At 44.4% G+C, this 57,551-nt stretch carries 55 protein-coding genes and 2 tRNA genes (2 of these 57 running past the window's edge); 28 read left to right on the top strand and 29 right to left on the bottom strand.

What is annotated here, in order from left to right; all coding sequences use genetic code 11:
- The 3 genes from ACWYVB_RS01345 to btuD form a co-directional block, all read left to right on the top strand.
- On the top strand, positions 1-363 hold the 3' end of the coding sequence (locus ACWYVB_RS01345) for a succinylglutamate desuccinylase (protein ID WP_457527666.1). 666 nt of this gene lie to the left of the window's left edge; 363 of the gene's 1,029 nt are visible here — the last part of the coding sequence; its start codon lies off the left edge, out of view; it ends in the stop codon at positions 361-363.
- 82 nt (positions 364-445) lie between these two features.
- Positions 446-1,441, top strand: a complete 996-nt coding sequence (gene btuC, locus ACWYVB_RS01340; RefSeq protein WP_182018902.1) for a vitamin B12 ABC transporter permease BtuC — start codon at positions 446-448, stop codon at positions 1,439-1,441.
- On the top strand, positions 1,428-2,195 hold the full coding sequence (btuD, locus tag ACWYVB_RS01335; RefSeq protein ID WP_257887187.1) for a vitamin B12 ABC transporter ATP-binding protein BtuD: 768 nt from the start codon (positions 1,428-1,430) through the stop codon (positions 2,193-2,195). Before btuC ends, btuD begins: the two co-directional genes overlap by 14 nt.
- Before the next feature lie 68 nt (positions 2,196-2,263).
- Here btuD and ACWYVB_RS01330 read toward each other — a convergent pair whose 3' ends face one another.
- The 3 genes from ACWYVB_RS01330 to ACWYVB_RS01320 form a co-directional block, all read right to left on the bottom strand.
- Positions 2,264-2,839: a nucleoside triphosphate pyrophosphohydrolase family protein gene (locus ACWYVB_RS01330; protein ID WP_005397767.1), complete on the bottom strand. Its 576-nt coding sequence runs from the start codon at positions 2,837-2,839 to the stop codon at positions 2,264-2,266.
- Positions 2,840-2,949: 110 nt separating this feature from the next.
- Entirely contained in the window at positions 2,950-3,522 is a 573-nt protein-coding gene (locus ACWYVB_RS01325; RefSeq protein WP_053807305.1) for a DUF1415 domain-containing protein, read from the bottom strand.
- Positions 3,523-3,611: 89 nt separating this feature from the next.
- Entirely contained in the window at positions 3,612-4,835 is a 1,224-nt protein-coding gene (locus ACWYVB_RS01320; protein WP_182034952.1) for an MFS transporter, read from the bottom strand.
- Positions 4,836-4,941: 106 nt separating this feature from the next.
- Here ACWYVB_RS01320 and ACWYVB_RS01315 point away from each other — a divergent pair, with 106 nt between their 5' ends.
- A complete protein-coding gene (locus tag ACWYVB_RS01315; protein ID WP_374081228.1) occupies positions 4,942-5,811 on the top strand; it encodes a LysR family transcriptional regulator in 870 nt (289 codons plus the stop codon).
- A gap of 27 nt (positions 5,812-5,838) precedes the next feature.
- Here the strand turns inward: ACWYVB_RS01315 and ACWYVB_RS01310 are convergent, their stop codons facing one another.
- Positions 5,839-6,069, bottom strand: a complete 231-nt coding sequence (locus ACWYVB_RS01310; protein WP_005377871.1) for a glutaredoxin family protein — start codon at positions 6,067-6,069, stop codon at positions 5,839-5,841.
- A 138-nt stretch (positions 6,070-6,207) separates the two neighbouring features.
- On the opposite strand from ACWYVB_RS01310, the gene ACWYVB_RS01305 reads away from it, so the two are divergent.
- Positions 6,208-6,723, top strand: a complete 516-nt coding sequence (locus ACWYVB_RS01305; RefSeq protein ID WP_457527662.1) for a M48 metallopeptidase family protein — start codon at positions 6,208-6,210, stop codon at positions 6,721-6,723.
- Entirely contained in the window at positions 6,710-7,837 is a 1,128-nt protein-coding gene (gene rlmF, locus ACWYVB_RS01300) for a 23S rRNA (adenine(1618)-N(6))-methyltransferase RlmF (protein ID WP_457527660.1), read from the top strand. The genes ACWYVB_RS01305 and rlmF overlap by 14 nt, the downstream gene beginning before the upstream one ends.
- Before the next feature lie 71 nt (positions 7,838-7,908).
- Here rlmF and ACWYVB_RS01295 read toward each other — a convergent pair whose 3' ends face one another.
- From ACWYVB_RS01295 to ACWYVB_RS01270, 6 genes are all read right to left on the bottom strand, one after another.
- Entirely contained in the window at positions 7,909-8,229 is a 321-nt protein-coding gene (locus ACWYVB_RS01295) for a hypothetical protein (protein ID WP_395203110.1), read from the bottom strand.
- A 70-nt stretch (positions 8,230-8,299) separates the two neighbouring features.
- Positions 8,300-9,895 carry a S41 family peptidase gene (locus tag ACWYVB_RS01290; RefSeq protein ID WP_457527658.1) on the bottom strand — a complete coding sequence of 532 codons (1,596 nt, stop codon included), beginning with the start codon at positions 9,893-9,895 and terminating at the stop codon, positions 8,300-8,302.
- A gap of 361 nt (positions 9,896-10,256) precedes the next feature.
- On the bottom strand, positions 10,257-11,021 hold the full coding sequence (locus tag ACWYVB_RS01285; protein WP_005393515.1) for a hypothetical protein: 765 nt from the start codon (positions 11,019-11,021) through the stop codon (positions 10,257-10,259).
- A 30-nt stretch (positions 11,022-11,051) separates the two neighbouring features.
- On the bottom strand, positions 11,052-11,726 hold the full coding sequence (locus ACWYVB_RS01280; protein ID WP_054867356.1) for a GntR family transcriptional regulator: 675 nt from the start codon (positions 11,724-11,726) through the stop codon (positions 11,052-11,054).
- Positions 11,727-11,878: 152 nt separating this feature from the next.
- Positions 11,879-13,411: an aldehyde dehydrogenase (NADP(+)) gene (locus ACWYVB_RS01275; RefSeq protein WP_432604004.1), complete on the bottom strand. Its 1,533-nt coding sequence runs from the start codon at positions 13,409-13,411 to the stop codon at positions 11,879-11,881.
- Positions 13,412-13,432: 21 nt separating this feature from the next.
- Entirely contained in the window at positions 13,433-14,434 is a 1,002-nt protein-coding gene (locus ACWYVB_RS01270; RefSeq protein ID WP_256898997.1) for a 4-hydroxyproline epimerase, read from the bottom strand.
- 109 nt (positions 14,435-14,543) lie between these two features.
- On the opposite strand from ACWYVB_RS01270, the gene ACWYVB_RS01265 reads away from it, so the two are divergent.
- From ACWYVB_RS01265 to ACWYVB_RS01235, 7 genes are all read left to right on the top strand, one after another.
- Positions 14,544-15,800 carry an NAD(P)/FAD-dependent oxidoreductase gene (locus tag ACWYVB_RS01265; protein ID WP_457527655.1) on the top strand — a complete coding sequence of 419 codons (1,257 nt, stop codon included), beginning with the start codon at positions 14,544-14,546 and terminating at the stop codon, positions 15,798-15,800.
- Positions 15,801-15,924: 124 nt separating this feature from the next.
- Positions 15,925-16,998, top strand: coding sequence for a polyamine ABC transporter substrate-binding protein (locus tag ACWYVB_RS01260; RefSeq protein WP_457527653.1), 1,074 nt, complete (start codon positions 15,925-15,927; stop codon positions 16,996-16,998).
- 87 nt (positions 16,999-17,085) lie between these two features.
- Entirely contained in the window at positions 17,086-18,060 is a 975-nt protein-coding gene (gene lhpI, locus ACWYVB_RS01255; RefSeq protein ID WP_457527819.1) for a bifunctional Delta(1)-pyrroline-2-carboxylate/Delta(1)-piperideine-2-carboxylate reductase, read from the top strand.
- Positions 18,061-18,116: 56 nt separating this feature from the next.
- Positions 18,117-19,031: a dihydrodipicolinate synthase family protein gene (locus tag ACWYVB_RS01250; protein WP_457527651.1), complete on the top strand. Its 915-nt coding sequence runs from the start codon at positions 18,117-18,119 to the stop codon at positions 19,029-19,031.
- 73 nt (positions 19,032-19,104) lie between these two features.
- A complete protein-coding gene (locus ACWYVB_RS01245) occupies positions 19,105-20,226 on the top strand; it encodes an ABC transporter ATP-binding protein (protein WP_457527649.1) in 1,122 nt (373 codons plus the stop codon).
- Positions 20,223-21,503, top strand: a complete 1,281-nt coding sequence (locus tag ACWYVB_RS01240; protein ID WP_457527647.1) for an ABC transporter permease — start codon at positions 20,223-20,225, stop codon at positions 21,501-21,503. Before ACWYVB_RS01245 ends, ACWYVB_RS01240 begins: the two co-directional genes overlap by 4 nt.
- Before the next feature lie 2 nt (positions 21,504-21,505).
- Positions 21,506-22,354, top strand: coding sequence for an ABC transporter permease (locus ACWYVB_RS01235; RefSeq protein ID WP_130546043.1), 849 nt, complete (start codon positions 21,506-21,508; stop codon positions 22,352-22,354).
- A gap of 120 nt (positions 22,355-22,474) precedes the next feature.
- Here ACWYVB_RS01235 and ACWYVB_RS01230 read toward each other — a convergent pair whose 3' ends face one another.
- Positions 22,475-22,909 (bottom strand): hypothetical protein, encoded by a 435-nt coding sequence (locus tag ACWYVB_RS01230; RefSeq protein WP_457527645.1) that lies wholly within the window; start codon positions 22,907-22,909, stop codon positions 22,475-22,477.
- 302 nt (positions 22,910-23,211) lie between these two features.
- Between ACWYVB_RS01230 and ACWYVB_RS01225 the strand changes: the two genes are divergently transcribed.
- Positions 23,212-25,656: a collagenase gene (locus tag ACWYVB_RS01225; RefSeq protein WP_457527643.1), complete on the top strand. Its 2,445-nt coding sequence runs from the start codon at positions 23,212-23,214 to the stop codon at positions 25,654-25,656.
- Between the two features lie 159 nt (positions 25,657-25,815).
- On the opposite strand, the gene ACWYVB_RS01220 is transcribed toward ACWYVB_RS01225, so the two are convergent.
- From ACWYVB_RS01220 to ACWYVB_RS01190, 7 genes are all read right to left on the bottom strand, one after another.
- The gene (locus ACWYVB_RS01220) at positions 25,816-27,612 is read right to left on the bottom strand and encodes an aminopeptidase P family protein (RefSeq protein WP_457527641.1); all 1,797 of its coding nucleotides are present in this window, start codon (positions 27,610-27,612) and stop codon (positions 25,816-25,818) included.
- Positions 27,612-28,592 (bottom strand): ABC transporter ATP-binding protein, encoded by a 981-nt coding sequence (locus ACWYVB_RS01215; protein ID WP_457527640.1) that lies wholly within the window; start codon positions 28,590-28,592, stop codon positions 27,612-27,614. The genes ACWYVB_RS01220 and ACWYVB_RS01215 overlap by 1 nt, the downstream gene beginning before the upstream one ends.
- 9 nt (positions 28,593-28,601) lie before the next feature.
- Entirely contained in the window at positions 28,602-29,585 is a 984-nt protein-coding gene (locus ACWYVB_RS01210; RefSeq protein ID WP_182034924.1) for an ABC transporter ATP-binding protein, read from the bottom strand.
- 10 nt (positions 29,586-29,595) lie between these two features.
- Positions 29,596-30,528, bottom strand: a complete 933-nt coding sequence (locus ACWYVB_RS01205) for an ABC transporter permease subunit (protein WP_262680525.1) — start codon at positions 30,526-30,528, stop codon at positions 29,596-29,598.
- A gap of 9 nt (positions 30,529-30,537) precedes the next feature.
- Positions 30,538-31,458, bottom strand: coding sequence for an oligopeptide ABC transporter permease OppB (gene oppB, locus ACWYVB_RS01200; RefSeq protein ID WP_301575793.1), 921 nt, complete (start codon positions 31,456-31,458; stop codon positions 30,538-30,540).
- A 143-nt stretch (positions 31,459-31,601) separates the two neighbouring features.
- Positions 31,602-33,212 carry a peptide ABC transporter substrate-binding protein gene (locus tag ACWYVB_RS01195; protein ID WP_457527637.1) on the bottom strand — a complete coding sequence of 537 codons (1,611 nt, stop codon included), beginning with the start codon at positions 33,210-33,212 and terminating at the stop codon, positions 31,602-31,604.
- A gap of 261 nt (positions 33,213-33,473) precedes the next feature.
- A complete protein-coding gene (locus ACWYVB_RS01190) occupies positions 33,474-34,580 on the bottom strand; it encodes a M20/M25/M40 family metallo-hydrolase (RefSeq protein ID WP_457527635.1) in 1,107 nt (368 codons plus the stop codon).
- A 538-nt stretch (positions 34,581-35,118) separates the two neighbouring features.
- On the opposite strand from ACWYVB_RS01190, the gene hppD reads away from it, so the two are divergent.
- The 8 genes from hppD to ACWYVB_RS01150 all read left to right on the top strand — a co-directional run bounded on the left by hppD (position 35,119) and on the right by ACWYVB_RS01150 (position 40,730).
- The gene (hppD, locus tag ACWYVB_RS01185) at positions 35,119-36,192 is read left to right on the top strand and encodes a 4-hydroxyphenylpyruvate dioxygenase (RefSeq protein WP_005377835.1); all 1,074 of its coding nucleotides are present in this window, start codon (positions 35,119-35,121) and stop codon (positions 36,190-36,192) included.
- Entirely contained in the window at positions 36,185-37,315 is a 1,131-nt protein-coding gene (locus tag ACWYVB_RS01180; RefSeq protein WP_457527633.1) for a homogentisate 1,2-dioxygenase, read from the top strand. Before hppD ends, ACWYVB_RS01180 begins: the two co-directional genes overlap by 8 nt.
- Before the next feature lie 9 nt (positions 37,316-37,324).
- Positions 37,325-38,362: a fumarylacetoacetate hydrolase family protein gene (locus ACWYVB_RS01175; protein ID WP_065646799.1), complete on the top strand. Its 1,038-nt coding sequence runs from the start codon at positions 37,325-37,327 to the stop codon at positions 38,360-38,362.
- A 21-nt stretch (positions 38,363-38,383) separates the two neighbouring features.
- Positions 38,384-39,052, top strand: coding sequence for a maleylacetoacetate isomerase (gene maiA / locus ACWYVB_RS01170; protein ID WP_457527631.1), 669 nt, complete (start codon positions 38,384-38,386; stop codon positions 39,050-39,052).
- Positions 39,053-39,246: 194 nt separating this feature from the next.
- Positions 39,247-39,906: a DUF2726 domain-containing protein gene (locus ACWYVB_RS01165; protein WP_048626311.1), complete on the top strand. Its 660-nt coding sequence runs from the start codon at positions 39,247-39,249 to the stop codon at positions 39,904-39,906.
- 120 nt (positions 39,907-40,026) lie between these two features.
- Complete coding sequence (locus ACWYVB_RS01160; protein ID WP_046874875.1) at positions 40,027-40,365, top strand: hypothetical protein; 339 nt, start codon at positions 40,027-40,029, stop codon at positions 40,363-40,365.
- Positions 40,366-40,544: 179 nt separating this feature from the next.
- Positions 40,545-40,621, top strand: a tRNA-Val gene (locus ACWYVB_RS01155).
- Between the two features lie 32 nt (positions 40,622-40,653).
- Positions 40,654-40,730, top strand: a tRNA-Val gene (locus tag ACWYVB_RS01150).
- 138 nt (positions 40,731-40,868) lie between these two features.
- Here the strand turns inward: ACWYVB_RS01150 and ACWYVB_RS01145 are convergent.
- The gene (locus ACWYVB_RS01145) at positions 40,869-41,165 is read right to left on the bottom strand and encodes a YkgJ family cysteine cluster protein (protein WP_164666141.1); all 297 of its coding nucleotides are present in this window, start codon (positions 41,163-41,165) and stop codon (positions 40,869-40,871) included.
- Positions 41,166-41,386: 221 nt separating this feature from the next.
- Complete coding sequence (locus ACWYVB_RS01140; RefSeq protein WP_046874876.1) at positions 41,387-41,833, bottom strand: DUF3291 domain-containing protein; 447 nt, start codon at positions 41,831-41,833, stop codon at positions 41,387-41,389.
- Between the two features lie 389 nt (positions 41,834-42,222).
- On the opposite strand from ACWYVB_RS01140, the gene ACWYVB_RS01135 reads away from it, so the two are divergent.
- Positions 42,223-43,719: an EAL domain-containing protein gene (locus ACWYVB_RS01135; protein WP_457527628.1), complete on the top strand. Its 1,497-nt coding sequence runs from the start codon at positions 42,223-42,225 to the stop codon at positions 43,717-43,719.
- 173 nt (positions 43,720-43,892) lie between these two features.
- Here the strand turns inward: ACWYVB_RS01135 and ACWYVB_RS01130 are convergent, their stop codons facing one another.
- Positions 43,893-44,780 carry a DMT family transporter gene (locus tag ACWYVB_RS01130; RefSeq protein WP_170891379.1) on the bottom strand — a complete coding sequence of 296 codons (888 nt, stop codon included), beginning with the start codon at positions 44,778-44,780 and terminating at the stop codon, positions 43,893-43,895.
- 110 nt (positions 44,781-44,890) lie between these two features.
- Between ACWYVB_RS01130 and ACWYVB_RS01125 the strand changes: the two genes are divergently transcribed.
- From ACWYVB_RS01125 to ACWYVB_RS01105, 5 genes are all read left to right on the top strand, one after another.
- Positions 44,891-45,373, top strand: a complete 483-nt coding sequence (locus ACWYVB_RS01125) for a MarR family winged helix-turn-helix transcriptional regulator (protein ID WP_457527626.1) — start codon at positions 44,891-44,893, stop codon at positions 45,371-45,373.
- Between the two features lie 24 nt (positions 45,374-45,397).
- A complete protein-coding gene (locus ACWYVB_RS01120) occupies positions 45,398-45,751 on the top strand; it encodes an MmcQ/YjbR family DNA-binding protein (RefSeq protein WP_005393450.1) in 354 nt (117 codons plus the stop codon).
- Positions 45,752-45,828: 77 nt separating this feature from the next.
- A complete protein-coding gene (locus ACWYVB_RS01115; RefSeq protein WP_012841889.1) occupies positions 45,829-46,263 on the top strand; it encodes an Mpo1 family 2-hydroxy fatty acid dioxygenase in 435 nt (144 codons plus the stop codon).
- A gap of 208 nt (positions 46,264-46,471) precedes the next feature.
- Positions 46,472-46,783, top strand: a complete 312-nt coding sequence (locus tag ACWYVB_RS01110) for a hypothetical protein (protein WP_046874879.1) — start codon at positions 46,472-46,474, stop codon at positions 46,781-46,783.
- A gap of 205 nt (positions 46,784-46,988) precedes the next feature.
- Positions 46,989-47,603 (top strand): sugar O-acetyltransferase, encoded by a 615-nt coding sequence (locus tag ACWYVB_RS01105; protein ID WP_114322405.1) that lies wholly within the window; start codon positions 46,989-46,991, stop codon positions 47,601-47,603.
- 44 nt (positions 47,604-47,647) lie between these two features.
- Here the strand turns inward: ACWYVB_RS01105 and ACWYVB_RS01100 are convergent, their stop codons facing one another.
- The 8 genes from ACWYVB_RS01100 to metA all read right to left on the bottom strand — a co-directional run.
- Entirely contained in the window at positions 47,648-48,739 is a 1,092-nt protein-coding gene (locus ACWYVB_RS01100) for an outer membrane protein (RefSeq protein ID WP_182034102.1), read from the bottom strand.
- A gap of 1 nt (position 48,740) precedes the next feature.
- Complete coding sequence (locus ACWYVB_RS01095; protein WP_005393443.1) at positions 48,741-49,217, bottom strand: hypothetical protein; 477 nt, start codon at positions 49,215-49,217, stop codon at positions 48,741-48,743.
- A gap of 9 nt (positions 49,218-49,226) precedes the next feature.
- A complete protein-coding gene (locus ACWYVB_RS01090) occupies positions 49,227-52,406 on the bottom strand; it encodes a response regulator (protein WP_457527817.1) in 3,180 nt (1,059 codons plus the stop codon).
- A gap of 145 nt (positions 52,407-52,551) precedes the next feature.
- Entirely contained in the window at positions 52,552-54,222 is a 1,671-nt protein-coding gene (locus tag ACWYVB_RS01085; protein WP_457527623.1) for an EAL domain-containing protein, read from the bottom strand.
- On the bottom strand, positions 54,201-54,710 hold the full coding sequence (locus ACWYVB_RS01080) for a hypothetical protein (RefSeq protein WP_457527621.1): 510 nt from the start codon (positions 54,708-54,710) through the stop codon (positions 54,201-54,203). Before ACWYVB_RS01080 ends, ACWYVB_RS01085 begins: the two co-directional genes overlap by 22 nt.
- Complete coding sequence (locus tag ACWYVB_RS01075; protein WP_457527619.1) at positions 54,710-55,639, bottom strand: phosphate/phosphite/phosphonate ABC transporter substrate-binding protein; 930 nt, start codon at positions 55,637-55,639, stop codon at positions 54,710-54,712. Before ACWYVB_RS01075 ends, ACWYVB_RS01080 begins: the two co-directional genes overlap by 1 nt.
- Positions 55,640-55,908: 269 nt before the next feature.
- Positions 55,909-56,634 carry a type IV pilus biogenesis/stability protein PilW gene (gene pilW, locus ACWYVB_RS01070; RefSeq protein WP_046874884.1) on the bottom strand — a complete coding sequence of 242 codons (726 nt, stop codon included), beginning with the start codon at positions 56,632-56,634 and terminating at the stop codon, positions 55,909-55,911.
- Between the two features lie 178 nt (positions 56,635-56,812).
- A protein-coding gene (gene metA, locus ACWYVB_RS01065; protein WP_006741610.1) for a homoserine O-acetyltransferase MetA crosses the window boundary here: on the bottom strand, positions 56,813-57,551 show its 3' portion. The gene runs 203 nt beyond the window's last position; 739 of the gene's 942 nt are visible here — the last part of the coding sequence; its start codon lies beyond the right edge, outside the window; it ends in the stop codon at positions 56,813-56,815.

Here is a 57,551-nt window from a genome sequence, read left to right as displayed (position 1 = left end):
GTGGCTCGTATTGGTGAAAATGACCTCGATAAATTGACTGCGTTTGATTTGTCTTTACGTAATTTGATTGCGGAAACGAAGCCAGAACACCTACCAAAACCATGCATTAAATATCGCGTAAGTCGCACAATCGTTCGCCTGAACGAAGACTTTGACTTTATGTTCGACGACAATGTTGAAAACTTCACTTCATTTGTTCACGGCGAAGTGTTTGGTCATGATGGCGACAAACCATTAATGGCGAAGAACGAAAACGAAGCGATTGTCTTCCCGAACCGCCATGTCGCAATAGGTCAACGTGCAGCTCTGATGGTTTGTGAAGTGAAAACCCGTTTTGAAGAGGGCGAGTTGGTTTACGATTAATCCAACATTGCTTTGAGAAGTTAATTGCAATTTACCGAGGCTTAACTGTAAGGTTAAGCCTCGTTTGTTTTTATCGGCCGCTATGGATTTTCAACAACTTATCCTGAACAAGGAACGACGCTGGCAACGTAACCTGATGGTTATGTCGATCGTGCTCGCTGTACTCTCTGCCATTCACTTGATGGTCGGAGAAATTTTCCTTTCTCCTTTTCAATCCTTATCTGCATTTGAACAGAAGTTATTGGTGGACTTGCGTTTACCGAGGTTAGTGTCTGCGGCAATTATTGGTGCTGCGTTAGCGGTATCTGGCGCGACGTTACAAGTGTTGCTTGGGAACGTGTTGGCTGAACCTGGCGTGCTTGGTATATCTGGTGGTGCAAGCTTAGCAATGGTCTTAATCATGTTCGCGTCACCTGTTCTTCCTACCCCGATTGTTTTTATGTTGGCAGCGATTGCAGGCTCGATGTTATTCACGTTTGTTTTGGTGGCGATAGCAAGAGCAATGCACCTGACGACGGCTCGATTGCTTTTGGTTGGGGTCGCATTGGGTATTTTATCGAGCGCGATTGTGACGTGGGCATTTTACTTTAGTGATGATCTCAGTTTACGCCAACTGATGTATTGGTTAATGGGCAGTATTGGCGGTGCAAGTTGGTATCAACATACCGTTACTTTAGTGATGTTACCGGTGCTTATCTGGTTATGTTGTAAAGGCAAGTCGCTTGATAAATTGATGCTGGGTGAGATTCATGCGACCCAATTGGGTGTCGATGTGCATCAAATGCGTTGGAAACTGATCCTCGCCATTTCTGTTTTGGTGGGTAGTTCAGTCGCTTTGGGTGGCATCATTAGTTTTGTTGGTTTGGTGGTCCCGCACTTGTTGCGTTTGGCTTTTGGTACGGAAAACCGTTATTTATTGCCACTTTCTGCAATATCTGGTGCTGCGTTGCTTGTATTTGCTGACATCGGCGCAAGACTGTTATTGGACGCCGCAGAGTTACCTTTAGGTGTCATGACAACATCGATTGGCGCACCTATTTTCATCTGGATGCTGGTGAAGAGTCATGATGCACGTTAAACATATATCGGTTGGTAGTCGATTATTGCCTCTTTCTTTTGAATGCAAAGCTGGCGAAATCGTGCATGTCGTTGGGCCTAATGGTTCAGGTAAGAGTACTTTATTGGCTGCGATTTCTGGTACGTTAAGCCACCGAGAGGGTATGAGTGGTGAAGTGTACGTTGGCAACAAAAACTTGCTTACTTTACCGTTGTCAGAGCAAGCTCATGTTCGAGGTTATTTGTGTCAGCAATCACGTCCAGCGTTTAATGTTGATGTGTTTCAGTATCTCGCTTTATCTCTGCCAAGTGGTGCTGAGATTGCGGATATCAAAGTGCGTGATGCCGTCAATATGGTGGTGGAGCTGGTACAACTGCAAGATAAGCTTCATCGCAGTATTCAAACATTATCCGGTGGTGAGTGGCAGCGTGTCCGATTAGCAGGTGTATGTTTGCAGGTGTGGCGTACCATTAATCCTTTTTCGCAGTTTTTAATTTTGGATGAGCCAGCAGCACCGTTAGATATTGCGCAAGAGGGTCTGCTCTATCAATTGATTAACGCTATGGCTGCGCAGGGAATTGGAGTATTAGTTGCTAATCACGATCTCAATCGCACATTAAAGCACGCAGATAAAGTATTGCTGCTTAACAACGGTGTGCTGCACTCATCAGGAAATGCCGATACTGTGCTAACGGAAGAAGCTCTCGGGGAAGTGTTCAATACTCAAGTCAAAAAGGTCATCGTAGATGAGCAACCTTATTTAATCTTTGATTAGTATTTAGGGACAATAAAAAACGACCTACTTGAGGTCGTTTTTTTAATCGAGAAAGCCAAACTCAACGCTTATTGAGTTAACGGTTTTAGATCTGCTGGGCGGTAGTAAACAGATTTGAGTACTTTGCCTTTACGAATGGTTTTACCTTCCGATACGAAATCTTCGGCGCATTTCGCGATTATGTATTCACCTTTCTGTACCGCCATCAACTTGATGCCTTGTTCCGCGTAGAATGCTTCTGTTTCTGAGTACTCTTGCTCGTTACGGCATACTTTGCTCATGTTGCTTGAGTGCACTTCATCCCAGCAAGGAATAAATTCAATACCACGGTTTACTGCAACGTTTAATAGAAGATCAATTAAGTAGCTGATCGCTAGGTTGTCTTCTACTTTGCTGTGGCCAAGATGAACGAGACGTCCCATTAATACATACACGCTGTCTACGATGGCATCTGCTTGCTCAGTTTTACAATCTGCTTCTGCTAGCTCTGTTAGCTCTTCGATCGCCAAAGAGGTGTGTAGTGTATCTGCTTGTGCATCAAGGCTTGCAGCGTCTGCGACTGGTAAGTCGAACGTACTACGGAACTCGGTGATATCACGGTATAAGTGATCAAAAATCTCTTGGGTTAGCTTTGACAGTTGCATTCTAATTTCCATTGAATCGATTGAAGCGGCAATGATACCAAACCGCACTTTGAACCCCAAGGGCATTGCATCTAACTGGTGATAAATCTGCCTTTGGGGAATGGTGGTGCTTAACGAAATAGGTAAGGGAACAGCTTTTTACGTTCTTCCTCTGAAAGGGCGGAAACACGAGCGATGTTCGTATCGGGAATGGATTCAGGATCAGGATAGTGTTTTAGTACCTTTTCCATACTCTCTTCGCGAATCAAATGGAAGATCGGGTAAGGAGAACGATTGGTCAGGTTTTCGTCGTCTTCAGGCCTTGCGCCGCCAAAACAGTAATCAGGATGGAAAGTCGCTACTTGGAAAATACCTTCCCAGTTTTGCTGCTTAATTAATCCTTCAACCCAATCTATGCAAAAGTTGTAGTCCCAGAAATCTTGTAGCATGTTGGGAACCACAACCAACGTGGTCTCAAGTTGTTCGGGCTCTGTGTTACTCAGCTCAATCAGCTGCAATAAAATATCTTCAAGAAGCGCTTCTTCTTGAGTCGCTTCACTAACAAAGATTTTGATTTGTTTATTACGTTGCGGTTTGGCAGCAAACGGACATAGGTTGAGCCCGATTACCACATCGTTGAGCCATTGATCGACTTGTTGAGTGATCGCTTCGATATCTGTGTTTTGTGTTGAACGCGTTGACATACGACTTTCTGGTTTTTATTAAAGTAGCGCAAGCATAGCAGAGTTGGTTATCCAAGTAACCAGAGAGGTATTACGCAAATGAGCTTACCCTAGCTACTCTTTAAACTCGCTGCGTCAGGTGTTTGGTCAGTATGCTTTCTTTCGGCGATGTGTTTCAAATACGCAATCGCAGCAAACATCGCTAGGTAGACGGCGCTTCCCCCCATAAGAACACTCGACCAACCACCATGCTGCCAACAATAAAGAAGTAAGAATCCTCCTAAGCTACCGCCTACGTAGTAGTGTACTAAGTAGAGCGCTGTCGCGGTGGCTTTGGCGCGAGTGGCATTCTGACCGACCCAACCGTAGGCGAGGGTATGAGTAAAGAAGGCACCAAAACTTATCAGCAACAACCCAACTAGCATTGCAGTCAGGCTTTCAACCGCAGCAATCCACATTCCCGTCATGCTCACTATCGCGCCTAAGAACATACCGAGGATTGAGGAATAACGTTTACTCCAGTGGCCTGCACAACGAGAGGAGAAAGTCCCTCCCAAGTAACAAATAAAGATCAGTGAGGCCAACCCGACGGGTACATTGTGAGGTTCACTCACCAGACGGAAACCCATTACGGAATAAAGGTTGACGAACAAAGCAAAGTTGAGTCCTCCTATCAGCATCGCGAACCACACGCGTTGGTTTTTAAAATGACCAATAAGCGCACGATTTTGATGGCGCAAACTGCTTGATGACGGGGTGAAGTTGCGCTGTGTTGGCAATAAATAGTGAACGCCAATGACACCAAGAAGAGTGAACACCATCATAACTTCAATGGCGACATCAACACTGAAATTGTCCGCCAATAAGCCGCCGCTAATACGCCCTGCAATACCGCCTAATGAGTTAGCCGCAATGTACGTTCCAATTGCCATCGAGAAAGCGTGCTTGTCGAGCTCTTCTGCCATGTAAGCCACGGCGACCGCTGCAAAAGCGGCGAGCGCGACACCGATCAGTGCTCGACATATCACCAAAAACAGGAATGAGTCACCAAACAGCATCAAAGCGGAAAGGGTAGGAATCGAAAACAGACCGGCCATCATGACTGGCTTTCGTCCCACTGATTCTGATAACACAGCCATTGGAACGAGGCTAAAAGAGAGAGCGAGTGTTGAGGCCGCAAATAACCAGTTCACTTGCGTTTCTGAGATCGTGAAAATTTGGGCAAAAGTGGGCAGCATTGGCTGTAGTAGGTATAAATTTGAAAAAACCAAAAAGGAACCAAGCGCTAGCGAGAGCGTAATGCGTTTGTATTCCGGTGTGCCAAAACTGACCATGAATCCTGCCTAATGTGAGCAAATGGAGAGACTGTGATCAATCTATCAGTTCGTTACAAATTAAAAAAATATATTAAAAATATGGACACCATATATTTTTGATCTAATGGAATCGAAACAACTTAAACATTTTCTGGCGGTCGCTGAACACGGAAACATTACCCATGCGGCGAAAGCCCTGCATATTGCCCAGCCCGCATTAAGCATTTCTATCAAAAAGTTTGAGCAGTCTTTGGGCGTTACCCTATTTCGTCGTGATGATAAAAAAATCAGCTTAACGAAAGAGGGCGAAACGCTACTTATACATGCTAAGCGGGTGATTCAACAGTTGCACGACGCGCAGCTCGCGATTGATGAGTTGAAAGGTTTAGCGAAAGGCGAAGTAAGGCTCGGGACGCCATCAATGATGGGCAGTTATTTCTTTCCACGAATCGTGATGGCGTTTAAAAGCCAGTTCCCGGAGTTAAAATTGACCTTGGTCGAAGCTGGGACTCAATCGATTCGTCGTATGCTGCTTAATGGTCAACTCGATATCGGTGTGATCAGTTGTGATAACGTGCCTGATGACCTAGAAACTGACCATTTGTTTACTAGCCAAATGGTCGCCGTTGTTTCACCTGAGCATGAGTTAGCCCAGCGAGAATCTCTTACTTTTGATGAGTTCTTTGAACACGATTTGGTTATGTTTCAGCATGGCTATTTTCACCGTGAATTTTTGGATCAGGTGAGTGAGGAGCATGGGTTTACCATGAAGTCATCATTCGAAACCAACTTACTGCCTTTGATTTTGAGTATTGTGAAACAAGAGTTTGCGATTACCGCGTTACTGGAATTGGTGACCCAACATGAGTCAGGCGTTGTTGGCGTGCCGTTTGAACCACCAGTGACGCTGGATCTGGCACTTGCTTGGCGCAAGCAGGGGTATTTATCAATAGCAGATCGAACGTTTATCGACTTTATCAAGCGCTACGTTTAAACGCAGCGCAGATTCATTGTTCGAGCACTAGTCGCCTTTGTACATCTTCTCGAAGTTCTTTGGGTTCCAGCCAATCATTACCCGATCACCAATTTTTAAAACTGGCACTGAACGAGCACCAAGCGCATCAAGTTCTTTGCGACCGCGTTGCATCTTAGCATTGCACAAACGATAGTTAATATTTTTCGAATCCAGATAACGTTGAGCATCTTTGCAGTGAGGGCATTTGTCTTTGACGTAAAGGACGACACGTTTCATTGAGTTTCTCTCCATTATCATTGGGAGGCGAAGTTTAACGACCTTTCACCATAAATGAAAGGCGAAAGCTAAGGTGAAACTGTCCTTTATCTCAGGTATATTGAGCGCCTTTATTTTGTCATAACAGACGTTAATTCTATGCATCCGTCACTTCGATACATTCAAGGCTACCCACAAAACATCGTAGAGCAGGTGAGCTCATTGATAGCGAGTGGCAAGTTTGTTCCTCGGTTCGAAAAGCGTTATCCCGATAGGCACCAAATCAAAAGCGAAAGGGCGCTCTATGAGTACGCCATGGCAATCAAAAACCGCTACATGAAGAAAGCCGCGCCAATCAGTAAAGTTGTCTACGATAAGAAAATTCACGCGGTAAACAACGCGCTTGGTTTGCACAGTGTAATCAGTAGAAACCATGGCGGTAAGCTGAAGTCGAAAAACGAGATTCGCATTGCCAATGTATTTAAAGATGCGCCCGAGCCACTATTAAGAATGCTGGTGGTACATGAGTTGGCACATACTCGTGAGAAAAACCACGACAAGGCGTTCTATCAGTTATGTTGCTACATGGAGCCTGAGTATCACCAACTCGAATTTGATGCTCGTTTGTTTATGATTTACCTCGATTTAAAAGCGAATTTGAATGAAGAACAATAATCACAACGCGAAGCAAGCAAAGCCAAAGGCTTCAATGGCGGGTCAGAAGAAAGACGCGAATAAAGCCAAGCCGAAGCGTGTTAAAGACAAAGTTGCGCGCAAACCCCCTCAGCCTGCAGGAAAGAGCGAAGTCGAGTTCATAAAAATAGCGAAGAATGGTTTGCATGAGCGTAATGTTCATCGAGGTCGTTACGATTTAAAAAAACTCGTGGAAAGTGAACCACAGTTAAAGCCATTCGTTATCAAAAATCCGAAAGGGGAAGATTCCATAAACTTCTCTGATCCTAACGCGGTTAAAATGCTCAATAAAGCATTGCTTGCTGCGTATTATGGTGTCGAGTTCTGGGACATTCCCGACACCTACCTTTGCCCACCGATTCCAGGCCGCGCTGATTACATTCACCGAGTGGCAGAACTACTTGATAGTGAAGTAAAAGGTCAGTACACGCACCAAAAAGTGAAAGCGTTGGACATTGGCGTGGGAGCAAACTGTATTTATCCGATTGTTGGTGTAACAAAATACGGTTGGCACTATACGGGCAGCGATGTCGATCCAAAATCGATCCAATCGGCTCAAACGATCGTAGAGCACAATCGTGTTTTGACGGGAAAAATTGCACTAATACAGCAACACAATGATGCCAATATTTATCGAGGTATCATTCAACCGAATGATCGTTATGATGTGACGACATGTAATCCGCCATTCCACCGTTCGGCGGAAGATGCCGCTATGGGCAGCCAGCGTAAAATCGATAATCTAAAAGCAAACCAGCGTAAGAAAGGGCTAAAACCTCAAACCGCACAAGTAAAGACAAGTAAGCCTGCGTTGAATTTTGGCGGTCAAAACGCTGAATTGTGGTGTGAAGGCGGAGAAGCGGCGTTTATCCGAAAAATGGCGAATGAAAGCCAAGCTTTTGCTGCGCAGGTCTTGTGGTTTACAACACTTATATCCAAAAAAGACAACGTTCGCCCGATGCGCAAGCAGCTTGAAAAATTGGGTGTGAAAGCCATTCGTGTGGTTGAAATGAGTCAAGGACAGAAAGTGAGCCGCTTTGTAGCTTGGTCATACATGGATAAACAACAGCGCAAAGCATGGATTGAACTAAAGTGACGTTGACCGTTTCACACTGAGCAATAAAGTAGAAAGCCCGCTGATATCAGCGGGCTTCTATTTTGGGAGATCTAAAACTTAATGATGGGCTCACAATCTAGTGAACTGAGAGAGACAAAAGTATCTGTTTTGGCATAGTACAAGCCACAGGTTTCACCTCTGATCTGCAACGTATATTGGTCTGGAAGATCCGTATAGCTGCCATCCAACAGTTGATTGTTGTTCCCTTTTACTCGTCCTTTTTCAATCAACAAATGCGGTGAGGATTCAAATACGTTATTTGCGATTCTAGGTGCTGGTGTCCCTTGGATTTCTGCGATCGCGTTTTGAATCTCTATGACTGTTTGCGGAGAGTTCTTTTTACTCAATGCTTCAACGGGTTCTTGTGACATAGCTTGGCATCCTATCAAAGAAATCGAAGTGCCTAAGAAAAGCGCAACCCGAATCAGCATTCGTAAAAAGTTAGTTGATCTCAACATGAATTGCCTCTGTTCGTAGCGGAAAGCGAAGATCGCTTAACTCCGGAGATGAAATGTTACGCGGCATGGCGTTGAAACTTGAAGAGGAGACTGGCGGACAGGTTCCCGTTTCCATGTAGTTTAGTGCCGCAGAAAGCATACCTTCAGACGGATCGCCTAATGGTTTTGTTAGGTCGTCATTGACCCAGCAACCTTCCACTCTATTGTTTAAGCCTAGCTCGGTATTGATTTGGCTCTTTGGAGTAGGAATAAAACCATCAGAGAAGTCGCCAAATTTTTTCTCGTTCGCTGACTTGAACTGAATAGTGTAGTACATAGTGCCGCAGTTTTGTTCTGGTGAGAACCCATACGGTTTACCTGTGGTTGTTGAGCCTATTTGGATAACCTCCACATCAATGCCGCGCAAAGCGTTGATTAACAGTTCACTTGAGGAAGCCGTGCCTCCTGAAGTCAGTACATATACGCGCTTTTTGTTCAGTGTCGGAAGCACTTGGTCCGAATATTTCTGTGCTGCCCAGTCTATTGCTAGATTCGTAAAGCGATAGATGTTATCCCCATCCTTAATGGTACGCATCACTTTGTCATTGTGAATCAATTCACTGAAGACTCGGTTCTGACCAGCACCGCTTAGCATGTAGCCTACTTGCGAGGACTGAAGGACTAAACCACCGCCGTTGTAACGTAAATCAACGACGATCTCGTCAACATTCTCTGCCGAGAGCGTACTAAACGCCTCAATAAGCGGGGCTTGAGCGCTTGGTTCAAAGGAGTTGTATTGCAGATAGCCGATCCGCATACCATTGTGTGTAATCACTTTGGCATTTTTAACTGGAGAGGTCATGACATCAGAGGCGGTAAGCGTCACGGTTTTCTCTAGACCGTCAACACTCTCAAATGTGAAGGTGTAATCTTGATTGATGTCAGGGTTAAAGAGCGTTTTGTTAATAAAATCAATGTCGGACTGACTACCGGTGTTAACCACATCAATATTATTGATTTTCAGAAGCTTATCACCACGAGCAATGCCGCTTCTATCAGCTGGCGAGGCTTCTTCAGTGTAGGAAATACGAACGTCTCGAGGTTGTACGCCACGTAGGAATGCCCAGTTGAAACCAAATCCAGCAACTAAACCGGATTGCGATGATTTCATATCATCTTCATAAGAGACGGTAAAATGGAAGCGATCTTTCGGTTTACCCGTCGCGGTAGTAGCAGAAGTGACCAGCGTATTGAAGTAATCAGTAACAGTTTTGTAGTTTGCTGGGTTATTATCAGGAACCTCGTCATACCATAGATACGTTTCGTTAGTAAAAGCTCTTAAAAAGAGTTTTTCGTGTAATGCAGAGCCCAATTTATCTGGATAGGCGGCATAGTTGTCATATGGGTCCAGTCCGACGCGGGGCGTTTCACATTGGTTGATAAACGTTTTCGACGGTTGGCTAAAATCACCGGCTTTCCATGTTGGACCGTTTGCACTGCTAGTGGACGGAGTAGGTGATGAACCATCACCGCCGCCACCGCCACAGCCTTGTAATAATGCGAGAGTGACTGCCGTTGCTAAAGAATACTTAAATTTCACTTTTCTATGTCCTTATAAATAATAGAATTATAATTATCTGTTTTACTTTTTTATTAGCTAGATGAATGTATTAATTTAATTTGTTCGTCTGCAAATTTATAGTTAAATAGTGTGAGGTAAATAACGTAAAAAAGTTGTCTTTTATACTTAAGCTAAATTAGTCATTACTTAAGTTTTCTGTCTATTTCAAAATAGCTAACAAGACCATTAGTAAGTGTGAAATTAAGACAAGCTCTTAGTTGACGAAGCGATGCTCGCTAAATAAAAAATCAGAATTAGATTCAGGAAACGCTTTGAATCAATAGTTTGGTAGGGATATATGATGTTATCTGGGATTTGTTTGATTTATTTATCTGATGCTTTAACTTAATTTAGTGAGTTGAGCGACGTGCTTTAATAAGCTTCCGTCAATGTTGGGTAAATCATCAGCGAAAAATATCTGAGCGCCGGGAGTGCAGCGCATTAATATATTTGTTAGTTCACCTTCATTGTTGGAAGTGTTAACTGCGTTAAGTTTCGCTAATTTATTACAAAGCTCGTCCTCTATTTGCACTTTCTGCTCTTCGGTGAGCCTAATGCGGCCAATACATACGCCTGGGTTGATATCATGAGAAAGCGACTCTTGTTGAAATCGCTCTTTGAATAAGGTGTCTAATGCCGTACCTTCTTCCATAATAAACCGACGACCAGAACGGTAAAACAAGCCGTCTCCGAAGTTTTCGACATATCCTAGAATTTCCGCGATACGCAAATAGAATCGTAAGCTTGTATCAGAAAGTCCGTAAGTATGGGCTATCTCTTGCGGTTTAATATCACGAGAAGTCAGCATATAAATAAAATCAAGTAAATAAGGATGCTCAACGAAAAGGGCGCTCTCTTCATCTGTTAGCATTTGCTCGTTTTGGTGCTGAAGCTCGTTGGCTAAGGTTGCGAGTTCGATGAGGTCGGTATTTAGGTAGTTCAGATAAATAAGTACTTTATCCAAACCTAAAGCTGGATTATGTAGGTGGCGTTTAATACTAGATAGAGGGATGCCACTTTTCTCTGACAAGGAATTGTAGCAAAGCCCTTCTTCTTTAATCTTTTGTCGTAGCGCTGCGAGTAAAAACTTTGGTCCAACATTCATCCTTGAATATCACCTTATTCGTTATTCCGTTTACTGGCTGATATTTTGCCTTTCAAGCAGCAGGTTTCGAATCGCTGTGCCTGCTTCTAGAATGTGTTTTTTCAGCAGATACTTGGCGCCTTCTATATCGCGATTTTTGCACATTTCAAACAAGCTTAAGTGCTCTTCTTCTGCCTTTTTAATGCCTGTTGTGAACAATAGCTGCATACGTATGTATCGGTCACACTTTGTGTTCAAGTTGTAAATGACGTCCATAGTTTCAGGCATGTTGGCTGGCGCATATAGGGCTTTGTGGAACTCGTAGTTGTAGTTGCTCCATTCTTCTACTTCGTCGCCACTGTTCACTACTGACTCGAAACGTTCGCGAACTTCTCGCGCGCGTTCAAGGTCAGCGTCTGTCATATTTTGAATCGCACGCTCTAAAATGTGGCATTCCACGACAGCGCGCAGTTCAAATAGCTCATTGATTTTCTCTGGAGATAGCTCAGTGACCGTCGCACCTTTGTGAGGTTCAAAGCTAACGAGTCCTTGTGCTTCCAATTGAACTAACGCTTCACGCACAGGAATTCGGCTAACATTAAACTCTTTTGCTAACGCATCTTGACGTAAAGGTTGACCAGTTTTTAACTCGCCCTTCAAGATCTGAGTTCGAATTGCTTCCTCAACGAGCTGAGTGCGCGTTTTAAAAACAGGTTTCTGTGACATTGAAGTCTCCCGTGAAATTAATATTGTATCCAATCCATTTTACTTTAGTAGTTTATTGTTTTTCTGGCACAAACCAACTAGGAAAGAAGGTTTTGAGAAGTAGAGTGAAATAAAAGGCATCAGTTGATGCCTTTTTGAGCCATTTGGTGATCTTATTGGGACACACTGCCATCTATGGCGCGTTGAATACCCAGTGGGTTCGACGCTTTTAATGAATCCGGCAATAAAGATTCTGGTAAAGCTTGATAAGCGACGGGACGCAACCAACGATGAATAGCCTCTGCCCCGACAGATGTTGAGGCAGAATTGGTTGAAGCCGGATATGGTCCACCATGAACCATAGCGTAACCAACCTCGACGCCAGTTGGCCAACCGTTGAATACAAGGCGTCCGGCGATTTCTTCCAAACTTGGAAGCAGTTGCTTGGCTTGTTCTTCGTCTTCAGCGGTAGCGTGAAGGGTTGCGGTGAGCGAGCCAGTCAGTGAATCACTCAGTTTCAACATGTCATCGAAATCTTCACAGATTACGATTAACGATTGAGGACCAAATATTTCTTCCTCCCATTGTGGGTTTTTACGCCAGTTTTTACTGTCCGTCACGAACAGTACTGGTGCGACATTGGTCACTTCTGCTTGTTCAGAGCGAGTTACATTAATGCCCGTTTCGGAAGCTCGTTTGTTAACTTCTGATTCATACGTTTCTCGGATTCCTTGCGTTAGCAAAGTGGCCGTTGATTGTTGTCGAATTAACCCTTGAGCAGTTTCGATAAAGGCTTGCGTTTCTGGGCTATTCAAGACAAATACAACGCCTGGTTTTGTACAAAATTGTCCACAGCCCAAAGTCATAGAAGCCACAAACTCTTCAGCCAATGATGCGTTTGCTCGTATGGCTGAAGGGAGAATAAATGTTGGGTTAATCGCCCCTAGTTCGCCATAGAAGGGGATTGGCTCTGGTCTTTGCTGAGCTAGGTTAAACAGCGCACGGCCACCACCGACTGAGCCTGTAAAACCAACCCCTTTAATTTTTGGATGGGTAACGAGTGCTTGGCCAAGTGCGCGTTTGTTGCCTTGCAATAGCGTGAAGATGGCTTGCGGTAAGCACTCTTTCTCAAGTGCAGCCTCAATACACTCAGCAACAAGTTGACTGGTGCCAGGGTGGGCGGTATGGCCTTTTACAATCACAGGACAGCCAGCTGCCAGTGCCGAAGCCGTATCACCACCTGCAGTAGAAAATGCGAGCGGAAAATTAGACGCACCAAACACGGCGACAGGGCCAATTGCGATTTGCTGACGACGAATATCTGGTTTCGGCAGTGGTTGACGGTCTGGGTTTGGCGTATCGAAAATTGCTTGATGGTGATTACCCGAGCTCACAACCTCGGCAAATAGTCGTAATTGGTTGGCGGTACGTCCTATTTCACCGCTTAAACGTGCTTCGGGAAGGGCAGTTTCTAAATGAGCACGAGCAACGATTTCTTCACTCTTCACTTCCAATTCAGAGGCGATAGAGCAAAGTAAGCTCGCTCGCTTTGCATTGCTTAGTTGGCGAAACTCACGCGCAACGTTTTGGGCGGCTGAGGCGGCTTGATTAACTTCTTGCTCCCCATGCACCGGAAACGCTGTGGGTAGAGGCTCACCAGTAAAGGCGTTGACTGCGTAAAAAGTGGTTGGTTCTTGTGGGTTCATCATTCTTCCTTACTATCCTTATTATTTCACTTCAAATCCGTACGCATATGGGTCTTCATCGTCTACCCATATCGTGTTGTGACCGTATACTTGTGCCCATCCTTCAATACTTGGCAAAATAGCGGCTTTGCTATTCACTTCGGTAATGCCTTCTATACGTCCTTGAAATAGGCTGCCGATGATACTTTCGTGAACAAAGTCTTCCCCTTGATTGAGTTTGCCTCTTGCATGCCATTGCGCCATGCGTGCACTTGTTCCCGTACCACATGGCGAGCGATCCAACGCTTTGTCGCCGTAAAACACAGCATTTCGAGCGGTAGCGTTTTCTTGAGTGGGCTCTCCGGTCCATAGCACGTGAGAAACACCGCACACTGTTGGATCTTCTGGATGTACGCACTCAACCGCTCGAGATACCGCTTCGCGAACTTTTGGAGAAAGCATCAAAATTTCATCTGGAGAGTAGTGTTCAAGTCCGGCGTAGTTTTCTTGAGGGTCGACGATTACGTAATAGTTTCCGCCATAAGCAACATCGACAGTGAGCTCACCTAAGCCTTCTATGTCCACGGTTACGTCTTGGTGGGCAAGGTAAGCTGGTACGTTAAATATCTTTACCGACGTGACCTTGTCACCTTTTGTTTGGTAGTGCACTTCGATTTGTCCTGCTGGGACATCAAGTATCAAACGACCTTCTTTTTTGGGAGTGATAAGGCGATTCTCGATAGCGGTGGTGACGGTTCCAATGGTGCCGTGGCCACACATTGGTAAGCAGCCACTGGTTTCAATAAACAGAATAGAAGCGTCTGCGTTATCACTGCAAGGAGGCAAGACAACTGACCCCGACATCATTGAGTGTCCGCGAGGCTCAAACATGAGTGCCTGACGAATCCAATCATAATGCTCAAGAAAGTATTGGCGCTTTTCGCTCATGGTATTGCCTTCGAGTGGAGGCACACCGCCTGCTACCAGCCTAACTGGGTTGCCGCAGGTGTGGGCATCAATACAGAAAAAAGTTCCTTGTCTCATTTTTCGCTCCTTGCTGAAAAAATGGTTGAATTAAACAATAGTGATGTTAACGTAATGTAAAATATATTGTATACAATCTACGTTTTCAAGTGTGACTCGGAGCATATTTATGTTGGTCAAGGATGAAACTAAAAAGGAAAGGATCGCTGTGATAGGTGCGGGGATTATTGGCTTATCAATTGGCTTGAAATTGCAGCAGCAAGGTTATCAAGTCACGATTTTTGATCCCAATGGCGTGGGGAATGGATGCTCTAAAGGAAATGCAGGTCATATCGCGACTGAGCAAATCTTCCCTCTTGCAACGCCAGCGCTGCTTCCACAATTACCTAAAATGCTGCTAGATCCCAAAAGTCCGGTTTCGATCCGTTGGCAAGATATTCCAAACACAATCGGGTGGATGATTCGTTTTCTATTACAAACAAAGCCATCAGTCGCGAAGCGGGCACAAAACGCGATTAAGAGTCTTAACGAGCGGTCAGTGGCAAGTTGGCGTGACGTGCTTGATTCAATCGGAAAAGCGCATCTAATAAAAATGAATGGTTCATTGCTCACTTTTGAAAACGAGAAACTGTTTCAGAATTATCAAAGCACGCTTAACTCACTGGCTAAAAACGGTGTGGCGTATCAAGTTTGGACGCAAGAGGCGATTCGAAAGCGGATACCTGCTCTCAGCCATAAGGTTCGTGTCGGAGTCTTTTTTCCCGATACAGGACATACGCTAGACCCTTATCAGATCTGTGTTGAGCTAAGTGAAGCTTTTGAAGCTCTTGGCGGTAAGATTTTACAAAAAGGTGTATCTGCGTTGGAGAAAAATGGTGATGTGTTGGTTGAGTCTCAAACACATTCATTTGACCGAATCATTGTTGCCGCTGGTGTACATTCTAAGCTTTTGATACGGCAACTAACCGGAGTCAAAGTGCCTATTCAAGCCGAGCGTGGTTATCACCTAATGGTGGATGACAAGCGTGATGTATTGCCATTTCCTATTAGCTCTGCCGATAGAAAATTCATCATGACTCCGATGTCAGGTGGGCTACGATTGGCAGGCACTGTTGAGTATGCCGATGTAGAGTCACCACCCAATATGAAACGTTCAGAAATGCTTTTTCAGTTAGGCGATGAGATGTTTGAATCGGGGTTACATCCACTCAAGCAAGGAGAAAAGTGGATGGGGAATCGGCCTTCAACAGTCGACTCGTTACCGGTTATTGATAGCATTTGGGATGGAAATGTATTACTGGCATTTGGCCACCAACACCTTGGATTAACTCAAGCGGCGATTACGGCAGATCTCCTTTTAGAGCTTATCGAAGGAAAGCCGACATCGATTGATCTTTCACCTTTTTCACTACAACGATTCGCCTGAAAAAACTCAATATTAAATATTGTATAAAATATATTAAATGCTAGTGTTAACTTAATTTTAACAAGAATGGTGTCCAACAGCCGTATTCGGATGCCTCCAGAAAAACAACCAAAAGGAGTAAAACATGTCACGAATGACCAAAGCACCATTGGCGCTGTTGATTTCAGGAATGCTGTTGGGGACCTCTGCTTATGCTAAAGACAAATTGACGGTCGTATCTTGGGGTGGTGCATTCACCAAGAGCCAAGTGGAGGCATATCATAAGCCTTTCATTAAAAAAACAGGTGTTGAGATCGTATCCGAGGATTTCAGCGGCGGATTAGCCGAAATTAAAGCGCAGGTGGAAGCGAACAACGTGCGCTGGGATTTGGTTTCTCTCGACAAGCCGGACATTGTTCGTGGTTGCGCCGAAGGGTTACTAGAACCAGTGAACCCAAGTATTTTGCCTCCGGGCGCAGATGGAACACCAGCACAAGAGGATTTCATTAATGGTGCGATTCACGAATGCGCAATCAATACCATCGTAGTGTCCACTGTATTAGCGGTGAACGAAGACGCGTTTAAAGGTAAGGTTTTGCCTAGCAAGTTGACCGATCTTTTTGACCTAAAAACTTTTCCAGGTCGACGTGCATTGCAAAAACAACCTCAGGGCAATCTTGAGTGGGCACTATTGGCTGATGGTGTAAAACCAGAAGAGGTCTACAGCCTGCTCGAAACCGAAGCCGGGCGTGAGCGTGCGTTTGCTAAGTTGGATACGATCAAATCAGAAGTGCTGTGGTGGACAACAGGTGCCCAGCCACCTCAAATGCTTGCTGACAAAGAAGTGGTGATCGCCTCGGCGTTTAACGGCCGAATTCACAATGCCCGTAAAGATGAAGGTCAACCATTTCGGATTATATGGGACCGTCAAATGGGTTACATGAATGGATGGGCGATACCTAAGGGTAGTGAGAACACAAAGCTTGCATTGGACTTCATCGCTTTTTCTTCAGGAACAAAACCATTAGCTGATCAAGCTAAGTACGTTGCTTATGGGCCTACGCGTAAGTCGTCTTCGGCGGAGGTGAACCCAGACATTTTAGCGAACCTTCCTACCGCACCTCAAAACTTCCAAACCGCCTTCCTGATTAACGATGAATGGTGGTCAGACTACGCGGATGAACTAAATGAAGAGTTCAATACCTGGCTGCTTAACTAGGCGTTAATTTATATATGGGGCCGAGTTTTCATCCATAAGCGAGGTTCCATACTTTTCCTCAACTGTATTTATGTTTTCGGAGAAATGATGAAAGTCATCGAAGCACAGCAAGTCGCGCAATGTTTAACAATGGAGTCTCTTATTGAAACGATGCGTGAAATGTACTCGCGGCCAGCGACAATACCTCAACGCCGAGTCATGCCCTTAGAAGAGGGAGAATACGAGGCGTTTGCGCTACTTCCAGCTTGGAACCAGGAGTTGATTGCGGTGAAAGCCTTTACGTATTTCCTGCATAACCCTGAGCAAGGCAAAGATACGCTTGCATCTAAGCTGCTTGTTTTTAGACGAAACGATGGTGAGCCGCTCGCACTCGTGGACGGTAAAGTTTTAACGTTTTGGCGCACCGCCGCAGCTTCTGCGTTGGCAGCGGACTATTTAGCGCGTCCTGATGCCGATCGTCTGTTGATCTGCGGAACGGGCAATCTTGCGCCTTATTTTGCGTGGGCATACGCTGCGGTTCGCCCACTTAAGCAGGTTTATATTTGGGGGCGTAACTCAGACAACGCCGAGGCGACGGTAGATGCCATTGTGTCATCTTCAGAGTATCAGTCGCTTCCTGATGAGCGTCGGTTCCGTGTTTCAGTCGTAGAAAATGTGGACCACGTTATCAAACACGTTGACATCATCAGCTGTATTACCGCATCAGCAGAGCCTTTGTTTAATGGCGCAGACGTGCAGCCGGGCACCCATATTGATTTGGTCGGTAATCATGACTTGGACAAGCGTGAATGCGACTCTAAAGCAGTGCAACGAGCACAGGTGTATGTTGATAGCCGTATTAATGTATTAGCCGAAGCGGGCGATCTTCTCATTCCAATTCAAGAGGGCGTATTCACGTCAGACGATATCAAAGGGGAATTACCGCAGCTTTGCGCCCAACAAATCTCAGGACGTCAAAACGATGAGGTCATTACTTTATACAAATCAGTTGGCAGTGCTTTGGCTGATTTGGCCGCTGTAAAGGCGGTGTTGTTAGAAAATGGCATAGATAGCCATGTCTGAGCATTTTCGCTCGTTCATTTAAATTGCATACAATATACATATAAGGAAAGTAGTTCATGAAAATTGATTGGAAAGGTGTTTATCCGGCGGTCAGTACGCAATTTCGTCAAGATCAGTCAATCGACTTAGACGCAACGCAAACCGTTATAGACAACCAGATTAAAGATGGTGTGAATGGCATTATCTGCATGGGTACCGTCGGTGAGAACTGTGCGTTGTACCCGGAGGAGAAACGCCAGGTCTTGCAAGCGGCAAAAGAAGTCGTAAATGGCCGTGTGCCTTTGATTGCTGGTACAGCAGAGTCTATTACCACAGCAGCTATTGATTACATGCAGGATGCGTACAAAATTGGTATCGATGGTTGTATGGTGATGCCTGCCATGGTTTACCGCACGTCTGAGAACGAAACGTTCGAATATTACCGCACGCTAGCAGAAGCAACGCCAGAAATGCCAATCATGATTTACAACAACCCGGTTGCTTATGGTGTCGATGTAAACCTCGATATCATGGCGAAACTGGCTGAGTTTGAAAGCATTGTAGCTATCAAAGAGTCGACCACTGATACTCGTCGTATCACCGAGCTTTACAATAAATTTGATGACCGCTTTACCGTGTTCAGTGGTGTTGATGACATCGCTCTTGAATCATTGATGCTAGGTGCGACTGGCTGGATTTCTGGTTTAACCAACGCATTCCCAGAAGAGTCCGTCGCGATTTATAAACTGGCAAGCCAAGGTCGTTATGCTGAAGCGTTAGAAATCTACCGTTGGTTCTTACCGCTGCTGCGTTTAGACACCATTCCTACGCTGGTTCAGTGCATTAAACTGGCCGAGCAAGTCTGCGGACGTGGATCTGAACAAGTTCGTGCGCCACGCCAACTTTTACAAGGTGAAGAGCGTCAACAAGTCATTCAAATGGTTGAACATGCGTTAGAAACCCGCTTAGACCTATCCAAATACAATCTGTAATTGTGCTGTTTAGTAGAGCGTTAACTGACGCTCTACTCATTCGTAATATTCAAAAAATGAGAAGAGGGAAGTCATGAGCACGGAAAACAAGGACTATGTCAGCTTTCAACACGTTAAGAAAACCTACGATGGCACGAATTTGGTGGTGAAAGACTTCAACTTAGATATTGCTCCTGGAGAGTTCGTTACTATGTTGGGGCCGTCAGGATCGGGCAAGACCACTTGCTTGATGATGCTAGCAGGCTTTGAAACTGCGACTGGTGGAGACATTTATATTGATGGCGTTCCTGTTAATCATCTCGCGCCGCACAAGCGCGATATCGGTATGGTGTTTCAAAACTATGCGTTGTTTCCACATATGACCATTGCTGAGAATCTTGCGTTTCCTTTAAAGGTGCGAAAACTCGATAGTGACACGATTCAAAGCAAAGTTCAGAGTGTATTAGAAATGGTCGCGCTTGAGCATGTTGCGACTCGATACCCAAAGCAGTTATCAGGTGGTCAACAACAACGTGTTGCGCTAGCGCGAGCATTAGTGTTTGAGCCTAAACTTGTGTTGATGGATGAACCGCTCGGCGCATTAGATAAGCAGCTGCGTGAGCAAATGCAGATGGAAATTAAACATTTGCATGAAAAGCTTGGCATCACCATTTTGTATGTGACGCACGATCAAGACGAAGCTCTCACTATGTCCGACCGTATTGCGGTTTTTAATCACGGCGAAGTGCAACAACTCGCGACACCAACCGAGCTTTATGAATCTCCGAGTAATACGTTTGTTGCGCAGTTTATCGGAGAAAACAACCAACTCTTAGGTTTAGTCAAAGAGTGGAACGGAAAGTATTGCCAAGTGCTCGTTGGGAAAGAGTTATTTACTGCGAAACCTGTCAGAGTCTCTGAGCAAGGGCAGAGGACAACACTTTCCATTCGACCAGAAAAGATTGTTATTCAACCAGAGAAAGCGTCTTGTGAGAACCAAGTCTCGGGCGTCCTACGAGAATTGATTTATCACGGTGATCATTATCGTCTGGTCGTCGAAGTAGAGAGCGTTGGTCACTTCATCGTTAAAGTACCTAACGATAATCGTAAACACTTGCAGTTAACGCCTGGCTCAATTTGTCGTATTGGTTGGCAAAGCGACGATTGCCATGCTCTTGATGAGGCACTAACTCAAAGTAGCGAGGTAGCAGCATGAGTCGAGAGCTAACCACATTGGATTCTGTATTGAAAGTCGAACGTCAAGTTCATCAGCAAGAAACCAATCTGAAAGCGCAGCTGCAAAAGGCGGAGCGCCGAAAAAAGCTTCGTTCTATTATGCTTACAATTCCATTGGTGTGCTTTATCCTGTTTACGTTTGCTTTTCCTATCCTCGACATGCTTTATCGAAGCGTGGATAACCGAGAAATATCCCAGTCACTCCCACAAACTATTCAAGCCTTAGAAAGTTGGGATTATCAAGGTCAGCCTCATCAAGAAGTCATTGAGGCATTCTCTGTTGAAGTACTTGCGCTTTATCAAAGCAAAGAGCTACCGAAAATAGCCAGCCGAATGAATATTGAAGTGTCTGGTATGCGCAGCTTATTGATGAAAACAGGTAGAAAGTTGTCTCGTTTGGCGTCGCTGCCGAGCTCGGTGACACAGCTAGCTAAGCTGGATAAGCGTTGGGCTAATCCTAAATATTGGGCGGCGTTTAAGAATCTTAGTGGCGCATTAACATTCAGTCATTATCTTGCAGCGCTAGACTTGCAAGTGAATGAGTTTGGAGACATTGAGCCCCAACCAGAAAAACGCCAAATATACGTCGACCTTTTCTTTAAAACTTTTTGGATGTCTATTTCAATCACCTTAATTTGTTTGGTGATGGCGTACCCCGTTGCTTACCTGCTTGCCAATTTACCTGATAAGCGCGCGAATTTACTTTTAATCATTGTGCTGCTGCCATTTTGGACATCACTATTAGTCAGAACCACGTCTTGGATTGTTCTGCTGCAAAACCAAGGGGTCATTAATGATCTCCTTATTTGGTCGGGTTTTACTTCTGAGCGAGTTCAGATGATTCACAATACCTTCGGAACGGTGGTGTCTATGGTGCACATTCTGTTGCCGTTTATGATCCTGCCTCTGTATAGCGTAATGAAAGGAATTAGCCCAACTTATTTCCGTGCTGCTCGTTCTCTAGGCGCGACGCCTTTCATTGCGTTCATCAAAGTTTATATGCCGCTTACGTTACCGGGGATAGGTGCGGGGGCCTTGCTCACTTTCATTCTTTCTATTGGTTTCTACATTACGCCCGCTTTGGTTGGTGGAAGAAGCGGACAGATGATATCCAATATGATTGCCTATCATATGCAGACATCACTGAACTGGGGGATGGCTGGCGCATTGGGTGGACTGCTTTTGTTCGTTGTACTGGTTCTGTTTTATATGTTCAACCGTGTGGTTGGCATTAATAATCTTAAGGTAGGAGGATAACCATGGCATTACCAAACTATGCATCAAAAGTAGAGCGAGTTGCTTACGCAGGTTACTTAGCTTTTTGTGGGGTGGTGCTGTTCTTTTTAATCGCTCCAATTCTGACCATCATCCCGTTATCGTTTAATGCAACGCCTTACTTTACTTTTACCGAGGGGATGTTAAACCTTGATTCGGCAGCGTATTCTACTCGCTGGTATCAAGAAATGTTTACTAGTGAGCAGTGGCTGTTGGCGCTGAAAAATAGCACGTTTATTGCTTTTATGGCGACACTCGTTGCTACAGGGCTAGGAACTCTGGCGGCGTTGGGTTTAGCCAGTAGTAATTTGCCTTTTCGCAATACGATTATGGCGCTGTTGATCTCACCCATGATCGTACCAGTCATTATCTCTGCTGCTGCGATGTACTTTTTCTACACACGCCTTGGCTTATCACAAACTTATCTAGGCGTCATTTTGGCACACGCCGCGTTAGGTACGCCTTTTGTTGTCATTACCGTTACTGCGACCTTAAGCGGCTTTGATCATAGCCTGGTAAAAGCGGCGGCTAGCTTAGGAGCAAACCCTGTTTATACTTTCAGACACATTACCTTTCCGCTGATTCGTCCGGGGATGATTTCTGGCGGCTTGTTTGCCTTTGGCACATCGTTCGACGAGGTTGTGGTGGCGTTATTCCTGACTGGGGCAGAACAAAAAACCGTTCCGAGGCAGATGTGGTCAGGAATTCGAGAGCAAATTAGTCCGACCATATTGGCGGTCGCTACGTTGTTGATTTTTATGTCGGTGTGTTTGCTCGTGACATTAGAAGTTTTACGTAGACGTAATGTACGCATTCGAGGCATTCAAGAATAACCAGACTTTTTCTTTGTTAGTCACTTTGCACTTTTGTTTAGGGGCACCTCAATTTTTGATCAAATGCGCCTTATTGTAGGCGCTTTTCTTTTGTGTTTGTCGTCAGCAATGACTGACATATCACTCTTGTAGCTTAATGCCAGCTTGCTCGAAACGTGCCAAAGGCGACTTGTTCGATTGCTGATACCAACTAGCTGCCATGTTTGATTTAAGTTGCGCTTTTTCTTCCTTGCTAATCACAACATAGTGCAAAAACGTATTAAGTGTGGTTACCATCACGTCAAACGTCATTTCCCCATCTTTGCTGATGGTTTTCAATAACCCAACGACGGTTTCCTCAGAGACTAACGGTTCAACCACCGCCTTTTTTCGCTCTTTTATTGATGTTGAAGCGGGTAGGTTTGCACGTGCCGTCTCCCAGCAAACTTTGTTGGTTTTACTGACAAGGTTGTGCTTGTAGCAGTAGTAACTGAATAAAAAGCGTGGCAGATTTTGCCAGCGTTCGGTTTGGACTTCTAACCAAAGGTGTTGTAGCTCAATATCAGCGTCGGTCATAGGAGTTGTTTAGCAAAAAGAAAAGAAACCATTTTATAGCTTTTGTGAGGAGCAATAAAAGATATTTGAATGGAAAGATAAACAACTAGTTGATCAATATTACTAAAGCAAATCGATTTCTGGCAAGCTCGTGCAACGGCAACTCGAGTACCAAAAACTGATACCGCTACATTCGGTTGTTAACAAAATGTTTCTTCTTGTCTTGCGAGTAGATTATATGGAGATGCTCTTGCAGTAATAAGGGCAGTGGCGATGCAAAAGACGTAATGCATCTAAGGAAAACTCAATATAGAAGAAATTAGATGGAACTGAAGATTTTGAGTGTCGCGATTGCGACAACATTAACCAGCACTGGCGTATTTGCGTTAAGCGAGCCAGTTTCTCAAGTTACAGAGCAACATGCACATTCGGCTCATACACACGGTGTTGAATCCAATCGAGTTGAATACCAACCAACCGCAACTCTCCCAATTCAGCCCTCTAAGGCAACTCGAGTACAGTCACTTGAAAGCCTTGAGGAGTCGAGCACTGCTTGTGATTTGGAGGCATTGGTTACCGAAAGCAGTAACCAATTGATCAGCGAAATTTTAAGTCAGGGCGCGACGTGTGTGAACCAGTTATTCTCTGCTGAAAGTCGAATTCAAGAGTCGGTATTTAGCTCCGATCATATGTACAACATCGCTAAGCACACTGCGACATTGGCGAAGGGTTATACGGGTGGCGGGAGCGATGAACTCGAAACGTTGTTCTTATACTTACGCGCGGGTTATTACGCCGAGTTTTACAATGACAACATCTCATTTATTGAATGGGTCACACCAGCGGTGAAAGAATCAGTGGATGCATTTGTTAATAACGCAAACTTCTACGAGAACAGCGACCGTCACGGCAAAGTGCTTAGTGAGGTCATCATCACTATGGATAGTGCCGGCTTGCAGCACGCGTACTTACCACAAGTGACCCAGTGGCTTACACGTTGGAATGATCAATACGCCCAGCACTGGTATATGCGCAATGCGGTTAACGGTGTTTTCACTATTTTATTTGGTGGGCAGTGGAACGAGCAATTTGTGCAAGTAATTGGTAACCAAACAGACCTTGCCAAAGCTTTAGGCGATTTCGCTCTAAGGGCGTCATCAATCGGTGCTGAAGATGAGTTTATGGCCGCGAATGCGGGGCGAGAGCTCGGGCGTCTGACCAAGTATTCGGGTAACGCGAGTTCTGTGGTGAAGAGTCAGCTGAGTCGAATCTTTGAACAGTATGAAATGTATGGTCGGGGTGACGCGGTTTGGCTTGCGGCGGCGGACACCGCCTCATATTACGCAGATTGTAGTGAGTTCGGAATTTGTAATTTCGAAACTGAGCTAAAAGGCTTGGTGCTATCGCAAACTTATACTTGTAGCCCGACAATCCGAATTTTGTCTCAGAATATGACGCAAGAGCAACACGCGGCCGCATGTTCTAAAATGGGTTACGAAGAGGGTTACTTTCATCAGTCATTAGAAACTGGTGAACAGCCAGTAAAAGATGACCACAATACTCAGCTCCAAGTTAATATCTTCGATTCAAGCACCGATTATGGTAAGTACGCAGGGCCAATTTTCGATATTAGTACTGACAATGGCGGTATGTACTTGGAGGGCGATCCTTCCCAGCCGGGGAATATTCCCAACTTTATTGCTTATGAAGCCTCTTATGCGAACGCGGATCACTTTGTCTGGAACTTAGAGCACGAATACGTGCATTACTTAGATGGTCGATTTGATCTCTATGGAGGGTTTAGTCATCCAACTGAAAAAATAGTGTGGTGGAGTGAAGGCATTGCAGAGTATGTCGCTCAAGAAAATGACAACCAAGCAGCACTCGAGACGATTTTAGACGGCTCGACGTATACCTTAAGTGAGATTTTCGAGACTACTTATGATGGGTTTGATGTCGATCGAATTTATCGTTGGGGGTACTTAGCTGTACGTTTTATGTTTGAAAATCATAAAGATGACGTAAACCAAATGCTGGTGGAAACACGCCAAGGGAATTGGAGCAATTACAAAGCAACGATCACCCAATGGGCGAATTTATATCAAAGTGAGTTTGAGCAGTGGCAGCAAGCCCTTGTCTCAAATGGTGCACCTAATGCAGTCATAACCGCAAACAACAAGAGGAAAGTCGGTGAAAGCATTACATTTAGCAGTGAAAACAGTACAGACCCAAACGGGAAGATCGTCAGCGTCTTATGGGACTTCGGTGATGGCTCGACAAGTACACAAACCAAGCCGACGCACCAATATGGGAGTGAAGGGGAGTATTCGGTCAGTCTAAGTGTGACAGACAGTGAAGGCTTGACGGCAACCGCCACTCATACTGTTGTTATCTCAGCGTTGGGCGGTAATGACACATTGCCACAAGACTGCGCGGTGCAAAGTAAAGTAAGCGGTGGGCGCTTAACAGCAGGAGAACCAGTTTGCTTGGCAAATCAACAAACCATTTGGCTGAGCGTACCAGCGGTGAATGATAGCTCAAACCTGGCGATAACGACGGGGAATGGTACGGGCAACCTAAAGCTTGAATACAGTAACTCTGGTTGGCCGGATGATACTAATCTTCACGGGTGGTCAGATAATATTGGTAATGGAGAGTGTATTACGTTGTCAAATCAGAGTAACTACTGGGGCTACGTTAAAGTCTCTGGTGACTTTGAGAATGCCGCCATCGTCGTTGATTTTGATGCTCAGAAGTGTCGTCAGTAGGGCAGTTTAACTGCATCATTTTAATTTAATTGATCGCCTCGCTAACATCGCGGGGCGTTTTTGTTTTTACGCCGTTATCTCTATAAAAAAACCAGCCCGAAGGCTGGCAAACAAGGAGTTTGAGATGAAAATGAAAACGTTATAAAACTTGCTGATATCCTATTTCTCAATAAGTTGGGTTGTGCTTTGAAGCCAGTTTTTATCTTGCGTATCAAGAAAAGGGCTAAGCGCCTGATAGACACGTGAATGGTAATGATTGAGCCAGTCTAGCTCTGCTTGATCTAGCATTGATAAGTCAAGGGCGTTGGTCGCAATGGGAGCAAGAGTGATGGTCTCAAAACCGTAAAACGTGCCGAACTCATTTTGTTCTACTTCTACAACTTTAAGAATGTTCTCTATTCTTACCCCGTACTCACCTTCGCGATAAACGCCTGGTTCATTAGTAATGACCATACCCGGTTTTAGCTCAACCTCGCGGTGGCTTTGTGAGAAATTTTGTGGGCCTTCGTGAACATTCAAGCAAATGCCTACGCCGTGTCCAGTGCCGCACTTGTAATCAATACCATGTTGCCATAAGACGCCACGCGCCATGATATCAAGATTGGCACCCGTAGAGCCTTTCATGAATCGAGTCTGAGTCAGTCGGATGACCGCTTTGAGCACCAAGGTATAATCTTTGCGCTGCTTAATGGTCGGTGACCCGAAGTGGAAAGTACGGGTGATGTCTGTTGTCCCGCCAAGGTATTGGCCACCAGAATCGACGAGAAAGAAGTTGCTTTCATTGACTGCCGCATTGCTTTCTTCATCGGCGGCATAATGCATTTTTGCCCCGTGAGCTGCGAAGCCTGCGATAGTGCGGAAACTGTCACTCACATAATGTCGGGTTTGACGGCGATAGTGATTCAGTTGTGCCTCAGCAGACAATTCTGTAACGAGTCCGCTTGGAACTTGCTCTTCGAGCCAGTTCATAAACCTTACGATTGCCACACCATCATCTGTTAATGCCTGTTCTAGGCTAGTTAGCTCGGTCGCATTTTTTATGGCCTTCATTGCCGTTACAGGGCAAGCCATTGGCTTTAGATTCACATTCTGTTCAATCGAACTCACCAATAAGCTGTCTGTGTGGGTTGGGTTAAAAGCGAGCGATAATCCCTCACATTGCTGATTCAAATACTGACTTACGTAGTTGTAATGGCGAATGTGTACACTCTGCTCGGTCAGCGCTCTTTCAACGTCTTGAGGCAGTTTGGCTTTATCAATAAACAGTGTCGCAAGTGATTGCTCTACGATTAGATAGGCTTCAGAAACTGGGCAGTAATTAGTATCACCACCTCGAATATTCATTGTCCACATGACATCATCTAGCGTTGACACTAATAAGCTATCTACTTGGTTCTCGGTTAACCAAGAACGGATTCTCGCTAACTTATTTTCTGTGTCAACGCCAGCAAAAGCGGTGGGATGCTCGAATACGGGTGTACTTGGGCGAAGTGGTCTTTCAAGCCAAATCGGTGCGAGTAAATCCAGGTCGAGAATGATCTTAATGTTTTTCGCTTCAAAGGCATGTTTGAGGCCTTGATAAAAAGCGTAACTGATGGCGCGCCCGTCAACCGCTACAATACTGTTTTCTGGGAGCGTGGTAGCTAGCCATTTGGCAATTGTCGGCGTTTCTGGTTGTTTGGCTTTAAACAGTTCCAGCCCTGTGCCGTGTAACTGTTCTTCAGCTTGAATATAGTAACGACCATCAGTCCACAGGCCACCACCTTGTTGGGTAATGACGACTTCGCCTGCAGAACCGGTAAAACCTGAAATCCAGCTTCGCGCTAACCAATGATCCGCTGAGTATTCACTGTTATGTGGGTCATTGTTGGTCACGATATATGCAGACACGTTGTGAAAGGACATTGCCTCACGCAATAACGTAAGGCGTTGGTTTACTGAGTTAGTATTGTTCATTAAATGGTTCCTAAAGTCATATTTGAGCAATAGATATGATGCTGCTCCGAGCCTGTTTTTATTGGGTTCTGTTGCCCGCATACTTCTGTGGCTTCTGGGCATCGAGTACGAAAAACGCAACCGCTCGGTGGGTTAAGTGGAGAAGGAAGATCGCCGGGCAATAGTTGTATTTCACGGTCACGTGCTAATTGCGGATTAGCTATCGGGACAGCAGATAACAGTGCTTTGGTGTAGGGGTGTTGTGCATCATCAAATACTTTATCGTAACGTCCTACTTCCATAGGTTTACCAAGATACATCACCATAACGCGGTCGCTGATGTGGCGCACCACGCTTAAGTCGTGCGCAATCATTACCAGTGTTAACCCCATTTCTTGTTTAAGATCATCTAGAAGATTGATGACCTGAGCTTGTATGGAGACATCTAGCGCACTAACAGGTTCATCACACACGACCAAATCTGGAGCTCTGGCAATGCCCACACGCTGGCATTGACCTCCGGAAAATTCATGTGGATAGCGGTTTCGCTGGCTCGCCAAGAGACCCACTTTATCCATCATAGCGATGACACGCTTTTCTACCTCTGCCCGTTTAAGTTGTGGCTCGTGGGTGAGCAGTGGTTCGGCGATGCATTCTGAGATGGTTAATCTCGGATTCAAACAAGCGGATGGGTCTTGAAACACCATCTGAAATTCTCTACGTCGAGAGGAAAGCTCTTTCTTACTAAACCCGCGCATGTCTTGACCTTTCCAAGTCAACTCGCCATGTGTAGGTTCAATTAAGCGAAGTAAGGCGCGTGCAAGCGTTGATTTTCCGCAGCCTGATTCCCCCACAATGCCAAGTGTTTCACCTCGATAAACATCTAAGTCGATACCATTGACCGCTTTCACGATTTTACGTCGACTTGGAATAAGGTGACGCGACACAGGAAAGTGGACGTTTAAATCACGAGCAGACATGAGGACTTCTTTTTTATTCATAATGCCTCCTTAAGCTTTTATTTGAATAGGAGTGATAACGCTGGGTGCGTTAACGTGACAGGCAATGGACTGGCTCGTGTTTAATGGAGAAAACCGTGGGGTTTCGTATTGGCAACGCGTCTCTCGATGCTCGCACCGCTCTCTAAACGGACACCCTTGATGGTTAATCAACGCACTTGGTGGGTTACCTGGGATGGTTGGTAAACGCGGCATATCTTCAGTGATGGAAGGAATCGCCTTTAGCAAGCCTTGAGTGTAGGGGTGCGCAGGTTGAGCGAACAATGTCTCGGTATCTGATTGCTCCATTTTTTGACCACCATACATGACCAATACGCGATCACACATCTCGGCGACGACGCCCATGTCGTGAGTGATCAGTAAAATAGCCGTGTTGAACTCTTGTTGTAAGTCTCGTAATAGCGTCAAAATTTGAGCCTGAACGGTTACATCTAACGCGGTGGTTGGTTCGTCTGCAATTAACAGCTCGGGCTTACACAACAACGCCATCGCTATCATGATTCGCTGACGCATTCCGCCAGATAGCTCGTGAGGGTATTGATTCATCCGAGTTTCGGGAGAGGGAATACGCACCGCATCCAACATGTGAATCGATTCAACTTTTGCTTGTTTTCGGCTCATTCCTTTATGAATCATGAGAACTTCACAAAGCTGTTTGCCAATTTTCATGAATGGATTGAGTGACGTCATCGGATCTTGAAAGATCATTCCGATTTTCTCTGCACGGATGCGGTTGAGCTGCTTTTTAGACATCGCGAGTAAATCATCACCGTGGAACATCGCGCTGCCAGACACGGCGCCGTTGTCCGCGGTTAACCCCATTAATGCGAAAACAGACTGGCTTTTTCCCGAACCTGATTCCCCAACAATCCCAAGAGTTTCGCCCGCTTTAATCGAGTAGGAGAGATTACTGACCGCTTGCACTTGCCCATCTGGCGTATCGAAGCGCACGTTCATGTTTTCAATAGATAGCATGGGTTTGTCCTTATCGGTCTTTCGGGTCAAGAGCATCACGTAAGCCATCGCCGATGAAGTTAAAACAAAAGAGGGTGGCAACTAAAAACAGAGATGGAAAAAGCAGCATCCACAATGCAACGTCAATCGTTTTTGCGCCTTCGGAAATTAGGATTCCCCAGCTCGTGTCGGGTGGTTGAACACCAAGCCCTAAGAAGCTTAAAAACGATTCGAACATAATGAATCCTGGTACCATTAAGGAGGAATAAACCATCACGATCCCAAGCACATTAGGCAGAATATGGCGTCGGACAATTGTCAATTTAGAAACCCCAATAGAGTGTGCGGCTTCGATGAATTCTCGCTTTTTAAGACCGAAGGTGACACCACGTACAACACGAGCAATGCCCAACCAAGATACCATTCCGATCACAATAAAGATCAGATAGATGTTGTTGCCAAAAAGGGTAACAAACAGGATAACCATAAACATAAATGGCACCGAATCGAGCACCTCAATAATGCGCATCATTACGCTATCGACAACGCCGCCAAGATAGCCGGAAATACTTCCCCAAATCGTACCAATAACAACGGCGACTAAGGCGCCAACAAAACCTACCAAAATAGAGAGCCTACCGCCTTGCATCGTGCGAGCAAAGACATCTTGCCCGAGATCATCGGTACCAAAGTAATGACCACTGCTCAGTGAAGGTTTTCCTAGCTCGTATGGATCGATGAGCACTTCCCAGTCAATTTCATCATGGCCAAAAGCGGCAAGAGAGGGGCCGAAAGTGATGCATAAGGTAATGAACGCCAAAACATACACTGATGTCATCGCGGCTCTGTTTTTACGAAATCGAGTCCATGCATCCTGCCAAAGACTGCGACCTTCGACGGCTTCAATATTGTCGACGACTTGATCTTGAAGAGCTTGTGTATCCAGTTTTTTGATCGTTAACATGCCGGACTCCTAAACGCGTATACGAGGGTCGATAATCGTATATAGCAAGTCGACCACAAGGTTAAAGAAGATAGTGAGTGAAGCGACAATCAGAGTAATGCCCATTACTAGGCCGTAGTCGCGGTTGAGAGCCCCAGACACAAAGTGTTGTCCCATGCCACCTGTACCAAAGAAAATGTCGATAATCACCGAGCCTGTCACGACAGACACAAACGCAGGGCCGAGCATCGCAACGACGGGAATCAAGGATGGTCGCAAAGCGTGATGGAATAAAATGTAGGTTGTGGACAAACCTTTGGCTTTTGCCGTTCGAATGTATGGTTGGTTGAGCGTTTCAATCATTGCGCCACGCATGACGCGTGCAATACTCGCAATGGAGCCAATCGCCAGGCTGAGCACGGGAAGAACAAGAAAAGCCAGCTTTCCTCCTTCCCAACCACCAGCAGGGAACCAGCCGAGCTGAATAGCGAAGATCATGACTAAAACTGGAGCAAGCACGAAAGCCGGAACCACAACTCCAGTCATCGAAAGTGTCATCAGGCCGTAATCTAGGCGGCTATTTCGGTTCAATGCCGCAATGGTGCCAAGCAACATGCCAAGTGGAACGGAAATACAAAAGGAGAGTACGCCTAATACTGCTGAAACTGGCCATGATTGTGCGACGAGCTGTGTAACACTGAAGTCTTGATAAACGAAGCTCGGACCGAGATCTCCTTGTATGAAATTACCAATGTAAATCCAAAACTGAGTAAGGAAGGGCTGGTCCAAATGGAATTTTACTTCGATATTCGAACGTACCACTTCTGGCATAGGCCGTTCCATATCAAATGGCCCCCCTGGTGCAATGTGCATCAGCCAAAATGATACGAGTGCGATGAATAGAAGCGTGGGGATAGCGATAGCTAATCGCTTAACAATGTACCAAATCATGATCCATCATCCTTTGGTCATCCGAAATCACTTCGAACGGTTATGAATAAAAATGGTCTGAGCTCAGGTTGCCTTCTCCACCGAGAGGTATGAGGAACGACAAGTAAACATTGAACTTGCCGACTCAGACCGAAAACATGCTTTTAGTGGGCTTTTACATAGACATTCTTGCGGTAGTACGACGACTCAGGGTTTGTCAGTTCGTAGCCGCCCACGTAAGGCTTGATGAGGTATTGATCGTTACCCGGACGATAAATAGGTATAATGGCCATGTCTTCAATCAGCATGCTTTCTGCTTGTAGATACAGTTCTGATGGATTGCTCATGGTCTTTGATCGAGCCATTAACTCGTCGTATTGCGGGTTGTTGTAACGAGAATCGTTGTACTCGCCACTAGAAATGAAGATATCCAACCATGTAGAGGCTTCATTGTAGTCGGCCGTCCAGCCGCCGCGAGTAATGTCGGTCGGCTCTTTAAGTGCGTAGAACACTTTCGGTTCTAGCTGTTTTATCGTGACTTGCGCACCCAATCGGCTTTTCCACATGCCTGCCATGGTTGTTGCCATTTTTACGTCCATCGAGAAAGTTGGTACGGTAAACGTTAACTTAAGCGGATTACTTTTATCGTATCCAGCTTCTGACAGTAATTGCTGCGCTTTTTCGATACGTTTATGACGGTTCCAAGTTGCGAACTCAGGAGTGTGAGATTTAAAACCATCTGTTTGAGGGGGCACAAGGGTATACATTGGAACCCCACCGTTTCTCAAGATAGCACTCGTTAACAGTTGACGGTCAATGGCATATGAGAGGGCTTTACGGACCCGCACGTCTTTTGTTGGCCCTTGTTGAGTGTTGAGGTAATAGAATGTGGAGCCAAGAGACGCACTGGTACTTGCCACTTCTTGCGGGCGTTGTTGAATTAACTTTTTCTTCTGAGCGGCAGGAATGGAAACCGCTTGGTCTATCTCACCAGCTAGGTAGCGGTTTAGCACTACGTTTGCATCACCAATTGGTAGCCAGGTGACTTTTTCCAGCACTACATTGCGTGCGTCCCAGTAATGTGGGTTTTTAACCATCACTAGTTTTTCGTTAACTTTCCATTCAGAGACAGTAAACGCCCCATTTGTAACGATATGCTCAGGCTGGGTCCAACGGTTGCCATGTTTTTCTACGGTCGCTTTATGAACGGGGGCAAGCACGGGATGACTTAATAGTTTCGTAAAGAAGGGAATTGGCTCTTCGAGTGTAACCTGGAATGTTTTTTCATCCAGCGCCTTCAAGCCCAAAGACACGGGCTCAGCTTCGCCCTTCATAATGGCTTGCGAGTTTTCGATATTTGGAATGGCCGCAAACCAAGCGTACGGTGAAGCAGTGCTTGGATTCAGTAAGCGTTGCCAGCTGTAGACAAAATCTTGCGCAGTGACCGTTTCGCCATTTGACCATTTTGCATCACGTAAGTGGAAGGTATAAACCGTATTGTTGTCATTGACTGACCAAGACTCAGCAACACCAGGAATGGTTTTACCTTGCTTATCTTGAATTACCAGGCCTTCAAATAGGTCTCGACCGAGATTAAAAGCGGGCTCTGCGGCTTGCTTGGCTGGGTCAATAGAAGTAACTTCAGCCCCATTGTTTAGCGTAATTTCTTGTGTCTCATCGAGGGTCACACCTGCGGGATACGGCGCGGCATAGCTTGATGTTGCCAGTATTGGGCTCATCATCGATGCTAACAGAAGCAACTTAGGTAATTTCATCCTTGTCTCACTCTTTTCATCCTGAAAGATGCTAGAAATGTATATTGTATAAATTGTCCACACAATCGAGTTTTAACAATGTTGTAACAGGGTGCCAAATGTTGGGCTATTTGGTATCAAAAAGTGAGCTGGGGGGATTGATATGGAGCTGGTGCTAAGTCTGCATTACGGGGTAGGCTTTGTTTCGCGCAAATAAAAAATCCCCTTCAAGCGCGCGCTAAAAGGGGAGGGTAGTTCGTCTGCTCTTCAAAAGGTACGACGTTAACTGACTAGGAAATGTTTTACGAACTCAGTGATTTTGACCATATCACTTACCGCGATAAACTCTTCTGTCGTGTGTACTTTTGCCATGCCAGTTGAAAGATTGACCGTTGTGAGACCTTTCTTGTTAAAGTTGTTAGCATCGCTACCGCCGCCAGTGCCTTTTGTGAAAGCCTCAATTCCCAACTCTGCAAACGCCGCTTTTATCGCGCTAACGTGTGGGTGGTTTTCTTCAATAACAAATGCATCGTAGGCTCGGCTAGATTCAATGTCGACTTCTGCACTGTGTTTTTCACAGACAGACTCTAATGTTGAGATCATATGATTGACCTGAGCATCTAGTTTATCACCATTCAGGGAGCGTGCTTCTGCCACGATTTTTAATTCAGGCATGACAATGTTTGTGGCCTGACCGCCATTCACTACACCGATGTTGGCTGTCGTTTCTTCGTCGATGCGAAGCAGCTTCATTTGGTTGATGGCATCTGCCGCCACCATGATCGCACTGATGCCTTCTTCTGGCGCAAGCCCTGCATGTGCTGGTCGACCTTTGATTGTTGCCACGATTTTTTGCTGGCCTGGGGCTGCGGTCACAATAGTGCCAATAGGGCCGCCCGTGTCTAACACGATTGCTTCCGTTGAATTGACATGTGACATATCGAAGTATTGTGAGCCGAATAAGCCGCCTTCTTCATACACGGTGAAAGCAAGCTCTAACGTTTTGTGCTCAAGGTTTTCCGCTTGAATACAACGAACGGCTTCCATGATGGCAGCAATACCAGATTTATCATCGCCACCAAGAATCGTATTGCCTTTTGAACGGATAACGCCGTCTTCGATGATTGGCTCAATGCCAATGCCCGGTGTGACCGTATCCATATGACAGCTCATTAGGATAGAGCCATCTTTTTTGCCGTCTAAACGGGCGTACAGGTTAAAGCCGTTAGAAATGTGCTCAGGCACTGGAAGTTTGTGCACGGTAAAGCCTAGGTCGCCTAGCTGCTCTGCCAGTGTTTCTGCAATTTGTTTTTCGTTTGTTGATTCGCTATCGATACGTACCAGTTGGCAAAAATGTTCAACTAAGCGTTCTTGATTGATGTGTGTCATTAGATGTCTCTTTTTCTGATCGAGCGTGAAGCCTTGTGGCTCGGCTCGATAGGGAACAGAGCACCACTTATGGCACAGTTACTTTTAAATAAAACTGAGGTGAATCAATAAAGGGGTATCCATGACACGATTCTGACCGATGAGCCTTTCGAACTGTATGAAGCGTCACGAAACATTACTTTTGATGTTTTGCAGGAGCAAATGAATAAATCGGATAGAGATAGGGTGCAATAGATTTTCCATCCCCTTTTACTTTTTGAGTTACGTTGCCAAGATAAAATTCCAAAGTAACAAGTTATTTACATTTTATGTGTTGGCGTAAAGCCGAAAATATCAATCTAATATATTGAAAATAAGCAGTTTATTTGATGTTTACGAAAGTGGATTCGACGTGCCTTCTGTGTGTAACATATATTTTACAATTATGCGTAAAAATCGCCAAGGTAAAGATTTCTCCCCACGTATTCCAATTTCTCAAGACCTGCGCCAAGTTAGAAAAATAAGTCTAAACAAAAGCTACTGAGACAAGGAGAAAGTCATGGTTGATGCATATAACCCACTAGGAACAGACGGATTTGAGTTTGTTGAATATACCGCTGCTGACAACAAAGGCATTCAACAGCTTAAAGATCTGTTTATATCGTTAGGTTTTGCGGAAATTGCAAAGCATCGCTCAAAAGAAGCGTGGTTATATCGACAAGGTGACATTAGCTTTATTGTGAATGCGCAGCCGCATAGCCAAGCTGAGGGATTCGCCAAAGTTCACGGTCCGTCGGTGTGTGGCATGGCATTTCGAGTGAAAGACGCGACCGTTGCTCTGGCGCATGCGTTAGAGAATGGCGGTAAAGAATATAAAACGGAAATTGGGCCGATGGAGCTTAGCATTCCTGCTATTTATGGCATCGGTGAAAGCTTGCTTTATTTTGTCGATCGTTATGGAAAGCAGAGCATCTATGATGTCGATTTTCGTTTTTATGATGATGCTGATGAGCGTTTATCAAAAGCGAATGTTGGTCTTTACGAAATCGACCACTTAACGCACAACGTTAAGCAAGGCAACATGGATGTCTGGTCTGGTTTCTATGAGCGCATTGGTAACTTCCGCGAAATTCGTTATTTCGATATCGAAGGTAAGCTGACTGGTCTTGTCAGCCGCGCGATGACCGCACCTTGCGGCAAAATCCGAATTCCTATCAATGAGTCGTCAGATGATAAATCACAGATTGAAGAGTTTATCCGTGAATACAATGGCGAAGGCATTCAACATATCGCATTGACCACAGACGACATCTACGAAACGGTCAAAACATTGCGTGAGCGAGGCATGGACTTTATGCCAACGCCAGATACTTATTACGAGAAAGTCGATCAGCGTGTTGAAGGCCATGGTGAAGATGTAAGCAAGCTTCGTGATTTGCAGATTCTTATTGATGGTGCGCCAACGAAAGATGGCATCTTGCTACAAATCTTTACTCAAACCGTTATCGGCCCTGTGTTCTTCGAAATCATCCAACGTAAAGGCAATGAAGGCTTTGGCGAGGGTAACTTCAAAGCGTTGTTTGAATCGATAGAAGAAGACCAAATTCGCCGAGGAGTATTGAGCGATGCATAAATGGATCACATTCCCTCACCGGGAGGGAGTGTGCTCTAAACAAGCGCATGCAGACTTCCCGGAAGAGGCAATTTATGAACGTGAGGCAGGTCGAAGTGGTTTTTTTGGCCCCGCAACACATTTTCATCATCAACATGCCCCAACGGGATGGTCTGAGTGGGAGGGCGAGCTACGTCCAAGAGCGTTCGATTTTAATCTAGTCGAGAAAGCCAGCCATATTACCCCTTGGGCAGTCCCGCATCTATTATACAACGCGAATTGTAAAGTTCGTGTCTGGCGTATGGATGAAAAAATGGACTTCTTGGTAAGAAACGCGGATGGCGACGAACTGCTGTTCATCCACCAAGGAACGGCAGATCTGTATTGTGATTATGGTCATTTGAAAGTGAGTGAAGGGGATTATGTCATGATCCCGCGCTCAACGAGCTGGCGTTTAGAACCAAGCGAGCCGATGTTCATTCTGATGATAGAAAACACCGATGCGGCCTATACATTGCCCGAAAAAGGCATGGTTGGAAACCACGCGGTGTTTGATCCGGCGGTTTTAGAAACGCCGTCGATCAACGATCAGTTCCGTGCTCAATATTCAGAGAATCAAACACAGGTTCAGGTGAAACGCCACGATAAAGTCAGTGTTATCACTTACCCATTCAACCCGTTGGATGCGATTGGCTGGCATGGTGATTTGGCGGTAGTAAAAGTGAACTGGCGTGATATTCGTCCACTCATGTCACATCGTTACCACTTACCGCCTTCTGCACATACTACATTTGTAGGAGCAGGATTTGTGGTGTGCACCTTTGTTCCTCGTCCGATTGAAAGTGATCCCGGAGCGCTCAAAGTACCGTTCTATCACAACAATGACGATTATGATGAAGTCTTGTTCTACCATGCAGGTGACTTCTTTAGTCGTGACAACATTGAAGCGGGTATGGTGACATTCCATCCAGCAGGTTTTACACATGGTCCTCACCCGAAAGCTTTCAAAGCAGGGCGAGAGCATAAGAAGACTTTTACCGACGAAGTCGCGGTGATGATAGATACGCGCCACGCGCTTCAGTTCTCGGATGAACTGGAAAAAGTAGAAAACAAAGAATACGTCTATAGCTGGCAAGAGAAGTAAGAGGCAAGGATGAAATTAGCAACCAAGAAAAATGGCACTCGTGACGGTTTGTTGATGGTCGTGAGCAAAGACTTAACGCGCTGCGTACCAGCGACAGAAATTTTCCACCCCATGAACTTAGCACCGACGATGCAGGTGGCGCTTGATAACTGGGATACGCTAGCACCACAACTGGAAGAGCTATACGTTGCACTGAACAATGGCACGGTTGCAGGGTATGAAGAGTTTGAAGCGCACTACTGTGAGTCGCCGCTTCCTCGCGCTTATCAGTGGGCTGATGGCAGTGCTTACGTAAACCACGTTGAGTTGGTTCGAAAAGCTCGCGGCGCTGAAATGCCAGAGAGTTTTTGGACGGACCCGTTGATGTACCAAGGAGGCTCTGATGCCTTTATTGGACCTTGTGACAATATCGAGTTTGCCAGTGATGAATGGGGTATTGATTTCGAAGGCGAAGTTGCTGTGGTAACTGGTGACGTCCCGATGGGCGCAAGTGTTGCAGAGGCTCAGGAGTCGATTCGTTTGATCATGCTGGTGAATGATGTGTCGCTGCGTGGACTAATTCCCGCAGAATTAGCTAAAGGGTTTGGTTTTTTCCAATCTAAACCTTCCTCTGCGTTTTCTCCTGTGGCAGTAACACCTGACGAACTAGGCGATGCGTGGTACGAAAACAAAGTGCATTTACCATTGGTCTCGACATACAACCACAAGCCGTTTGGTCGCCCAAATGCGGGTATCGATATGACGTTTGATTTTGCAGACTTAATTGTTCATGCGACTAAAACGCGCCCGCTATCTGCTGGGGCGATTATTGGTTCTGGCACGGTATCTAATAAGCAAGGCACCGAACATGGCACTTCGATTGAGGAGGGTGGCGTTGGCTATTCATGTATCGCGGAAGTTCGTATGATTGAAACCATTCGTGATGGTAAACCGTCGACTAACTTCATGTCGTTTGGCGACTCAATCAAACTGGAAATGTTCGATGCGGATGGCAACAACATCTTTGGTTCGATTGACCAACAAGTTAGCCAATATCTCAAGCATTAAGAGCGCCAGTTGGGAGACGATATGAGCGATAGCATGGTTTTGTACGGATATTGGCGGTCTTCAGCGGCGTATCGTGTGCGTATTTGTTTGAATCTTAAAGAGTTATCGTATGATTCAAAATCGGTACACTTGGTGCGCAATGGTGGTGAACAACACAGTGACGAGTACCATGAGTTAAACGCTTCTGAACTGATTCCTGTGCTGGTGGATGGGGAGGTTCAGTTAACCCAGTCACTGGCCATCATTCAATACTTAGAAGAACACTATCCGGATGTCACTGTGATCCCCGAGCAAACACCACTTCGATATCAAGCACTGGCTTTGGCTCAGGATATTGCAATAGAGATTCATCCCCTGAATAACTTGAGAGTTCTACAGTATTTAGAGGGGGAGTTAGCTTGCGAGCCAGAGCGCAAAGTCGCTTGGATTCATCACTGGATCCACAAAGGTTTTACGGCATTAGAAGAGAAACTTCAGAAGCATCGTAAACTAAATGGTGATTGTAAGTTTAGCCTGACAAGCTCGCCATCTATTGTCGATATTTGTCTGGTACCACAATTTTATAACGCACAACGCTTTGGTGTAGATACTTCTCTTTACCCAACCATTAACGCGGTTGTGCAAGCATGTAATCAATTGCCTGCTTTTATTGATGCGATGCCAGAGAATCAGCCAGACGCTAATAGTTGATTCTTAGCATCATAATGTATTAACAAAATTTAAACGAGCCAATCCAAGTGTGTGATTGGCTCGTTTTTATTGGGGAGCAAAATTTTCTGTTTCTCGCTATCGTCGTGGCTCCTCAAAATTGCGAGGTTTTGTTGCTCTGCATAGCATTTACATTTACGCTTTGAGCAACGAGTTGTTTTGGATGCACTTTATTTATGACCAACATTTTTATCATTGTTGTTCTTCTGGTTTTATTCTTCTTTGTTATTCAAAAGTACGTGATTAAGCACGACGATACGCGTGATTATCCTTATCGCTCGAAAGGTCCTCTGCTCAGAGGTCAAGAGGGTGCGTTCTATAATGCGTTAAGAGCGGCGGTAGGGGAGCATGCCGTAGTATTCGCGAAAGTAAACATGTCCAGTTTGGTTACGCCAAAAGAAATCAAAAATAAGAAGCAGTTTTTTGTCGCGAACAATCGCATATCTCGAAGTTATTTTGATTACGTTATTTGTGATCCTAGGACGCTAGAGCCGCGTGTGATCGTTGAATTGGATAACGGGCAAGAGTTAAGTAAGGGCAAGGTAGAAAGACAAAAGTTACTGATTCATGTTTGTAAGACGGCCAACCTGCCTTTAATCGGCGCTTCTGTAAAGCACAGTTATCAAGTCGGGCGATTACGTCGTTTGCTTGCTGCACACATTGATTTGATTGAGCCTGACAAGGAAGTACGCTTTTGTAAAAAATGCGGCAGTCCGATGATCATTAAAACCGCAAGCCAAGGTGAATTCAAAGGTCGACGCTTCTTTACTTGTAGCCGCCAACCAAATTGTACTTACACCGAGAATTACAATGTGGTGTTTGAGTCGGACGACTAAAGACGACAGTTGAACAGCAAAACTGATGAGGCTTTGATTCTAGACAATCAAAGCCTTTTTTGTATCAGTCCTCAAGGCAAGACCTATACTTTGAAAAAGAGTGCAGAATAGGGAAGCCATATGCGATACGGATGGATTTTGTCAGCGTTGTTCATCGCATCTAATGTTAGTGCGATACCTAATTTGAAACCACTGGAGTGTGAATTGACAGAGACACCCCAAGATCATTTCTTGTTTTACCGAGAGCAAATGGTTTACCACAGTGAGCAGTTTGTCATATTTCAAAACTTCAAAGGCAGGGTGAGCACTCAAGTGGATGTCAAAACAGGAGAGTTGATTCGTACAACCTATATCGGCGAACCATTTAAACCTAAATATCAGATTTTGTTTGGTACTTGCCCCAATGTATCGCAAACCTTACAGATTTGGATGCTCAGTGAAGTGCCTTACGACAATTAAGTGAGATAATAAAAGTTATATAGATCACACTTTTAAACCCTACGGGCTCAGTCCTTGTCGATAAAATCATCTGAAAACGCGTGTTGAGTTTACATTTTCGCCAAACGGTTCAAAGTTGGCAAATTTGTGCTTGCACCGCCGTTCGCTTATAGCTAATATCCTCGTCGTTCCAGAGAAATGCGTCCGTAGCTCAGCTGGTTAGAGTATCGCCTTGACATGGCGGGGGTCGGTGGTTCGAGTCCACTCGGACGCACCATTCTGAATTGAATGGTTAGGAACACAAAATTTGGGTCCGTAGCTCAGTTGGTTAGAGTACTACCTTGACATGGTAGGGGTCGGCGATTCGAGTTCGCCCGGACCCACCAAATTTTAGAAAAAGCCCACCAAACGGTGGGCTTTTTTGTATCCATAATTTGTTGATACTCAGATTTAAACACCTTACTTTTCCTTTGCACACTTTCTACAAATACTCCGCATTGCCATCAGTGTAAATTTGAGTGGTTTTACAAGAATTTAACTCGTTCATCTAAACATTCATTGGAGCCCATTTCGAATTCGCGGCAAATCCAAGGCCTATTTTCATAAATCGTACACATTAATGTGTCTCTGTCTAAAGCTGCACACCAACCATCATTTAGCCGCATCATTGTTTCGCCTCCATACTGGTCACGTGCAATAAACTCTTCAGGCACGCCAGTATCTGAAATAATCATAACCTCGAGACGGCAACAACAAGCCTTACAGTTAGAGCAAGATACATCAGAGGGCTGGGGAGAGGGAGTCTTAGTTGGTATAATCATGAATAACTACAATTTGGTCAATTGTGCATGGTACCGTAAATTTAACACGAATGAACTTTATTTCTGAAATAGAACACCCTATGAATGATAAACCTAGTGAACGCATTTTATGCGTTCACTTGCGCGCCTTTCCGAGTAAGTCGGTAGAACTGACAGTGATTCACACCAATTAACCTTATAGTCAGTGTAAATTTGAACGCAATTTTTGTTACACACGTACTTTACACAAGATCTGCTTCTGTAAAGTTTGTTTTAAATGTGAAAGCAAATGGCGTATCTCCGTTTTCGCGCAAATGCTGAAGGCGTAACAAGGCTTCTTGTGGTGTTGGTATATAACCGTCTTCTACCCACCACAGAACATAGCTATCCTCCGCTAGACGATGAAACCATTCGCTTTTTCGGCGCATAAAATCTCTATGACCGGTACGAAACATAAAGTTTTTAAGTGAGTCAGTACTTTCCCAAATAGACATGTTTACAATCATGTTCGGGTCATCAAATAATTTAATGCTTGTTGCATCACCGGAGTCGTCTTTTAGACGCCAGATAAAGCCTTCACTTTCTTCAGCTATACCATTAATTAAGTCCAAATTGTCTACGAACTCTTTAATTTCTGGTGCATCCAAAGGATATTTAGCAAGCGCAATATTTAATTGAGCTAATTTCATTTCATGACCCTCCCTGGTCGATAAGCCTGTAATGCTGGTAAAAAGCTCTAAGTCGCTTTTCCTATTTTATCATGCAGTGTGTTGCTAGTGCCTTCAAAGGTCAATTAGAAAGTTAGTGACTGTGGCGAGTCATTGGATGGCCAAAAAGTCGTTTTATACATTGGTTATGTTGAGCATAAGCCCCTCTTTTCTCGCGATTATCGTCGGTAAGTCTCACTCAAGAGAGTTGCTATCTTGGATATGCAGCAGTACTCTCATTTTTCTGTGGCAAGCCTTGCACTTCTATACTTCTTATTGAGATTCGATCCTCACTTTTTGGTGTGTGAACGTGAGATAGTGTTCATGTCACTCTTTAATCTAAGTTGTTTGGCTGAACGTTAGGAGGAACTTTGATTACAAAGATAACAAGAAATGCCATTTTGCTTGGCTTAGTTCCCATTGCAGTTTTTGTTGTGGCTTTTAATTCAATAGCCAATTTTTACATCAGCTATATCAAAGAGACTAAAATAGACACCTATGTCGATTATTTACACCAACGATCCATGTATTTGGATGAGGCGATTGTAAAGCAGGTTGCGCAGTTAGATTTCACGTGCAGTAATAGTGATGTTAGAACATTACGCGACCCACGTTTTTATAATCGTTACATCCGTTTTATTGCGATGGAAACGAATGACGGTAAAACATGCTCCACGATTGGTCGTGAAGTATCTCATTTATCCAATGCGCAACGATTTCAGCTTGGCGAAAACTTTTTTGCATCACTTATTTTACCGGAACACCAAGATCAAGTTGAGTGGATGGTCATTTATGAAAATGAACATGTCGAAGTTGTCTGGGTTCTCGATAATAGTTGGGTTAAAGAAGTGATCAAAACGCCTTGTGAAGACTGTTTGTTCGTCGAGTTTATATATGATGAGCCTGTATTTGGAGATTTAACAATAAGTCGAGGAAAACCAGCCATTGCAGCAGAAGAAGCGGCAGTTTCAAAGGAGTTATTCTTCTCGGCTGATTCTCAAGCTAATATGCTCATCAAAATACACAGTGGCGAGAAACTGAAGAGCTATGCTCAGGAAAGAGTCTTTCTATGGGGAGGCCTAGTCAGTGTGCTTATGGGGCTGGCTTTTGCGTTTGTATATGTGTCCAGTAAGAGCTTGAGAAAGTCTATCAAAGGCTTGATCCAGAATGGGATTAATAATGCGGAATTTGTCCCTTACTACCAAGCGATTGTCGATAGCCGTGATGGTGCGACAGTGGGGTATGAAGCACTGATTCGGTGGTCTCGCCGTGATGGTATGGTGCCGCCAAACATGTTCATCGGCGCTGCAGAAGAAAGTGGTCTGATTGTCCCAATGACGAATCAGCTTATTCGTAAAATCATACAAGATCTTAGTGTGTTACCTGAGCATGTGTGGGTCAGCATCAATATTGTTTCTTCCCATTTAGAGTCAGGTGAACTCACTAAGTTACTGTCAGAACTGAATTGGCCATGTCCGAAGAGAGTGCATTTTGAGTTGACCGAGCGAATTCCTGTAAAAGATATAGAGGCAGCGAAAAAAGAGATTTTGTATCTGACGAATAAAGGCTACAAGTTCAAAATTGACGATTTTGGGACTGGGTATGGCGGCTTTTCTTATTTGCAAGATCTGGGTATCCGATGCTTGAAAGTGGATAAGATGTTCATCGACCCAATAGGCTCTGATGACCAAAAATTGAAAGTGTTGGATTCTATTGTCTCGGCAGCAAAGAAAGCGGAATGTGAGATGATTGCAGAAGGTGTAGAGAGCGAGGCTCAAGTCGCGTATTTGGCTCAGCATTCTATTTACCTTATTCAAGGGTATGTCTACGCTAAACCAGAGCCTATTAACAACCTTGCGATGACTTAAAGCAAGGCACAATGGGTCGTATTCATTATTAAAGGTGTCTTTCGGCACCTTTTTTATTACTGAACCTTTTTGGGTTCACTGTTCGATAAAACACCTGTTGAAGTCTTAGAATTCAAACGGAGTTTACAGAGAATATGAACGCCCGATTTTAGCATCGGGCGTTAGGATTTTACTTAGGAAGAAAGGGCGGCTTTTTTGGTTTTTAATGAAGCGATCAATTGAGGGAGCAATGACATAACAATCATCCCTAGCATCAAGCTGTATTGGAGAGGGGTGAAAGTCTCACCTAATAGCAGCAAACCTGACACAATGCCCGCAACGGGGTTGGCAATACCACCAAAAGTAAAGTCAACGACCGACATACGCTGCAATAGCCAAACATACATGCCGTAGCCTAATGCAGTGTTCAGAATGATCACCCACAGCAGCCCAAGGGTGTTCGTCATTGATAAGTTTTGAATGGCTGTAACGTATGGCTCTGGATTGTTTATTGCCAGCATGCTTGTTGCGACAGACATAATCACACCACCCAAAATGAGCTGCCATGTTAATACTGTCCACCAATGCATTTTCGTTCCTAGTGACTTCGTTACGCTACTGCCTACCACAATACACATGATGGCGGAGATCATCGCCAGCAAGCCCATAGGGTTGAGCGAAATAGAGCTAGGATCAAATAAGAACCAAGCCAAAGCAATCAAAGTCGCTCCGCTTATTGCCTGTATTGCGCTTGGCTGGCGCTTATAGACTGCCCAGCCAAATAGCATCGCAAAAACGGGCACTGATACCATACCGACACCTGAGATCGCAGAAGGAAGCGTCAACGCCATGACAAAAATGAGACCAAAGAAGCAAGCGATGTTGATAGTTCCTAAAACAAGCAGCACTTTCCATTCACTCTTTTTCGGGAAAGATGGCTTTATTGCGAGGAGCAAAAGACCCGCAGGCAATGCTCTTAGCGCACCAAGTAAAACGGGAGGCCAGTCCGGAAGCGTAAACTGAGTAACAGCATAAGTTGTCCCCCAAAAAAAAGCCGGGATCATTGCAAGCAAAATATTCATGTTAAATATCTTTACGTTGAGATAATTAATTGTAAAGATATCGGTAAGGTTACTTTTTGTAAAGTATCTTTATGTTAAAATAAAAATTAAATGACGTTTGGAGAGAAACCATGGACGCAATTGATAGAGTGGTAGAGCAGTGGGCTAAGGAGAAGCCAGAGCTCGATACTGAACCGATGGCAATTATGGGTCGGCTAATGCGAATTGCTAAGCACATGGAGTGTCGGGTCGCTGACCTGCATAAGAAGTACGATCTTAAGATGGGTGAATTTGATGTGTTGGCGACACTTCGCCGAGCAGGTTCACCATATTGCCTTACTCCCTCAGCGCTAATTGATTCGATGATGCTCACTTCGGGCGCGATGACGAACCGATTAGATAAACTCGAGAAGAAAGGCTTTATTACCAGAACACACAGTAAAGAAGATAGACGCAGTGTCACCGTTGAGTTAACCGAAAAGGGCTTAACCTTAATTGACAAGTTGATCCTAGAGCATGTAGACGTTCAGCAATCGCTGCTACATGGTTTAGAAGGTAGTGAGAAAGTGCAGGTTAACCAGGCGTTAAGGCTACTATTGCCTTTGTTTGAGTAAAAGATACAGGAAGGGTGGGACGGAATGAGAAGCAAAGAGTTAGAAGGTTATTTAAGTACCTTTATGTGTGCAGAGAGTGATTTCCCATTTGGGCCAGAAGCGCTTGTATACAAAATCAAAGGTAAAATGTTTGCGATTATTGCAGAGAGAAACGGTCGGGAGTATGTCAGCGTAAAAGTAAAACCAGAAGATGGAGAAGTCTTAACATCGCAGTTTACGGACATCACTCCTGGTTATCACCTAAATAAGCGTCACTGGATAACGGTTTATTTTAATGGTGATGTGGAAGATGGATTGATCCAGGATTTATGTGAACGCTCTTATACTCTCGTCGTTGCCAAACTACCAAAAGTGCAACGAGCATTGCTTGGTCAGTAATAGCTATTACAGAAAAATTCGCACCTTTTCCATCCTCAAGCTATATAAGAATAAGTAGGCGGAAAAGTAGGAATGATATGCGAGCATTATCTGAATGGCTAAAAGAATATGGGGAGAGCCATCAAAACCCCATCAACCAAAAGATTCACACAATCGCAGTTCCGGGTATTTACCTATCTGTGGTCGGTCTAATTTGGTCAATTCCTCAAATCTCCATCTTGGGTTTCGAGTTTAACTGGGTCTGGATTGCTGTCATACCGGTATGGGTTTTCTATTTTCGTTTGTCTCTCAGCGTCTTTATGATGATGTTAGGGTATACATTAGCGTGCATCGGCCTGATATGGTCTTTGGAGGTATTGGCGCTGCCCGTACTGCATATTTCGATGCTCCTATTCGGTGTCCTGTGGATCTTGCAGTTCATTGGTCACAAAATAGAAGGGAAGAAACCGTCTTTTTTCGAAGATTTGCAGTTTCTTCTTATTGGTCCAATTTGGGTGTTCCGAAAGCATTAACTCACTCCGTAATTAACAAGCTGATATCTCCCTGTATTGCGCGATCATGCTAGCGTCCATAAAGTCGTAAAATGCGCAGCATGATGTGCCGCTTTCTCATTGCCATGACAAGCATTTGCTTCTAATTCACACTATCATTAGAGTGCAGCTAAAGCCTGTTACTTTGCCTGAATGCTTGTGGCTAGTGACATTGTCACTTGGGGGATGAATGTACGACCGACAACATAAATATGCCTATTGGCGAGAAGAGCGTAAAAAAGGCAAATGGCATTACATCATGAAGTCTTTTTTTATGATTTGTTGCGCACTATTGCTTGGTAAAGTCATTGGTTTATTCATTTTTGGTGAGCTGCACTCCTTGAGTGATATTTTGGAGCAACTGCCCGCGGATCTTTTTATCATGATGCTAGTGGGCTTCCCGGTTAGTGTTATCGGCTGGTATCACGAGGAGTCGAAGTTTTTCCGAGCGTTACGACGTAAAGAAAAGCGCTTGAAAATGAAACGAGACAAACAAAGCTAACTCTGCATCGAGCTTTGTGTTATTTACTCGTCTGATTCACATATTTCTTTCAAGTTATTCGGTATTTTGCGTTATGCCTCGCAAGCATGTCATTAAACTTATTGCAAAAAACGACATCATGCATTCTGTTAGCCAATCTTGACAGGAACTCGTATTGCGAGGTGTTCCAGCAGCCTGAAGCTACTGAGATAGAACGGAGGATATTATGGATAGTGAATCAATGCTTCATAGTCAGAAAATATATTTTTGTAATGATGAAGCGTTAGTCGAGCAGCAAACACAGTGTTTAGAAGTTCTTTACGATTACAATCAAACTCGGCCTTCTGAATCTGAAAAGCGTACAGAAATATTACGACGTTTGCTCGGCGCTGTTGGTGACAACTGCTATTTTGAGCCGCCGCTTCGAGCGAATTGGGGGAGGCATACATACGTTGGTGATAACGTGTATGCAAACTTTAACTTAACCCTAGTCGATGATACGTATATCTACATTGGCAATAGCGTCATGATTGGGCCCAATGTGACACTAGCAACGGCAGGCCACCCGATTGAACCGGAGCTCAGAAGAGAAGTTGCGCAATTCAATATCCCTATTCATATTGGTGATAATGTATGGATCGGCGCTAACTCAGTGGTATTGCCTGGCGTCAAGATTGGAGAAAACAGCGTAATTGGTGCTGGTAGCGTGGTAACGAAAGATATACCAAGTAATGTTGTTGCGGTAGGGAACCCGTGTCGTGTATTGCGAGAGATAGGCGAACATGACAAAGAATTCTATTACAAAGAGCGTCAAATCACGCACAACATGTATCAACGATAACAAAGGTAAATTCCCACGGTTTATACGGTGTCAGTATAGAAAAGTTAAAAAACGAAATTTAACATCAGGGTGTAAAGGTTGGCGCTGTTATCTTCTGGTATTGATGAAAACGCGCCAGTATCGTTATTGTGGGCGTTAAACTTTTGCCATTCAGCATTCAGTGACACGTTATAATCTAGGTCGTATCTCACCCCAAACAGATAGCTGTCCCCATTCTTTGTATCACTGCTATTAAACTGCTGGCCGTAAACTATGTAGGGGGTCAATTTATTCACGTTGTAACTCGTTGTTGCGTACCAAGAGGAGGAAATGTTGCTGGTTTGTCCTTCAGCCATTATCACAACGTTATCAAGCTCATACCTTACTCCTAGAGAAAACTGGTCAATCGTGTTGCCTTTTTCTTTTAGAACCAAGCGGTCAATTAACATGGCTTCCCCTTCAGGTGTGGATTGCTTGGTATTGGAGAGAACTGTAGTTTGGTCATAATCGCCATGTAGATAAGAAAAGTTCAAACGGTAGGCATTTCCGCTGAGTGTTAAGTTTATTCCGGCTGTGTTGTCTGATTCGATCTTCAGTTCAGTATCTTCGTTGAGGGTGACATCACTGCTGTCTTTAAACCCTATAAATGGCATTGCAGTAAGCATGATTTGCTCATTGAGGTCGTGATTCCAGCGAATGGATAAACCATTGTAAGCGGTGATGCCTAATATGCTGTCATACACTTCATTTGGTGGTCGAGCTTGGGTAAAAGCGTGACCGACATAATTATACTCAGACATCAAAAACAGCGGCAGCCTCAATCGTCCCCCACGTATCTCTACATTTTTATAGGTATAAGCTAAATATGCCCACTCTAATTGGGGCGAGCTCCAATGATCTTGCGGACGCTTGACTATCTGTGCGGATGCTCGAAATGCCTTGTAAAAGTAATCAAGCTGCAGGCCGAAGGTTGTGTCACAATCGTAGCAGGCTTCATCATGAATAAAGCGGTTGACGAGAACCGTTGTGGAGTTATCCGACTTAGACCAAGATGTCGAACCAAAACCACTCAAAGACAGGTGATCTGATAACTCAATGGTGGCTAAGCTCGGAAAGGCGACAACACTCAGTGATAACATGGTCAAATATTTTTTCATATTAATCCTCCGAGCTCACCACACACAAAATACGAGCATTTCCAGGCACGCTCGAAGCAGGGGCATAACCAATCCGATTGGGCTTTTCTTGCATCCACGTGATCAGCGCATCAATGCTAGAGTTTGCAATCACTTTGGGTGGCCTCGCTTTGCCTGAAAAAGACAAGCTCGCCCAGTGCGCGTTCATTTGCGCCAAGTTTTTATTGAGAAGGTAGCGATAGAACTCCGCTCTCTCCGCTGATGTCGCTGGCCAGTCAGATAGCTCAATTCTCTGCCCTTGTAAGAGTTGCGTTTTTCCTCTGTACAACTTTCGCGCTTTATTGATGGTTAGGGGCGAGAACTCACTATTAAACGAGAAAACGGCGTAGCTCTCTGCAGCAAGTACTTGACTATCTATGGGTAGAAGGAAAACAACAATGAATAGGTAGCGTTTTATGCAGCGCAAAAGAAAACAGAGGAGAGAAATGTCGCCGCTCATCATCGCTACCTATATCGCATTTTCAATCTGGTACAACAGCTTTTCTCTACGAACAGGCTTGGGTACATAAGCGTCCATGCCTGAATCGAAGCAGCGTTGAATGTCATCATCCACAACACTTGCCGTTAGCGCGATGATGGGAGTCTTAGGAAGACCTTTACTTGCTTCGTAGGCGCGTATTTGTCGCGAGGCTTCGAACCCATCCATGATCGGCATCATGCAGTCCATCAAAATGATGTCGAACCCACCATCTTTTTGGAACATTTCGACCGCAACCTGTCCGTTTTCGGCCACTTCAAATTGATAACCAGCTTTGGATAAAAGCAGCGAAGCGACTTTTTGATTTACTCTGTTATCTTCGACGAGCAAAATCCGTTCTGAGCGAATAGGCGTCACGGTCGCTTCTGATTGTTCAGCATGCGAGGTTTTTTCAGGAGTGTGAGTGGTGTTTGTTGCCAGTCGCTTTTCATCAGAAGCAATATTGGAAATGCGTAGTCCAATGGCTTTATCTAATTTCTCTTTCAACAAACCCGCTTTAAAAGGTTTGGGCACATAATCATCCATTCCAACATCAAAACACTTTTGAATGTCATCATCGACTACACTTGCTGTTAGCGCGATAATTGGGATTCTGAACGTCCGTTTTTCTTTTGCTTCAATTTGACGGATCATTTTGGTTGCTTCAAACCCATCCATCACAGGCATCATGCAATCCATTAAGATTAAGCAGTATTGATTCTGTTGAAACATATCTACGGCTTCTTCTCCGTTTACGGCGATATCAAAGTCGAAGCCCGCTTTTGTGACGTGTAATCCAGCGATTTTTTGATTGACGGTGTTGTCGTCGACCACCAAAATTTTTGGGAAAGTCTTAGTATTGGGTGTTGTCGTGTTCTCTTTGTTTGCTTGAGGGAAGTTTGCAGCACAAGTTTCAAGTGCTTTTACTAAACGCTGTCCTAAGAGGGGTTGAGTGACCAATGCACTAATGCTGTTACCAAAATCACGTTGAGCACTATGAAGGTGTTTAATAAGACACACTCGAACATTTTGCATGCAAAGTCTTTTCATTTCACCTAGATGTTTGGCTGTGGTATTTGGAGAAGTTTCTACGTTGATAACAACGATGCGCTCGTTATCAATCCACGTTGGCAGAGCATCCAGTGTATTTACTGATTGCTGAACATTGATGTGGAAAAAGCTCAACTCGTCACGCAGCTTTTGCTCCAAAGTAGGGTTGTTGCAAACTATCCATATATCGTTGTGATTAAGGGAGTGATAGCCATTGAACTCTTGAGTCACAATTGGAGCCGTAAGTTCGAAGAAAAATCGGCTACCTTTGCCTTTCTCGGATTCAAGCTGAATCTCACCGCCCATCAACTCTACCAGCTGCGTGCTAATTGCAAGCCCGAGCCCTGTCCCTCCAAACTGTCGGGTGGTGGAGTTATCTTCTTGGGCGAAAGGAGCAAATATCTTCTTTTGTTGCTGCTCATCAATACCGATCCCTGAGTCTTTGACTGAAAACTCGATACTCGCTTCACCATTTTTGATTTCTCTAGTGATGACAGAGAGTTCAACGCAGCCTTGTTCGGTGAACTTTACGGCATTGGACATGAAGTTCATGATAATTTGGCGTATACGGTGATCATCCAACATAACGTGATAGGGCGTATTGCGGCTGATGCTGACTTGAACATCGATGCCTTTTTCTTTCGCTTTCGGGGAAATAATAGAAGCAATATCGTAGATGGATTCACGAACACAGGTTGAATGAGGGCTGATAAGCAACATACCAGATTCAATTTTAGAGAAGTCCAGAACGTCATTTATTAAGCTCAACAGTAATTGCGAGGAGGTTTCTATCGTGTCGACATAATCACGTTGTGTCGCCGTTAGCGGCGTGTCTGACAAAACTTCTGAAATGCCAATAACACCGTTTAAAGGGGTTCGAATCTCATGAGACATATTCGCCAGAAAGCTACTTTTGGCTTTGCTTGCCTCGATGGCATCATCTTTCGCCTTTTCAGCATCTTCTTTGGCTTGGGTTAACTTTTGTCTTGACTGCTCACGTTCATAACTCAGTTTTTTTACCTCTTTAGCAAACTTACTGAGCTCATCTTTCCCTTTGGTCAACTCTGTCAGTGGTGAGTTTTCATTGTTGTCCTCTTCGTAAGTGTCTCGACTTAGGAATTCGAGGACTAAATTCAAGTTGCCAGTGACCTTACGCACTAACCTCAGGGTTAAACTCACAACCAGTAATGTCACGAGGCTCATTAGCGCAATGAAGCCAATGCGGTGCTGTGTTGTTTCACTGATCGTCTTGGTTATATCCTCAATAAGTTGTTGTTCCATCTGGTCATCAACGTTACGTAATAAACTTAAGCGTTTATAAAGCGCAGACAACCCGTCATCTATTTGAGTGGGTGTCAATACTCTAAGGTTTGATGGCTGCAACAAATTGGCTCGAAATGCTTGGCTTTTAGCAAAGACATTATCGGTAAAGGTTTCGATGAGGAGGTTGACTTGCTGCTTATTCGCATTAAGTGTGACAAAGCGTTCGAACAGCAGTTGTTGGTTCTGGATTAATGATTGGATACTGGCTTGGGTAGCTGGATCGTAAATCTGCCCCTGCTCTGTAGATTCCACCAAGTATTTGCTGAGTCTATGCTCTTCTGTTGACCAAAACATTAACCACTCAAGCTGCATCAATGAGGAGAGGTGAGTGTTGGTTTCATAACTTACATGGCTGAAGTAGACTCTATCCAAACTCAAAAGAATCTCTTTGAATGTGTCGGCACGCCACTCAGCAGCATCTAACTTATCTTCTGTATTATTGGACGAGAGCATTGACAGTGTTGCTTCTTCGAAATTCGTGAGCTGATTTAATATATCGGCATTGTCACCAAAAACAGGTGAAGCTGTATCTTGTAAAGTTTGAACGAGCTGGCGGGTTTCTTGAGCGTTATTCGCGACCCTTGGATCGCTCGTCAAATAATACAGTGAGGAAACACGATCTATATATTGGGAGAAGAGTTGTGCTTTTTGAAGTTCTTGAGCTTGGATAGAGAGGTTTTGTACATGTTTGCCCGCCAGAAGCAATAACAATAAGATTGGTAGTAGGACCAATCCAAAAAGTTTCTGCTTCACAGACAGGTTGTTCCAAGCAAATATCCCGACCACACGCGTTTCCATATCCAAAGAGTTGATATGAAAAGTGTAGTTTACCTATCTCAAATGTTAGATTTTAAGAGGAAATTCATACTTGCGAGATGGCGAAGTGTGACCAATATTGCAGAACGAATCCCCTTTAATTAAATGAACGCGATAAATTATTCAGTTAAGCATAGTTGCTGGCGGTTGAGTCATCTATTGCTTGGTGTTGTTGCTCAAACTCTATGATTTCTTCTGCCGGCACCGGTCTACCCAAGAAAAAGCCTTGAACAACGTCGCAGTGAAGCGATTCCATCCTTGTTAGTTGGGTCTGGGTTTCTATGCCTTCAGCTACCACTCTCATTCTTAGGTTATGAGCCATGGATATAATCGCACGGACTAATGAATCATCTTGTTCATTGTTTTGGATTTGAGCGATAAATGAACGGTCAATTTTAAGCCCATCAAACGACATTTGTTGTAGGTAGGCGAGGGCTGAGTACCCAGTTCCAAAATCATCTAGCCACACTTCTACGCCGTTAGCTTGTAATTTTCTGAGCACGTACTGCGCTTTCTCAATATCATCAATAAACAGAGACTCTGTCACTTCAACATGAATGGTTTGAGGGGGGACTTGATATTGTTGTAAATATTTCGAAAAGAGCTGACTTAAATCTTGGCGGTAGATCTGCCTAGGAGACAAATTTAATGCGATATGAAAATCAGCAGTGAAATGACCCGCCCATTGTGCTCGCTGGCTAATTGCTGTCTCGATGAGGTATTCACCAAGCTCTAAAATTAAGTCACTTTGTTCTGCAATCGGGATAAATAATTCTGGGCTGATATAACCCTTCTCTGGGTGATTCCACCTAACCAATGCTTCGACACCAATCAACTGGTAGGTGTTGAGGTCGAACTGGGGTTGATACCAAAGCTCGAACTGAGATAAATCACGTATTGAGCGGCGCAGTTCCTTTTCTATGTATAAGCGCTGCTTCACGGTCTCATCAAACGCGGAATCGTATATCGTCATGATATCTTTGCCGCGTCGTTTAGATTCTTGCGCCGCCAGTGAGGAGAGTTGTAAAAGAGACTCTGCGTTTGAGCCAAATTCCGGATACACCGCGACTCCAAGGCTTGCCGTAATTTGAATATCGTTCTCTTCCAAGTTAAAAGGAGAAAGCAATTGGCGATGAATATCGTCCGCTTTTTCTCTAGCGTGGAGGCTGTCTTTGCATGGAAAGACCAGCACAAATTCGTCAGCGCCGACTCGGCTTACGATGGTTGAAAGACGGTAAAGAGGCCGGAAGTAACTCGGCAAACGACCTTGAAGTTCTGAGGCGAGATGACCTAGCAATTTATCTCCGATGCTATGCCCGTAGTTATCGTTAATATGCTTAAAGTCATCCAGATCAATAAAAACAACCGCGAGTGAGGGAGATCTGCGGTTCGTTATTTGCTTTTGGATATCAATGAGCAACTTTTCTCGGTTAGGCAGGGAGGTAAGAATGTCGTGATACGCCATGAACTCCACCCGGCTTGTGTATCTGTTCACTTTGTTCGACATTTTGTTATACGCCGAAATAAGATCACCCACTTCATCTTTACTTTTTATATCAGTGATTGGCAGTGCTTGAGTATTTGACTCTGTAAATTGTTCTTTAAGTTGTTTGAGTGGTTTTATTAATGAGCGACCCAAAGCATACGCGATGGCACTTCCGAGCAGAACGGATATCGCACTGATCGTGAGCAGCAAGTTAAACATCTTTTGCTTATCGTTTGAGGTAAGCGCTTGTACTTGCGCAATGTTTTGTTCTTTCTCTTCTAATAGATGTGCTAGGTTGAGTTCAAGATACACCGCGCCCAGTGTGATATTCGATTGCTGAATCGGTGCCGCAATTCTAATTGATGTTTAGAAAAAGAAATGAGAATTCTAGACTCTTCTATTGCTTTTAAAATAAAGCGAGAACGGTAATGAGGCTGGGCAAACATACTCAGCTGAGTCGTACCGTCGTGAAAGATTAGCCCTTCATTATCAACAACGTGTATCTTCGAGACATCTGGTTGGCTTAATGTCGCTTTAATTTGCTCGTACGCTTGGCTGATATTATCCGTATAGAGTGGGTCAAAAAGTTGTTTTGATAATAACTCTGCGTAAACCAATCCTTTTTGCTTGACGTAAGACTCTGTTTTTTCTTGTGAGTTCTCGGTGATTTGGCGGGTTAAGTTATTTGAGTACGTATCGTAACCATGCATATATAGTGCGAGGTTTATCACTACGACAAACAGGACAACAAAAATGGTCGAGCAAATGTATTTAGTTTCGAGTGAGAGTTTGTGGAACATCAATCCACCTTCGGTAACAAGTGAATAGATGTTCGAACGGTATTTAAGGACGCGGACATTTCTGGCGTTAGATCGGTGATCTTTTTCGTGTTTTGGAACTGTTTAAGTGCTAAAGCACCTTGCTGAGATGCCTCCATACCGAGCAATATTGACGTGATTTTATGTTGCTGATCTTGGCTTAAGGTCGGAGAGGCGAGAATTAAGTCTCTAGGTATTTCTACCGAGCGAGCGAAAATCGTTAGTTTGTCTTTCATGCTTTCTGGAAGATCTTTAGGGTTGCTCCAATTGAAATTGCTGAACGCTCCTGCTGCGACTCTCTGCTTATACACCCATACTGAAAGGTTGATTTCATTCGATTGAGCCAAGTGCTCGTCAAGGAATAAATATCCAATACTGTCTTTGGCTGGTTTGCCATCGGAGGAGGGGAGGTATTCTAATTTCTCCCCTTGATTAAGCAGTGTAATAGCGGGTAAGTAATAGCTGCTGGTGGATGTACGCTTTTCAAAAACAAGTGTTTTTCCGCGCAGGTCAGAAATCGACTCGATACCACTCTCTTTGTGGGTAAAGAATACCGTATGATATTTTTGTAAACCTTTTTTCCAGCGTATGGCAATGGCTTGGCTACCAGACTCTGCCTCGAGGGTCATTGCATTGAAGGGGGTGGCTGTTGCAATTTGAACGGTGCCATTTTTTAGTGCCACCGCGAGCTGGCGATAATTTTTAAATACTTTTACAGCACCCTTGGTGTATCCGTATTTAGCCAAACCATTGGTCACGTACTGCGTAAAAGGCGTCGACTTTTTGATTTTGCTTTGAGCTTTATTGGAAACAATGCCAAACGTGAATGTTTTTTCAATATTTTCTTGTGCACTGACGACAAAAGGCGAACTCAGCAAAGTGAGTGATAACAGAGTGCAGGCAGGTTTCATCCGGCTTCAACTTCCTTCTGGTGCATGTCAGTAATATTTAGCATTTATTAATGCGCCCCAAATCAATAGTAAAAACAGTATGATGTACAAATTTCGTTTTACTAGCGCACTTTTATAATGTGACTTGGTCACTTATTCCGTTCAAATAGTACCGAATTTGAAGTTTATGTACAGGATGAATGTTTCACCGTGGGTTTGAATTCACTGGATTCTTAGTCAAGTTCAGTAGTGTCTGTGAGCGAGTACACCTTCTTTATCATGATGTCGTGTTAAGAAAATCTCTCCAATTGCTTTTGATATTTTTTCTCGAGTGCTTCATTACCTGCTGCACGTTCAAGTTGAATCATGAGCTGTAAAGAGGGTTTCTTAACGCCATACATTTGATTAAACCTCATTAATCGAATTCTGGCTTCAGTGTAATTGCCGCTATCAATTTCTAGCTTGGCTAGCTGCAAAATAGATTTTGGCCTATGAGGGTCATGATCAATAGCTCGGGCGAAGTAATATTTCGCTTTGTCTTTATCTTGTGACTTCAACGCGCAAAATGCGGCGTTTTCATAACTGGCCGGAATGAGATAGTAATAAGGCTGCTCAATGGCTCGATTAAACATTTGATCGGCTTTCTCGAAGTCACCCCGCTTGCAAAGAAAGGTGCCGTAGTTATTGAGCACGTTACCGTTTTTGGTGTGTTGGCGTAGAGAGCGTTTATACATTTGCTCGGCTTTAGCATCTTCACCAACCGTTTCATAGTAGTGAGCCATCGATAACTGAGCACGATAGTATTGAGGTGCGTGGGTTAAGGCTTGTTGCAAGTTATCATGCGCGCGAATCATATTGCCGCCTTCTAAATAACCTAGGCCAAGTGCGATACGTGATTCTGCCATTGCTACAGGATCGGCTTTAACGACAGGACTACCATCTTCTTTCACCGTCACGCAGCCCACAAGTGCAAACTGAGACATTAATAGTAGTGCACCGAGCTTTGTTGTTTTCATTCTTTGTCCCTACATCCCTGAATCTCCCAGCATGATATGAATTACGTAGCAAAAGCCTATGGAGGAAAAAACACTATGCGATCAGGTTTGCAAACTGGTATGAAAAAGCCGCCATATGGCGGCTTGGTTCACATATTACATTTAGGCATCATAAGCGCTTTGTTTGCGTGCTTTGAGGTTAATCGTCTTTAGTAAAAGCGTCTTCACTGAAGTGATCAAGATCATAAGGTGTTTGCTGGTAAACGCAGTAGTTCAGCCAGTTTAAAAAGAGGAGATGTCCATGACTTCTCCAACTGGCAATTGGTGGATTATCAGGATTGTTGTTTGGATAGTAGTTGACGGGAATGGCTGGTTCCATGCCTTCGCTTAAATCGCGGATATATTCGTTATGTAAGGTATGCGAATCGTATTCAGGATGCCCAGTAACAAACACATTTCTCTTGTCTTTTGTTGTCGCTAAGTAAACACCTGCAACATCCGATGTGGCTAGGATGTCTAAGTCGGTATGTTCTTCTAAAAAGTGAGGTGAAAAGTCGGCATAGCGTGAATGAGGCGCTAAAAATGTGTCATCAAACCCACGTAACATAGGATGGAATTGATGATGAATTTGGTGATGGTACACGCCTGAAAGTTTTTCTTTACGCGTTTTTTTAGGTAGATCGTAGAGCAACTTCAGCCCTGCTTGTGCTGCCCAGCAGACATAAAGAGTCGATGTCACATGATCTTTTGCCCATTCCATGATGGTTTTTAGGTGGTCCCAATAAATGACATCTTCAAATTGAACCAAACCTAGTGGGGCACCAGTAATGATCATGCCATCGAAATTTTTATCTCTCACCATTTCAAATTGACGATAAAAAGTATCCAAATGTTCGGTTGGCGTATTTTTGCTTGGGCGGTTATCAATGCGCAATAAC

Source organism: Vibrio sp. JZG10 (assembly GCF_054064075.1).
Note: the sequence above shows the minus strand (reverse complement) of the source record. Positions and strands in the feature narration are given on the sequence as shown.

What these genes read in the sequence shown, in the direction of transcription:
- ACWYVB_RS01130 (WP_170891379.1), bottom strand. Translation starts at nt 44,780, where the DNA reads ATGAATATTTTGCTTGCAATGATCCCGGCTTTTTTTTGGGGGACAACT.
- ACWYVB_RS01205 (WP_262680525.1), bottom strand. Translation starts at nt 30,528, where the DNA reads ATGTTAACGATCAAAAAACTGGATACACAAGCTCTTCAAGATCAAGTC.
- ACWYVB_RS01280 (WP_054867356.1), bottom strand. Translation starts at nt 11,726, where the DNA reads ATGTCACAGAAACCTGTTTTTAAAACGCGCACTCAGCTCGTTGAGGAA.
- rlmF (WP_457527660.1), top strand. Translation starts at nt 6,710, where the DNA reads ATGAAGAACAATAATCACAACGCGAAGCAAGCAAAGCCAAAGGCTTCA.
- ACWYVB_RS01175 (WP_065646799.1), top strand. Translation starts at nt 37,325, where the DNA reads ATGAAATTAGCAACCAAGAAAAATGGCACTCGTGACGGTTTGTTGATG.
- oppB (WP_301575793.1), bottom strand. Translation starts at nt 31,458, where the DNA reads ATGATTTGGTACATTGTTAAGCGATTAGCTATCGCTATCCCCACGCTT.
- ACWYVB_RS01325 (WP_053807305.1), bottom strand. Translation starts at nt 3,522, where the DNA reads ATGTCAACGCGTTCAACACAAAACACAGATATCGAAGCGATCACTCAA.
- ACWYVB_RS01160 (WP_046874875.1), top strand. Translation starts at nt 40,027, where the DNA reads ATGCGATACGGATGGATTTTGTCAGCGTTGTTCATCGCATCTAATGTT.
- ACWYVB_RS01320 (WP_182034952.1), bottom strand. Translation starts at nt 4,835, where the DNA reads ATGGTCAGTTTTGGCACACCGGAATACAAACGCATTACGCTCTCGCTA.
- ACWYVB_RS01220 (WP_457527641.1), bottom strand. Translation starts at nt 27,612, where the DNA reads ATGAACAATACTAACTCAGTAAACCAACGCCTTACGTTATTGCGTGAG.
- ACWYVB_RS01270 (WP_256898997.1), bottom strand. Translation starts at nt 14,434, where the DNA reads ATGAGACAAGGAACTTTTTTCTGTATTGATGCCCACACCTGCGGCAAC.
- pilW (WP_046874884.1), bottom strand. Translation starts at nt 56,634, where the DNA reads ATGAAAACAACAAAGCTCGGTGCACTACTATTAATGTCTCAGTTTGCA.
- ACWYVB_RS01215 (WP_457527640.1), bottom strand. Translation starts at nt 28,592, where the DNA reads ATGAATAAAAAAGAAGTCCTCATGTCTGCTCGTGATTTAAACGTCCAC.
- ACWYVB_RS01080 (WP_457527621.1), bottom strand. Translation starts at nt 54,710, where the DNA reads ATGTTCCACAAACTCTCACTCGAAACTAAATACATTTGCTCGACCATT.
- ACWYVB_RS01180 (WP_457527633.1), top strand. Translation starts at nt 36,185, where the DNA reads ATGCATAAATGGATCACATTCCCTCACCGGGAGGGAGTGTGCTCTAAA.
- ACWYVB_RS01250 (WP_457527651.1), top strand. Translation starts at nt 18,117, where the DNA reads ATGAAAATTGATTGGAAAGGTGTTTATCCGGCGGTCAGTACGCAATTT.
- ACWYVB_RS01075 (WP_457527619.1), bottom strand. Translation starts at nt 55,639, where the DNA reads ATGAAACCTGCCTGCACTCTGTTATCACTCACTTTGCTGAGTTCGCCT.
- ACWYVB_RS01100 (WP_182034102.1), bottom strand. Translation starts at nt 48,739, where the DNA reads ATGAAAAAATATTTGACCATGTTATCACTGAGTGTTGTCGCCTTTCCG.
- ACWYVB_RS01260 (WP_457527653.1), top strand. Translation starts at nt 15,925, where the DNA reads ATGTCACGAATGACCAAAGCACCATTGGCGCTGTTGATTTCAGGAATG.
- ACWYVB_RS01120 (WP_005393450.1), top strand. Translation starts at nt 45,398, where the DNA reads ATGAGAAGCAAAGAGTTAGAAGGTTATTTAAGTACCTTTATGTGTGCA.
- btuD (WP_257887187.1), top strand. Translation starts at nt 1,428, where the DNA reads ATGATGCACGTTAAACATATATCGGTTGGTAGTCGATTATTGCCTCTT.
- ACWYVB_RS01145 (WP_164666141.1), bottom strand. Translation starts at nt 41,165, where the DNA reads ATGATTATACCAACTAAGACTCCCTCTCCCCAGCCCTCTGATGTATCT.
- ACWYVB_RS01165 (WP_048626311.1), top strand. Translation starts at nt 39,247, where the DNA reads ATGACCAACATTTTTATCATTGTTGTTCTTCTGGTTTTATTCTTCTTT.
- ACWYVB_RS01305 (WP_457527662.1), top strand. Translation starts at nt 6,208, where the DNA reads ATGCATCCGTCACTTCGATACATTCAAGGCTACCCACAAAACATCGTA.
- ACWYVB_RS01310 (WP_005377871.1), bottom strand. Translation starts at nt 6,069, where the DNA reads ATGAAACGTGTCGTCCTTTACGTCAAAGACAAATGCCCTCACTGCAAA.
- ACWYVB_RS01330 (WP_005397767.1), bottom strand. Translation starts at nt 2,839, where the DNA reads ATGCAACTGTCAAAGCTAACCCAAGAGATTTTTGATCACTTATACCGT.
- ACWYVB_RS01275 (WP_432604004.1), bottom strand. Translation starts at nt 13,411, where the DNA reads ATGAACCCACAAGAACCAACCACTTTTTACGCAGTCAACGCCTTTACT.
- ACWYVB_RS01110 (WP_046874879.1), top strand. Translation starts at nt 46,472, where the DNA reads ATGTACGACCGACAACATAAATATGCCTATTGGCGAGAAGAGCGTAAA.
- ACWYVB_RS01090 (WP_457527817.1), bottom strand. Translation starts at nt 52,406, where the DNA reads ATGGAAACGCGTGTGGTCGGGATATTTGCTTGGAACAACCTGTCTGTG.
- ACWYVB_RS01315 (WP_374081228.1), top strand. Translation starts at nt 4,942, where the DNA reads ATGGAATCGAAACAACTTAAACATTTTCTGGCGGTCGCTGAACACGGA.
- ACWYVB_RS01105 (WP_114322405.1), top strand. Translation starts at nt 46,989, where the DNA reads ATGGATAGTGAATCAATGCTTCATAGTCAGAAAATATATTTTTGTAAT.
- lhpI (WP_457527819.1), top strand. Translation starts at nt 17,086, where the DNA reads ATGAAAGTCATCGAAGCACAGCAAGTCGCGCAATGTTTAACAATGGAG.
- ACWYVB_RS01230 (WP_457527645.1), bottom strand. Translation starts at nt 22,909, where the DNA reads ATGACCGACGCTGATATTGAGCTACAACACCTTTGGTTAGAAGTCCAA.
- ACWYVB_RS01190 (WP_457527635.1), bottom strand. Translation starts at nt 34,580, where the DNA reads ATGACACACATCAATCAAGAACGCTTAGTTGAACATTTTTGCCAACTG.
- ACWYVB_RS01285 (WP_005393515.1), bottom strand. Translation starts at nt 11,021, where the DNA reads ATGAATGTTGGACCAAAGTTTTTACTCGCAGCGCTACGACAAAAGATT.
- hppD (WP_005377835.1), top strand. Translation starts at nt 35,119, where the DNA reads ATGGTTGATGCATATAACCCACTAGGAACAGACGGATTTGAGTTTGTT.
- ACWYVB_RS01115 (WP_012841889.1), top strand. Translation starts at nt 45,829, where the DNA reads ATGCGAGCATTATCTGAATGGCTAAAAGAATATGGGGAGAGCCATCAA.
- ACWYVB_RS01245 (WP_457527649.1), top strand. Translation starts at nt 19,105, where the DNA reads ATGAGCACGGAAAACAAGGACTATGTCAGCTTTCAACACGTTAAGAAA.
- ACWYVB_RS01210 (WP_182034924.1), bottom strand. Translation starts at nt 29,585, where the DNA reads ATGCTATCTATTGAAAACATGAACGTGCGCTTCGATACGCCAGATGGG.
- ACWYVB_RS01140 (WP_046874876.1), bottom strand. Translation starts at nt 41,833, where the DNA reads ATGAAATTAGCTCAATTAAATATTGCGCTTGCTAAATATCCTTTGGAT.
- ACWYVB_RS01295 (WP_395203110.1), bottom strand. Translation starts at nt 8,229, where the DNA reads ATGTCACAAGAACCCGTTGAAGCATTGAGTAAAAAGAACTCTCCGCAA.
- ACWYVB_RS01195 (WP_457527637.1), bottom strand. Translation starts at nt 33,212, where the DNA reads ATGAAATTACCTAAGTTGCTTCTGTTAGCATCGATGATGAGCCCAATA.
- ACWYVB_RS01225 (WP_457527643.1), top strand. Translation starts at nt 23,212, where the DNA reads ATGGAACTGAAGATTTTGAGTGTCGCGATTGCGACAACATTAACCAGC.
- ACWYVB_RS01125 (WP_457527626.1), top strand. Translation starts at nt 44,891, where the DNA reads ATGGACGCAATTGATAGAGTGGTAGAGCAGTGGGCTAAGGAGAAGCCA.
- btuC (WP_182018902.1), top strand. Translation starts at nt 446, where the DNA reads ATGGATTTTCAACAACTTATCCTGAACAAGGAACGACGCTGGCAACGT.
- ACWYVB_RS01235 (WP_130546043.1), top strand. Translation starts at nt 21,506, where the DNA reads ATGGCATTACCAAACTATGCATCAAAAGTAGAGCGAGTTGCTTACGCA.
- maiA (WP_457527631.1), top strand. Translation starts at nt 38,384, where the DNA reads ATGAGCGATAGCATGGTTTTGTACGGATATTGGCGGTCTTCAGCGGCG.
- ACWYVB_RS01095 (WP_005393443.1), bottom strand. Translation starts at nt 49,217, where the DNA reads ATGAGCGGCGACATTTCTCTCCTCTGTTTTCTTTTGCGCTGCATAAAA.
- ACWYVB_RS01265 (WP_457527655.1), top strand. Translation starts at nt 14,544, where the DNA reads ATGTTGGTCAAGGATGAAACTAAAAAGGAAAGGATCGCTGTGATAGGT.
- ACWYVB_RS01240 (WP_457527647.1), top strand. Translation starts at nt 20,223, where the DNA reads ATGAGTCGAGAGCTAACCACATTGGATTCTGTATTGAAAGTCGAACGT.